50 protein-coding genes and 1 tRNA gene (1 of these 51 running past the window's edge) are annotated in these 56,087 nt (G+C 68.7%); 8 read left to right on the top strand and 43 right to left on the bottom strand.

Annotated elements, in window-relative coordinates; genetic code table 11:
* The first annotated feature begins 71 nt into the window (after positions 1-71).
* Both R0232_RS23055 and R0232_RS23060 read left to right on the top strand, forming a co-directional pair.
* Positions 72-2,342: an aminotransferase class V-fold PLP-dependent enzyme gene (locus tag R0232_RS23055; protein ID WP_431509534.1), complete on the top strand. Its 2,271-nt coding sequence runs from the start codon at positions 72-74 to the stop codon at positions 2,340-2,342.
* A 76-nt stretch (positions 2,343-2,418) separates the two neighbouring features.
* A complete protein-coding gene (locus tag R0232_RS23060; protein WP_431509535.1) occupies positions 2,419-2,985 on the top strand; it encodes a DsbC family protein in 567 nt (188 codons plus the stop codon).
* Here R0232_RS23060 and R0232_RS23065 read toward each other — a convergent pair.
* Positions 2,982-4,424: a serine hydrolase domain-containing protein gene (locus R0232_RS23065; protein ID WP_431509536.1), complete on the bottom strand. Its 1,443-nt coding sequence runs from the start codon at positions 4,422-4,424 to the stop codon at positions 2,982-2,984. The genes R0232_RS23060 and R0232_RS23065 overlap by 4 nt on opposite strands.
* An 80-nt stretch (positions 4,425-4,504) precedes the next feature.
* Here R0232_RS23065 and R0232_RS23070 point away from each other — a divergent pair, with 80 nt between their 5' ends.
* Positions 4,505-7,114, top strand: a complete 2,610-nt coding sequence (locus R0232_RS23070; protein ID WP_431509537.1) for an FtsX-like permease family protein — start codon at positions 4,505-4,507, stop codon at positions 7,112-7,114.
* A 155-nt stretch (positions 7,115-7,269) separates the two neighbouring features.
* Here R0232_RS23070 and R0232_RS23075 read toward each other — a convergent pair whose 3' ends face one another.
* The 3 genes from R0232_RS23075 to R0232_RS23085 form a co-directional block, all read right to left on the bottom strand.
* Positions 7,270-8,904 (bottom strand): carboxypeptidase regulatory-like domain-containing protein, encoded by a 1,635-nt coding sequence (locus tag R0232_RS23075; protein WP_431509538.1) that lies wholly within the window; start codon positions 8,902-8,904, stop codon positions 7,270-7,272.
* Positions 8,905-9,147: 243 nt separating this feature from the next.
* A complete protein-coding gene (locus R0232_RS23080; RefSeq protein ID WP_431509539.1) occupies positions 9,148-9,855 on the bottom strand; it encodes an O-methyltransferase in 708 nt (235 codons plus the stop codon).
* Positions 9,856-9,905: 50 nt separating this feature from the next.
* Positions 9,906-12,446, bottom strand: coding sequence for a penicillin acylase family protein (locus R0232_RS23085; RefSeq protein ID WP_431509540.1), 2,541 nt, complete (start codon positions 12,444-12,446; stop codon positions 9,906-9,908).
* Positions 12,447-12,547: 101 nt separating this feature from the next.
* On the opposite strand from R0232_RS23085, the gene R0232_RS23090 reads away from it, so the two are divergent.
* Positions 12,548-13,618 carry a lipocalin-like domain-containing protein gene (locus R0232_RS23090; protein ID WP_431509541.1) on the top strand — a complete coding sequence of 357 codons (1,071 nt, stop codon included), beginning with the start codon at positions 12,548-12,550 and terminating at the stop codon, positions 13,616-13,618.
* A gap of 22 nt (positions 13,619-13,640) precedes the next feature.
* Here the strand turns inward: R0232_RS23090 and R0232_RS23095 are convergent, their stop codons facing one another.
* From R0232_RS23095 to R0232_RS23120, 6 genes are all read right to left on the bottom strand, one after another.
* On the bottom strand, positions 13,641-14,627 hold the full coding sequence (locus R0232_RS23095; protein WP_431509542.1) for a branched-chain amino acid ABC transporter permease: 987 nt from the start codon (positions 14,625-14,627) through the stop codon (positions 13,641-13,643).
* 11 nt (positions 14,628-14,638) lie between these two features.
* Positions 14,639-15,514, bottom strand: coding sequence for a branched-chain amino acid ABC transporter permease (locus R0232_RS23100; RefSeq protein ID WP_203201892.1), 876 nt, complete (start codon positions 15,512-15,514; stop codon positions 14,639-14,641).
* A gap of 45 nt (positions 15,515-15,559) precedes the next feature.
* A complete protein-coding gene (locus tag R0232_RS23105) occupies positions 15,560-16,756 on the bottom strand; it encodes an ABC transporter substrate-binding protein (RefSeq protein WP_093356153.1) in 1,197 nt (398 codons plus the stop codon).
* Between the two features lie 56 nt (positions 16,757-16,812).
* Positions 16,813-18,009: an ABC transporter substrate-binding protein gene (locus tag R0232_RS23110; RefSeq protein ID WP_431509543.1), complete on the bottom strand. Its 1,197-nt coding sequence runs from the start codon at positions 18,007-18,009 to the stop codon at positions 16,813-16,815.
* Positions 18,010-18,085: 76 nt separating this feature from the next.
* Positions 18,086-18,793, bottom strand: coding sequence for an ABC transporter ATP-binding protein (locus R0232_RS23115; RefSeq protein WP_431509544.1), 708 nt, complete (start codon positions 18,791-18,793; stop codon positions 18,086-18,088).
* Positions 18,793-19,563, bottom strand: a complete 771-nt coding sequence (locus tag R0232_RS23120) for an ABC transporter ATP-binding protein (protein ID WP_208513586.1) — start codon at positions 19,561-19,563, stop codon at positions 18,793-18,795. Before R0232_RS23120 ends, R0232_RS23115 begins: the two co-directional genes overlap by 1 nt.
* Positions 19,564-19,991: 428 nt before the next feature.
* Here R0232_RS23120 and R0232_RS23125 point away from each other — a divergent pair, with 428 nt between their 5' ends.
* Positions 19,992-20,612 (top strand): cysteine hydrolase family protein, encoded by a 621-nt coding sequence (locus R0232_RS23125; protein WP_431509545.1) that lies wholly within the window; start codon positions 19,992-19,994, stop codon positions 20,610-20,612.
* On the opposite strand, the gene R0232_RS23130 is transcribed toward R0232_RS23125, so the two are convergent.
* The 5 genes from R0232_RS23130 to R0232_RS23150 all read right to left on the bottom strand — a co-directional run bounded on the left by R0232_RS23130 (position 20,597) and on the right by R0232_RS23150 (position 26,578).
* Positions 20,597-21,490: a LysR family transcriptional regulator gene (locus R0232_RS23130; protein ID WP_431509546.1), complete on the bottom strand. Its 894-nt coding sequence runs from the start codon at positions 21,488-21,490 to the stop codon at positions 20,597-20,599. The two genes, R0232_RS23125 and R0232_RS23130, sit on opposite strands and share 16 nt — an antisense overlap.
* 79 nt (positions 21,491-21,569) lie before the next feature.
* Positions 21,570-23,135, bottom strand: coding sequence for a DHA2 family efflux MFS transporter permease subunit (locus R0232_RS23135; RefSeq protein ID WP_093339330.1), 1,566 nt, complete (start codon positions 23,133-23,135; stop codon positions 21,570-21,572).
* Between the two features lie 41 nt (positions 23,136-23,176).
* The gene (locus R0232_RS23140; RefSeq protein ID WP_093339332.1) at positions 23,177-24,517 is read right to left on the bottom strand and encodes an efflux RND transporter periplasmic adaptor subunit; all 1,341 of its coding nucleotides are present in this window, start codon (positions 24,515-24,517) and stop codon (positions 23,177-23,179) included.
* Positions 24,518-24,546: 29 nt separating this feature from the next.
* Positions 24,547-26,049 (bottom strand): efflux transporter outer membrane subunit, encoded by a 1,503-nt coding sequence (locus R0232_RS23145; RefSeq protein WP_431509547.1) that lies wholly within the window; start codon positions 26,047-26,049, stop codon positions 24,547-24,549.
* Positions 26,042-26,578, bottom strand: a complete 537-nt coding sequence (locus R0232_RS23150) for a MarR family winged helix-turn-helix transcriptional regulator (RefSeq protein ID WP_093339337.1) — start codon at positions 26,576-26,578, stop codon at positions 26,042-26,044. Before R0232_RS23150 ends, R0232_RS23145 begins: the two co-directional genes overlap by 8 nt.
* 82 nt (positions 26,579-26,660) lie before the next feature.
* On the opposite strand from R0232_RS23150, the gene R0232_RS23155 reads away from it, so the two are divergent.
* Positions 26,661-28,448, top strand: coding sequence for an ABC transporter transmembrane domain-containing protein (locus R0232_RS23155; protein ID WP_093339340.1), 1,788 nt, complete (start codon positions 26,661-26,663; stop codon positions 28,446-28,448).
* A 50-nt stretch (positions 28,449-28,498) separates the two neighbouring features.
* Here R0232_RS23155 and R0232_RS23160 read toward each other — a convergent pair whose 3' ends face one another.
* The 27 genes from R0232_RS23160 to R0232_RS23290 form a co-directional block, all read right to left on the bottom strand.
* Positions 28,499-28,963: a DUF1178 family protein gene (locus R0232_RS23160; RefSeq protein ID WP_093339342.1), complete on the bottom strand. Its 465-nt coding sequence runs from the start codon at positions 28,961-28,963 to the stop codon at positions 28,499-28,501.
* Positions 28,964-28,971: 8 nt separating this feature from the next.
* The gene (locus tag R0232_RS23165; protein WP_296775859.1) at positions 28,972-29,571 is read right to left on the bottom strand and encodes an NUDIX domain-containing protein; all 600 of its coding nucleotides are present in this window, start codon (positions 29,569-29,571) and stop codon (positions 28,972-28,974) included.
* 31 nt (positions 29,572-29,602) lie between these two features.
* Positions 29,603-29,905 (bottom strand): DUF2818 family protein, encoded by a 303-nt coding sequence (locus R0232_RS23170; protein WP_093339347.1) that lies wholly within the window; start codon positions 29,903-29,905, stop codon positions 29,603-29,605.
* Between the two features lie 27 nt (positions 29,906-29,932).
* Positions 29,933-31,420 carry an NADH-quinone oxidoreductase subunit NuoN gene (nuoN, locus tag R0232_RS23175; protein ID WP_093339349.1) on the bottom strand — a complete coding sequence of 496 codons (1,488 nt, stop codon included), beginning with the start codon at positions 31,418-31,420 and terminating at the stop codon, positions 29,933-29,935.
* 24 nt (positions 31,421-31,444) lie between these two features.
* Positions 31,445-32,923 carry an NADH-quinone oxidoreductase subunit M gene (locus R0232_RS23180; protein ID WP_093339352.1) on the bottom strand — a complete coding sequence of 493 codons (1,479 nt, stop codon included), beginning with the start codon at positions 32,921-32,923 and terminating at the stop codon, positions 31,445-31,447.
* Between the two features lie 27 nt (positions 32,924-32,950).
* Positions 32,951-34,990, bottom strand: coding sequence for an NADH-quinone oxidoreductase subunit L (gene nuoL / locus R0232_RS23185; protein ID WP_093339355.1), 2,040 nt, complete (start codon positions 34,988-34,990; stop codon positions 32,951-32,953).
* Between the two features lie 18 nt (positions 34,991-35,008).
* Positions 35,009-35,317 carry an NADH-quinone oxidoreductase subunit NuoK gene (nuoK, locus tag R0232_RS23190; protein WP_093339357.1) on the bottom strand — a complete coding sequence of 103 codons (309 nt, stop codon included), beginning with the start codon at positions 35,315-35,317 and terminating at the stop codon, positions 35,009-35,011.
* A complete protein-coding gene (locus R0232_RS23195) occupies positions 35,314-35,973 on the bottom strand; it encodes an NADH-quinone oxidoreductase subunit J (protein WP_093339360.1) in 660 nt (219 codons plus the stop codon). The genes nuoK and R0232_RS23195 overlap by 4 nt, the downstream gene beginning before the upstream one ends.
* 34 nt (positions 35,974-36,007) lie before the next feature.
* Entirely contained in the window at positions 36,008-36,526 is a 519-nt protein-coding gene (nuoI, locus tag R0232_RS23200; RefSeq protein WP_208513593.1) for an NADH-quinone oxidoreductase subunit NuoI, read from the bottom strand.
* 17 nt (positions 36,527-36,543) lie between these two features.
* Positions 36,544-37,620, bottom strand: coding sequence for an NADH-quinone oxidoreductase subunit NuoH (nuoH, locus tag R0232_RS23205; protein ID WP_208513594.1), 1,077 nt, complete (start codon positions 37,618-37,620; stop codon positions 36,544-36,546).
* Entirely contained in the window at positions 37,617-39,794 is a 2,178-nt protein-coding gene (gene nuoG, locus R0232_RS23210) for an NADH-quinone oxidoreductase subunit NuoG (protein ID WP_431509548.1), read from the bottom strand. The genes nuoH and nuoG overlap by 4 nt, the downstream gene beginning before the upstream one ends.
* 15 nt (positions 39,795-39,809) lie before the next feature.
* Complete coding sequence (gene nuoF, locus R0232_RS23215) at positions 39,810-41,150, bottom strand: NADH-quinone oxidoreductase subunit NuoF (protein ID WP_093339368.1); 1,341 nt, start codon at positions 41,148-41,150, stop codon at positions 39,810-39,812.
* Complete coding sequence (gene nuoE, locus R0232_RS23220) at positions 41,150-41,689, bottom strand: NADH-quinone oxidoreductase subunit NuoE (RefSeq protein ID WP_398500736.1); 540 nt, start codon at positions 41,687-41,689, stop codon at positions 41,150-41,152. The genes nuoF and nuoE overlap by 1 nt, the downstream gene beginning before the upstream one ends.
* 10 nt (positions 41,690-41,699) lie before the next feature.
* Positions 41,700-42,953: an NADH-quinone oxidoreductase subunit D gene (locus R0232_RS23225; protein ID WP_093339373.1), complete on the bottom strand. Its 1,254-nt coding sequence runs from the start codon at positions 42,951-42,953 to the stop codon at positions 41,700-41,702.
* Position 42,954: 1 nt separating this feature from the next.
* Positions 42,955-43,566 carry an NADH-quinone oxidoreductase subunit C gene (locus tag R0232_RS23230; protein WP_431509549.1) on the bottom strand — a complete coding sequence of 204 codons (612 nt, stop codon included), beginning with the start codon at positions 43,564-43,566 and terminating at the stop codon, positions 42,955-42,957.
* A 12-nt stretch (positions 43,567-43,578) separates the two neighbouring features.
* Positions 43,579-44,058 carry a NuoB/complex I 20 kDa subunit family protein gene (locus tag R0232_RS23235; protein WP_057592164.1) on the bottom strand — a complete coding sequence of 160 codons (480 nt, stop codon included), beginning with the start codon at positions 44,056-44,058 and terminating at the stop codon, positions 43,579-43,581.
* A gap of 12 nt (positions 44,059-44,070) precedes the next feature.
* Positions 44,071-44,430 (bottom strand): NADH-quinone oxidoreductase subunit A, encoded by a 360-nt coding sequence (locus R0232_RS23240; protein WP_012748607.1) that lies wholly within the window; start codon positions 44,428-44,430, stop codon positions 44,071-44,073.
* Between the two features lie 63 nt (positions 44,431-44,493).
* Positions 44,494-44,578, bottom strand: a tRNA-Leu gene (locus R0232_RS23245).
* Between the two features lie 117 nt (positions 44,579-44,695).
* Positions 44,696-45,100 carry a preprotein translocase subunit SecG gene (secG, locus tag R0232_RS23250; protein ID WP_057592163.1) on the bottom strand — a complete coding sequence of 135 codons (405 nt, stop codon included), beginning with the start codon at positions 45,098-45,100 and terminating at the stop codon, positions 44,696-44,698.
* A 37-nt stretch (positions 45,101-45,137) separates the two neighbouring features.
* Complete coding sequence (gene tpiA / locus R0232_RS23255; protein WP_431509550.1) at positions 45,138-45,899, bottom strand: triose-phosphate isomerase; 762 nt, start codon at positions 45,897-45,899, stop codon at positions 45,138-45,140.
* Between the two features lie 13 nt (positions 45,900-45,912).
* Positions 45,913-46,911 carry an NAD(P)H-quinone oxidoreductase gene (locus R0232_RS23260; RefSeq protein WP_431509551.1) on the bottom strand — a complete coding sequence of 333 codons (999 nt, stop codon included), beginning with the start codon at positions 46,909-46,911 and terminating at the stop codon, positions 45,913-45,915.
* Between the two features lie 97 nt (positions 46,912-47,008).
* Positions 47,009-49,345 (bottom strand): polyribonucleotide nucleotidyltransferase, encoded by a 2,337-nt coding sequence (gene pnp / locus R0232_RS23265; protein WP_431509552.1) that lies wholly within the window; start codon positions 49,343-49,345, stop codon positions 47,009-47,011.
* Positions 49,346-49,551: 206 nt separating this feature from the next.
* Complete coding sequence (rpsO, locus tag R0232_RS23270) at positions 49,552-49,818, bottom strand: 30S ribosomal protein S15 (protein WP_007837783.1); 267 nt, start codon at positions 49,816-49,818, stop codon at positions 49,552-49,554.
* A gap of 90 nt (positions 49,819-49,908) precedes the next feature.
* Positions 49,909-50,826, bottom strand: coding sequence for a DMT family transporter (locus R0232_RS23275; RefSeq protein ID WP_431509553.1), 918 nt, complete (start codon positions 50,824-50,826; stop codon positions 49,909-49,911).
* Between the two features lie 85 nt (positions 50,827-50,911).
* Entirely contained in the window at positions 50,912-51,709 is a 798-nt protein-coding gene (locus R0232_RS23280; RefSeq protein ID WP_431509554.1) for an AraC family transcriptional regulator, read from the bottom strand.
* Complete coding sequence (locus tag R0232_RS23285; protein WP_431509555.1) at positions 51,710-52,873, bottom strand: pyridoxal phosphate-dependent aminotransferase; 1,164 nt, start codon at positions 52,871-52,873, stop codon at positions 51,710-51,712.
* 44 nt (positions 52,874-52,917) lie between these two features.
* A complete protein-coding gene (locus tag R0232_RS23290; protein ID WP_431509556.1) occupies positions 52,918-54,198 on the bottom strand; it encodes a branched-chain amino acid ABC transporter substrate-binding protein in 1,281 nt (426 codons plus the stop codon).
* A 122-nt stretch (positions 54,199-54,320) separates the two neighbouring features.
* Between R0232_RS23290 and R0232_RS23295 the strand changes: the two genes are divergently transcribed.
* Positions 54,321-54,695, top strand: a complete 375-nt coding sequence (locus R0232_RS23295; protein ID WP_296737480.1) for an Hsp20/alpha crystallin family protein — start codon at positions 54,321-54,323, stop codon at positions 54,693-54,695.
* Between the two features lie 69 nt (positions 54,696-54,764).
* On the opposite strand, the gene tsaD is transcribed toward R0232_RS23295, so the two are convergent.
* On the bottom strand, positions 54,765-55,817 hold the full coding sequence (tsaD, locus tag R0232_RS23300) for a tRNA (adenosine(37)-N6)-threonylcarbamoyltransferase complex transferase subunit TsaD (RefSeq protein WP_431509557.1): 1,053 nt from the start codon (positions 55,815-55,817) through the stop codon (positions 54,765-54,767).
* 80 nt (positions 55,818-55,897) lie between these two features.
* Here tsaD and R0232_RS23305 point away from each other — a divergent pair, with 80 nt between their 5' ends.
* On the top strand, positions 55,898-56,087 hold the 5' portion of the coding sequence (locus tag R0232_RS23305) for a nitrate- and nitrite sensing domain-containing protein (RefSeq protein WP_431509558.1). Its footprint extends 1,103 nt past the window's final position; 190 of the gene's 1,293 nt are visible here — the first part of the coding sequence; the start codon lies at positions 55,898-55,900; its stop codon lies beyond the right edge, outside the window.

Below are 56,087 nucleotides of genomic sequence, written 5' to 3' on the forward strand. Positions count from 1 at the left end.
ATTCTCAAAACCCAGGAAAATCGAGTCTACAACGCAAGCCTTTTCCTGTCGCGGCTTCGCAGAATCGAGGCATGGACATCTACCTCGACGCCAACGCCACCACCCCCGTTCTGCCCCAGGCCCGCGACGCCGCGCTGGCCGCCATGGCCGGCGATTTCGGCAACCCCAGCAGCATCCACAACACCGGCCTCAAGGCCCGGGCGCTGATGGACGCGGTGCGTGAGCGCGCCCGCCGCGCGATCGGCGCGCCCAAGGGGCGGCTGCTGTTCCTCAGCGGCGCGACCGAGGGCATCCAGACCGCCGTGCTGTCGGCCCTGAACGCGCTGCGCGCGCGGCGCCAGGCCGGCGAGAGCGTGCCCGAGCTGCTGCTCTACGGCGCCACCGAGCACAAGGCCGTGCCCGAGGCGCTGCGCCACTGGAACGCGCTGCTGGGCCTCGACCTCGAGGTGCTGGCGATTCCCGTGGGCCGCAACGGCCGCCACGACCTCGACTGGCTGCGCGCGCACGCGCCGCGCGCCGGCATGGTCTGCACCATGGCCGCCAACAACGAGACCGGCGTGGTCAGCGACCTCGACGGCATCGCGGCCGCGCTGGTCTGCAGCCCGGCGCTGTGGATGGTCGACAGCGTGCAGGCGCTCGGCAAGCTGCCGCTGCGCCTGGGCGAGCGGACTATCGACTACGCGCCCTTCTCGGGCCACAAGCTCTATGCGCCCAAGGGCATCGGCCTGCTCTACGTGCGCGAGGGCGCGCCCTTCACGCCGCTGATGGCCGGCGGCGGCCAGGAGGATTCGCTGCGCTCGGGCACCGAGAACATGTCGGGCATCGCCGCACTCGGCGCGGTGCTGGGCGCACTCGAGGAGGGCTTCACCTTCCGCCGCGCCGATGCGCTCGCGGCCTGCCGCGATCGCCTGGCCACCGCGCTGGCCGAGGCCTTCCCGGGCCTGGTCTTCAATGCGCCGAGCGCGCTGTGCCTGCCGACCACGCTGAACTTCTCGGTGCCGGGCCTGAGCTCCAAGCTGCTGCTGGACCTGTTCGACGCGGCCGACATGCGCGTGAGCGGCGGCTCGGCCTGCGGCGCGGCGAAGGCCCGGCCCAGCGACGTGCTCGAGGCGATGGGGCTGCCCGCCTGGCAGACCGCGTCGGCGGTGCGGCTGTCCTTCGGCCCGGCCAGCGACGATGCCTTCATCGACGAGGCCTGCGCGCGCATCCGCGCCTGCGGCGAGTCGCTGCGCCAGAGCTGCCTGGGCCCGGTGCCGCAGAACGAGGCGCAGCCACCCGAGCGCCTGACCCGCTTCGTGGTGGACGGCGCCTGCTGCTACCTGCTGGCCGATGCCGAGAGCCGGCGCTGCGTGGTCATCGATCCGCTGCCCGAACTGAATGCGCAGCTGACCCAATGGCTGGGCTGCCACGGCTACACGCTGGCGGCCGTGCTCGACACCCACAGCCATGGCGACCATGCCTCCTCGGGGCCCGAACTGCGCGCCGCCGTGCCGGCGCAGCAGCTGGCACCGGGCGCGGTGGACGCGCTCGGCTGGCCCGAAGGCGCGACGCAGATCGCGCTCGGCGCGCTGCGCCTCACGCGGCTGGCCGTGCCGGGCCACACCGCCGACTCCACCGTCTACCTGCTGCGCGACGCCAAGGGGCTGCGCCTGGCCTTCGTCGGCGACACCGTGATGCCCGGCGCGCTGGGCCGCAGCGATTTCGCGCAGAGCCGGCCGCTGGCCTTCGGCCCGTCGCTGCTGAAGCTGCAGCGCGCCCTCAAGCCCGATACGCTGCTGCTGCCGGGCCACGACTACGACGACCGCTTCGCGAGCACGCTGGTCACCGAGCGCATGGCCCAGCCGCTGCTCGACGACGTGCTCGACGGCCACCTCGACGCGGAGGGCTTCGCGAGCGCGAAGGCGGCGCTCGAGCGCGACCTCGGGCTCACCGAGTACCGGACCATGGCCTGCGGCGCGCGGGTCGACCGCTGCGCCGGCAGCGGCACGCCCGAGCTGTCGCCCGAGGCCTCGGCCGCGCTGCTGCGCAAGCATCCGGGCCTGCTGCTGGTCGACGTGCGCGAGCCCTACGAGCAGCGGCTCGGCCAGCCCGGCGTGCTCGACGCCGCACGGCGCCAGGCCGTGCCGCTCTCGCGGCTGCTCAACGCCCTGCCCGACTGGCTGGCGCTGCCGAACGAAACACCGATCCTGTTCTTCTGCCGCAGCGGCAACCGCAGCGCGCAGGCGGCACGCGCGCTGCGCCGTCTCGGCCATGCGCAGGCCTGGAGCCTCGCGGGCGGTCTCGCGCTGTGGCCGCGCCATGCCGCGGACGAAATGCGCACCTTGCACGACGCAGTGCATTGATGCGCACGCGGTCCGGGAACCTTCGCCGCGCGCCCGAACCGCATCCACGCTCACAACGATGTCAGGGACCGTCTCGATGAACCTCCGCCGCCGCCTTCTGCTCGCCACCTGCACCTGGGGCGCCACCGCCACCATCGGCCATGCCCAGACGCGGCGCGACGATGTCGTGGGCCGCTTCAAGAAGATCGAGGGTTTCGACTTCGACAAGCTGCCGCTCCAGGACGCGATCACGCTGGTGCATGGCAACGGCAAGCGCCGCATCGCGGTCTTCTCCGATCCGCGCTGCGGCCACTGCCAGCGCGTCGACAAGGACCTGAAGGCGATCGGCAACGTCACCGTCCATGTCTTCCTCTATCCGGTGCTCGGCGAGGAATCGGTGGCCAAGGCGCGCAACATCCTGTGCAGCGCCCGACCGGCCATGAACTGGGAGCAATGGATCGAGAAGGGCATCGACCCCGGCGCGCCCGCGGGTCGCTGCGATGCCCCGGCGCTGCAGCGCAACGCGGCGCTGGGCAAGCGCTACGACGTGAGCGGCACGCCCACGCTGATCTTCGGCGACGGCACGCGCGTGCCGGGCGCGATACGGGCGGCGTGGATCGAGCAGTTGCTCGACGCCGCCGACCGACGTCAGCCCACCAGCTAGTCCACCAGCGCGCCTTCGCGCACCCTGCGCCCGACGACCTGCGCGCCGCCCTGCGACAGCGTCACGCCCACCACCTGCCCGCCCTCGCGCTGGAACACGACCTGCGCGCCGATCTCGCCCACCGTGAAGCGGTCGGTGCCGATCGGCTTGAGCGGGTTGTAGCCGCGGCCGCTCTCGCGCACCAGCAAGCGGCCGCCGCGCACGGTGAAGTCGAGCGACTTGGATTTCGTGACGCGGTACTCGCCGCGGTACTCGGCCAGCCGGTCGGCATCGACCGGCACCTCGACCGTGGGCACCGGATAGCGGCTCTTGCCGATCGCCAGCATCACGCGCTGCAGCGGCGCGCGCGTGTTGCTGCTCAGGAGGATCATGGCCTCGCCGGTGTCGGGCGCGAGCAGCCACAGGGTGCGGTAGCCCTCGGTGACGCCCGCGTGGTAGTAGGTGCGACGAGCGCCCTCGGCGCCGCGCACCATCACCGCATAGCCGATCTCGGCGCCCTCGTAATTGGCCAGCGGCGTGAGCAGCCGCACCGCGGCCGGCCCGAAAGGACCGCTGGCGCCGGCGAGGATGGCGCGGCTGAAGACCATCATGTCGGCCGCGGTGGAACGCAGCGCGGCGATCGGCGCATAGGCTTTCATGTCGAGCAGCGACTGGCGCCGGTCGCCCGCGAAGGCCGGCGCCATGCGCGAGGCCTTGTCGCCGAGCAGGATCACGGTGTCGTTCATGCCCAGCGGCTCGGTGATGCGCGCGCGCACCAGCTCGCTCCAGGTGGTGTTGTAGCGGTCGGCCACCAGCAGGCCGACCAGCGCCATGCCGTAGTTGCTGTACGCGCCCGCGCAGGGCGGCGCGGCGCCCAGCAGCTTGATGCGCGGCAGCGCGTCGTAGAGCTCCTGGCGTTCGAAGGCGCGCATCTGCGAGGCCAGCGCCGGGCCGCCGGTCACGCCGTCGGCCATCACCGGCATGCAGCCGGTGTGGGTCACCAGCTGCCGCAGCGTGACCGAGGCCACCGCCGGCGACAGCGGCGCCTTGATCTTGCCGGCCATCAGCTGGCCCAGGTTGTCGTCGAGCTTCATGTCGCCGCGCTCCACCGCCTGCGCGAGCAGCAGGCCGGTGAAGACCTTGGTGACCGAGCCGATCTCGAACATCGGCTGCTCGGCGCTCTCGGAAGACAGCGCGCGCGGCGGCGTGGGCGGCTCGGGGTTGTAGGCCGCGCCGTAGCTGGCCTTGCCGCCGCGCAGCAGGCCCACCACCACGGTGCCGCGCTCGGCGTCGAGCGCGGTGCGCGCGATCAGGGCCGGGTCGCTCGCGAGCGAGAGCGCGGCGCCGGGCGGCGACTGCGCGGCGGCGGGGCCGACCAGCAGCAGCGCCAGCGCCGAGGCCATGGACAGCAGCGCCAGGCGCCGGAGCGAGGCTTGGGGGCCGCGGGAGAGAAGCCGCATCGTCGATTCCTCGGGCAGGGACACAGGCCCGGATGGTGCCACGCCGCGAAGGCCTTGCCCCGCCCCGCCACAATCGCCCCATGCGTGCATTGCTCACCACCTTCTCCTGGCAGGAACTGCGCCACCACCCCTGGCGCAACGCGGCGGCGGTGCTGGCCGTGATGCTGGGCGTGGCGCTCGCGTTCTCGGTGCAGCTCATCAACGCCTCGGCGCTCGACGAGTTCTCGAGCGCGGTGCGCTCGGTCAACGGCCAGCCCGACCTCGAGCTGCGCGCGCCGCAGGGCGGCTTCGACGAGGCGGTGTTCGAGACACTGGCGCGCCGTCCGCAGGTGACGCTGGCGAGCCCGGTGCTCGAGTTCCAGGCGCTCGCGCTGGTCGCCGCAACGCCCGATGGCGAGGAACGGCAGGTGCCGCTGCGCGCGATCGGCGTCGACGCGCTCGCGCTGCCCGCGATCGCGCCGGCGCTGATGCCGCAGCCCGATGCGAACGCCGAGCGCTTCGCGCTGTTCGCGCCCGGCCTGGTGTTCCTCAACGCCGCCGCGCGCAGCGCGCTCGGCCTGCCCGCGCAGGCGCCGGCCGGTGCCGAGGAGAGCGTGCAGCTGCGCAGCGGCGCCGACTGGCAGCGGCTGCGCGTGGCCGGCCACGTGGCGGCCGGCGGCGGCGCGATCGCGGTGATGGACATCGCCACCGCGCAGGAGCGTTTCGGCCGGCTCGGCCAGCTCAGCCGCATCGACCTGCGGCTGGCCGCCGGCACGGACCGCGCGGCCTTCATCGCGGCGCTGCAGGCCACGCCCGGCTGGCCCGCCGGCCTGCAGTTCGCCGAGCCCGGCGATTCGGCCGAGCGCGTGAGCAACCTCTCGCGCGCCTACCGCGTCAACCTCACGGTGCTGGCGCTGGTGGCGCTGTTCACCGGCGCCTTCCTGGTGTTCTCGGTGCTCGCGCTCAGCGTCGCCAAGCGCGCGCAGCAGTTCGCGCTGCTCGGCGTGCTGGGCCTCACGCCGCGCCAGCGGCTGCGGCTGGTGCTGGCCGAGTCGCTGGTGCTCGGGCTGATCGGCAGCGTGGCCGGGCTCGCGCTCGGCACCGCGCTGGCCGACGTCGCGCTGCGCGTGCTCGGCGGCGACCTCGGCGGCGGCTACTTCGAGGGCGTGGCGCCCACGCTGCACTGGAGCAGCGCCTCGGCCCTGCTCTACGGCGCGCTCGGCGTGGCGGCCGCGCTGGTGGGCGGCTGGTGGCCCGCGCGCGCGGCGCAGGCGCTGCCCGAGGCGCAGACGCTCAAGGGCCTGGGCGCGCCGCCCGCGCAGGGCCGCAGCCACTGGCTGGCGCTGGGCCTGATCGCGCTGGGCGTGGCGCTCGCCAACCTGCCCGCGATCCGCGGCGTGCCGGTGGCGGCCTACCTGTCGGTGGCCTGCCTGCTGGTCGGCGGCATCACCGCGCTGCCCTGGCTGATCGCGCTGCTCTACGACCGCATCGCACCACTGCTGTCGCGCCGCGTGCTGCCGATGCTGGCGATCGAGCGCGCGCGCCGCATGCGCGGCACCGCGGCGGTGGCGGTCAGCGGCGTGGTCGCGAGCCTCAGTCTCGCGGTCGCGCTCACGGTGATGGTCGCGAGCTTTCGCGACTCGGTCACGCACTGGCTCGACATCGTGCTGCCGGCCGACCTCTATGTGCGCGCCACCTTGAGCGGGCGCGGCGGCAACAGCGGCGCCGAGAGCAGCACCGACACCGCGACCTTCGCGCCCGAGCTCGTGCAGGCGCTGTCGCGGCTGCCCGGCGTGGAACGCAGCGGCACGCTGCGCACGCGCTCGCTGCAGCTCGATACGGCGCAGCCCGCGGTGACCCTGATCTCGCGCCACCTCGAAGGCGGCGTGGCGCAGGCGCTGCCGCTGGTGGGCGGCGCGCTGCCGGTGCCCGAGGGGCAGATCGGCATCTACGTGAGCGAGCCGATGGTCGAGCTCTACGGCGCCAGGCCCGGCAGCAGCTTCGCGCCGCTGTCGAACGCGCTGGCGCCCGCCGCGGGCGGCGCACCGGCCACCTTCTTCGTGGCCGGCGTGTGGCGCGACTATGCGCGGCAGTTCGGTGCCATCGCGATCGAGGCACGCGACTTCGAGCGCCTGACCGGCGATCGCGACGTCAGCGACATCGCGCTGTGGCTCGCGCCCGGCGCCTCGGAAGGCGCGGTGCAGGAAGCGGTGCGCGCACTGGCGGCGCAACGCGCGGGCTCGGACGTGGAGATCGCATCCGTCGGCCAGATCCGCGCGGTCTCGCTGCGCATCTTCGACCGCAGCTTCGCCGTGACCTACTGGCTGCAGGCGGTGGCGATCGCGATCGGGCTGTTCGGCATCGCCGCGAGTTTCAGCGCGCAGGTGCTCGCGCGGCGCAAGGAATTCGGCCTGCTCGCCCACCTGGGCTTCACGCGCGCGCAGGTGCTCGCGGTGGTGGCCGGCGAAGGCGCCGCCTGGACCGCCATCGGCGCGGTGGCCGGACTGGGCCTGGGCCTCGCGGTGTCGGTGGTGCTGGTGAAGGTGGTCAATCCGCAGAGCTTCCACTGGACCATGGACCTGCTGCTGCCCTGGGGCCGGCTGCTCGCGCTGTGCGCGGCCGTGGTGGCCGCGGGCACCGTCACCGCGTGGATGGCGGGGCGCGCCGCGGCCGGCAAGGATGCGGTGCTGGCGGTGAAGGAAGACTGGTAGGCGCCGCTTCGCGCGGGCAAAAAAAACAGGCACGCGACCTGCGGATGTCCGCGGTCCCGTGCCTGCCGGCGCTTTGTCTGCGCGCCTTTTCCCCCTGCTCCCTTTTCTTTTTCGGCTGAAGACGACCGGCTCGCGCCGGCCGTCGTTCATGCCGCTCAGTTGCAGTACTGGGCGTTCGCGTCGGTGTTGATTTCGGGCGGCTTGTTCGCCAGGAACTTCTGGACCGGCACGACCGTGGCGTTGCAGTTGTCGTCGGTGCGCAGGTCGAAGACGTGCCAGTAGCGCGTCGAGTCCGGGACTTCGCCCGCCGGCGGCGAGAAGACCGACTGGGCACCGCGATTGCTCAGTTCCACGCGTGCGGGCGATCCGGTCTGACCGGGTTCGTAGGTGCGCGAGTAGTTGTCGACGAAGAAGCGGTAGGTGCGGTTGCGCGCCAGCTTCGCGAAGGTCGTGTACTCGGGACCGAAGCTGTCCACGTCGTCCACGTCGAGGCCCACGAACGGTGCGGTCGCCAGCGAACCCTTGTCGGCGAAGTAGACCTCTTCACCCACGTTCGCGCCCATCGTGTGCGCGTCGAGGTCGTACGGCTTCTCGCCCCAGGTCAGCTTGATCGACATGGCCGAGCTCGTCAGCGTGAGGCAGCCGTCGAGCGTGAGGTCCTGCTCGCCCAGCGTGGCATTCGCCGCATTGGAGAGCTCGGCGTTCTTGCTCGCCACCACGAAGGCCTCGCTGCTGCGCTTGGCCGACACCGAGAACTTGCCTTCCGCATCGGTGATGGCCGAGCCTGCACCGCTGTACGACTTGCCTTCCGAGACCACGACCGCACCCGCGACGCGTTCGCCCGCCGCGTTCTGCACGCAGCCGTTGACGCGCACCGTGTTGTAGATCTGGTCGGCATTCCAGGTCGTGAAGTGCGTGACCGTGCCTTCATAGTACTGGTTGGGCGCGGTGCCCTGCAGGCTCGCGCTGCCCTCTTCCACCCACAGGCCCGTGGCCGTGTTGTAGAAGAACAGCGGCACCGTCGGCGGCAGCGCGGCGCTGCGCGACGACGGCGCGATGCGCACGGTGGCGCTCACGCCCTGCGCGAGCTGCAGCGGTGCGCCGTCCGCATCGACGAAGCTGGCGTCGAGCGCGCCGAAGCTCTCCATCGCCGCGGGGTCGCCGCTGGTGGCCGCGAGGTAGTTGCCGGGCATCAGGTTGACGTTGGTCGCGGGTGCGATCGGCGTGAGCCGGCCGGTGACCTGGCCGGTGGGCGCGCTGCCGTCGGCACGGCGCAGCGCATTGGCGGGCAGGCGCACCATGGCGGTCGAGCCCGGCACCGCGAGGTCGCGCGCGGCGCCCGGGTTGAAGGTGTCGCTGAACGCCACCGGCAGCATCGGAATGTTGATGACGGTGCTGGCCTCGGCCGGCGCGAGCGCGGCGGTCGAACGGCTCTGCGGTGCGAAGCCGTTCTTCTCGTAGCTCAGCAGCACCGAGGCGCCGTTGGTGATGCCCTCGAGCGTGTACGAGCCATCGTCCGCGGTCGTGGCGCTGACGCCGCCGGCCGTGACCTTGACCTGCGCGATGCCGGCGCCGTCGAGCGCATTGGTGACGCGGCCCGTGACCTTCGCATCCTTGCGTGCGGGCGTGCCGGGGCCGCCAGGGCCGCCCGGGTCACCGGGACCGCCGGGGTCACCGCCGTTCTGGCCGGGCGGCAGGAACGCGAAGCCGGAGCCTCCGCCGCCACCACCGCCGCACGCGGCGACGGCCAATGCGACCGCCGCGGCGGCCATTGCAAATTTGAATCTCATGGGTTCTCCCCCTCTGTAGCAACTGATCGATGAGTGCGGCTGCAATGCAGCGGCGTCGGATTCCGATGCGCGGCATCTCGGGCCATGCATCGAAGGGGACCGAGCGTATGCATCGCGCATCGCATCAAACAGTGCCAAAAGTCATGCGCATGCAACAGCGTTGCATGCGACAAGGGGAAGTGAATACGGAAGACTTCGCGGCACGCGTTCATCGCCGCGATCGGGCGATGCAACCCGATTGCGCTAAGCGTTCCAGTCGATCAGGCCGGTGCCGCTCCAATGGCCGAACGACGTGAGATCGAGCTTGGGCCGTGCGATGCGCCGCCAGGTCGCGACCATGTTCATCACGCGGATGTCGTCGAACACGACCAGCGCATGCGCGGGCAATCTCAGCGTGGCGAGGTTGTCGAGCATCCTTGCCTCGGTGTGGCCGTCCTTGGGTCCGTCGACGAAGACCAGGTCGGCCGCCTCGAACAGCGCGCGATGCGCCTCGATGCCGCCGGGCGCGGAGATGTCGTGCAGCACCTGGCGCACGCGCCCGTGCTCGAAATCGCCGGGCGCGAGCCAGGTCTGTTCGAAGCCGTGCCAGGGATGCAGGTCGAAGGTGGTCACGCTGCCGCCCGCGGGCAATTCCTGCGCGAGCGCGAGCGTGCCCATGCCGGTGAAGGTGCCGATCTCGACGACGCGCATCGGCTTCAGCGTGCGCACCAGCGCGGCGAGCAGGCGGTAGTGCTCGCCGGGCCAGGTGTCGAACCAGTGCGGCTCGCTCGAGGGGCGGCCGTCGTAGACGCTCAGCGCGATCTCGCGCGCGGCCGAGGCGGCGCGCAGCGCGATGTCGAGCAGGCGCGCGCTGGGCCGCGCGGGCTCGTCGTCGAGGCTCGCGATGACCGAGATCTCCTTGTGGCGCGCCGGTACCTCGGCGAGTCGGCGCTGGAGTTCGTCGAAGGTCATGGTGCGGGCCCGATGCAAAAAAAGCGCAGTCTAGGCTCCGCTGCGCGGCTTCACGGCGCGGGCGTCAAACGAATCCGCTCCACCGTTTCCTTTTCCACGGCCGCGCGGCTATAGACCAGCGGCACGTACTTGCCTTCGAGCCACAGCGGCGCGAGGTCGCGGTAGTTGGGGCTGTCGGGGTTGCCCGACTGGCCCGGCGTGTTGATGACGCGCGAGGCATCCCAGTTGCCCACGTCGAGCACCATGCGGAAGGACGCACCCGAGGTCAGTCGATAGTCGCTCGCGCGGTAGCTCGCGGCCATCGGCGTGAAGGCCGAGCCCGACATCGGCCAGTCGCCCACGTCGAGCTTCCTGCGCGTGGCCGCATCGACGATGCCGCCGAGCGGATGGCGGAACTCGGCACGGTGCAGCGCGCCCCACTTCCAGGCCGCGGGGTCGGGGCCGAGCTTGTTGCTCAGTTCCTGCATGGCGGGCGCGATGGTCTGCACCAGCATCGCATCGCGCTGCGCGTTGCTGACCCAGCCGAACGGGTTCTCGAGCAGCAGGACCATGCGCGTGTTGTCGCCCGGCAGCGCGTACTGCACGGCCGATTCGCCCGCGCCGGCCTTGAGCACGGCTTGGCGCAGCGGCTTGCTGCTCCAGACCTCGTAGAGCGCGGCGGCCGCGCTGTCGCGGTCCATGGTGCCGTCCCAGCCCTGCAGCAGCGCGAGGCCGGCCGCGGTCTGCGCATCGCTGCTGCCCAGGCCCGCGAGCAGCTTGAGCAGGCGCTGCGCCGGCGTGGCGACGATGTCGTTCTGCATGCGCTGCGAATCCTCGAGCGTGAAGCGCTGGCCCGCGGCCACCTTCGCAGCGAACAGCTCCTTCAGGCGCCGCGCGCGCGCCGCGTCGCTCCATTCGTAGCCGATGCCCTTCTTCGCGGCCGGATGCTCGCTCGGGATGTTGTTCTCGTTCGCGGTCACCACGTAGCCGCGCGCGGGATTGAACTCGGAGGGCAGCTCGTCGCCGTTGCGGAAGCCCGACCACTCGTAGCGGCCGTCGCCCGGCACCGGCATCAGGCCGTCCCAGTTCGGGCGGATCGGCGTGAGGCCGCCGGGGATCCAGCCGATGTTGCCGTTGCGGTCGGCATAGACCTGGTTCTCGCCGGGCGCGCCCCAGCGGTTCATGGCGGCGCGGAACTGGTCCCAGTTCTGCGCGCGCATGTAGTCCATCGAACCGAAGTACGGCGCCATGCCCGGCTCGAGCCAGGCGGCGCGCAACGCATAGGCGCGGCGCTTGCCGGGCTCCGACAGCAGCACCGGCCCGTGGCGCGTGAAGCTGTTGACCAGCTCGCGCGGCACGCGCTCGCCCTTGACCGCGATGCGCTCGGTCACGCGCAGCATCGGCTCCCAGCGGCCCTGGTAGCGGTACTCGTTGGGATTGCGCGGATTGAGCTGGTAGACGTAGAGGTCCTCCTGGTCCATGTAGAAGCGCGTGAGGCCGAAGGCGATGGTGCCGTTGTGGCCGATCGACAGGCCCGGCAGGAAGGGCTCGCCGGCACCGATGGCATCCATGCCCGGCGCGCTCAGGTGCGTCATGTAGCGCAGGCTCGGCGCACCGTGCGCGCGGTGCGGATCGTTCGCGAGGATCGGCCGGCCGGTGGCGCTGAGCTTGGGCGCGATCACCCAGTTGTTGCTGCCGTAGGCGGCGGTGGGGTCACCCTGCTCGGCCCGTGCCTCGTCGCCTGCCTGCGACACCGCGAAGCTGCCGGGGCCCGCGCCCTGCTGCGGCAATAGCGTGTTGGCCTTGGTGAACTGCGGTGCCTCGGTGGCGCGCAGATAGGCCGCGCGCAGCTCGGCGGCGGGCACGGTGCAGGGATCGAGCCCGGGCGGCACGCGCGGGTTGACGGGCGGGTCGAGCTCGCGCCGCAGCCAGTCGGCCTTGATGCCGGGCCCGCCCGCGCAGTAGGCGCGCGCGCGTTCGATCTCGGACGTGAGGTTGAGCGTGAGGCCATGGTGGCGGATGCGCACCACGTCCTCGGGCAACCAGGTCGCGGGCTGGTAGCCGAGCAGCCTGAACTCCGGCGGCAGCAGGTCGGGCTGCGCGCGCACCTGCGCCACGTAGGCATTGACGCCGGCCGTGAAGGCCTCGGCCACGCGCTTGGCATCGGAGCCGTAGGCCAGCCACTCGCGGTACATGTCGCCGCGGTAGAGCACGGCACGCGCGGCGCGGTCGCTCTCGACCCAGGCGGGGCCGAAGTCCTGCGCCATCTCGCCGAGGCCGCGCTTGCGCCACAGGTCCATCTGCCAGAGCCGGTCGCGCGCGGCGATGAAGCCCTGCGCGACGAAGGCGTCGTAGAGCGTGCCCGCGTAGAGGTGCGGCACGCCCCAGCGGTCGACGAGCACCTCGGCCGGCTTCTCGAGGCCGGGCACGGCGAAGGACGAGGGCGCGCGCGACGGTGTACTCGTCGATTGCGGTGTTTCGGCGGGCGGTCCCGAGGCGCAGCCCGCGAGCGCGAGCAGCGCGGCCAGCGGCGCAAGCCGCAGGGCGAGGGAACCGGAACGGGGGGATGCGATGCGCCGCGCGACAGTGCGCGGGCTGGGCGTGCGCTTCATGGATCTCGTCTCCTTCTTTTTATGGGCCGGCCCACGGTAATCGCTTTCGCCCGCGCGCGGGTTACAACGCGTGACGAGGGCGCTTGTAGACTCGTGCGGCCATGCCACCCGCCCTCCTGTCGCGCCGCGACCTCCTGCTCGCGGCGCTCGCCGCCTCTTCAGGCCTCGCGCCCGCCTGGGCCCTGCCGCCGCGCACGCTGCAGTTCCCGCGCGACTTCGGCAGCCATCCCGAGCTGCGCACCGAGTGGTGGTACATCACGGGCCATGCGCAGGCCGAGGGCGGCCGCGCCTTCGGCTTCCAGGTCACCTTCTTCCGCTCGCGCGTCGACGCCACGCAGGGCATGCGCTCGAAGTTCGCGGCGCAGCAACTCGTGTTCGCGCACGCGGCCGTCACCGACCTCGAGGGCCGCGCGCTGCGGCACGACCAGCGCATCGCGCGCGCGGGCCTCGGCGGCGCTTCGGCCAGCGAAACCGACACCGCGCTGCGTTTGCGCGACTGGTCGCTGCTGCGCGGCGCGGACGGCTACACGGCCCGCATTCCCGCCAGCGGCTTCACGCTCGAGCTGCGCTTCGCGCCCACCCAGCCGGTGCTGCTGCAGGGCCGCGCGGGCCTCTCGCGCAAGGGGCCCGACGAGGCCCAGGCCAGCTACTACTACAGCGAACCGCAGCTCGCGGCACAGGGCCGTATCGTGCTCGACGGCCAGCCCTTCGCGGTGCGCGGCAAGGCCTGGCTCGACCACGAATGGAGCGAGGCGCTGCTGCACCCCGAGGCCGTGGGCTGGGACTGGATCGGCATGAACCTCGACGACGGTGGCGCGCTCACGGCCTTCCATCTGCGCCGCGCCGACGGCAGCGCGCTGTGGTCGGGCGGTTCGTTCCGCGCGAGCGACGGCACGCTGCGCGTGTTCGGCCCCGACGAGGTGCGCTTCGAGACCGGCCGCTCCTGGAACAGCCCGCGCACGCAGGCGCGCTACCCCGTGCAATGGCGCGTGCGCACGCCCGCGGGCGAGTTCGAGGTGCGCGCACTGCTCGACGACCAGGAGCTCGACAGCCGCGGCTCGACCGGCGGCGTGTACTGGGAAGGCCTGAGTGACCTGCTCGATGGCCAGGGCAAGCGCCTGGGGCGCGGCTACCTGGAGATGACGGGGTACGTGGCGCCGCTGAAGCTCTAGGCCGGCGCCCGCACCCGTGCCTTCATCGGGCCTTGCGCCGATCGATGAAGGCGATGATCTCGCCCATGATCCCCTTGCGGAAGGCGAGCACGCAGATCACGAAGATCAGGCCCGTGACCATGGTCACCGACTCGCCCAGGGTGTTGAACCAGTCGATGGTGGTGATGCGCGCGAGCAGGTTGCCCAGCTCGCCGATCTTGTTCTCCAGCAGCACGACCACGGCCGATCCCACCAGCGGGCCCGACAGGGTGCCCAGCCCGCCCACCAGCGTCATCAGGATCACCTGGCCCGACGCGGTCCAGTGCACGTCCGACAGGGTCGCGAAGCCCAGCACCAGCGTCTTGAGCGACCCCGCCAGGCCCGACAGCGCCGCCGAGATCACGAAGGCCAGCAGCTTGAAGCGCGCCACGTCGTAGCCCAGCGACAGCGCCCGCGGCTCGTTCTCCTTGATGCCCTTGAGCACCTGCCCGAACGGCGAGTGGATGGTGCGCACGATCAGCAGGAAGGCGGCAGCCACGATCGCCAGCGCGACGTAGTACATCGTCAGGTCGTTGCTCAGGTCGAGCAGGCCGAACAGCTTGCCGCGCGGCACGCCCTGCAGGCCGTCTTCGCCGCCGGTGAACTTCGCCTGCAGCGCGACGAAGAACATCATCTGCGCCAAGGCCAGCGTGATCATCGCGAAGTAGATGCCCTGGCGACGGATGGCCAGCACGCCGAACAGCCAGCCCAGCAGCGCGCCCACCAGCGTGCCCGCGATCAGGCCCAGTTCGGGCGTGAGGCCCCAGACCTTGATCGCATGGCCGGCCACGTAGGCCGAGCCGCCGAGGAAGGCCGCATGGCCGAAGGACAGGAGCCCGGTGAAGCCCAGCAGCAGGTTGAAGGCCGAGGCGAACAGCGCGAAGCACAAGAGCTTCATCACGAACACCGGGTAGGCGCCGAAGAACGGCGCCAGCACCAGCGCGACGAGCAGCAGGCCGTAGAAGACGGTGGAGATCTTTTTCATGTTCATGCCGCCTGCTCTCACTTCTCTTTGCCGAACAGGCCGGCAGGACGCACCAGCAGCACGATGACCATGATCACGAACACGACGGTGGACGAGGCCTCGGGATAGAAGACCTTGGTGAAGCCCTCGATCACGCCCAGCCCCAGCCCGGTGAGGATGGCGCCCATGATCGAGCCCATGCCGCCGATCACGACGACGGCGAACACCACGATGATCAGGTTCTGGCCCATCAGCGGCGAGACCTGGATCACCGGCGCGGCCAGCACGCCCGCGAAGGCCGCCAGGCCCGCGCCGAAGGCATAGGTCAGCGTGATCATCAGCGGCACGTTGACGCCGAAGGCCTCGACCAGCCGCGGGTTCTCGGTGCCCGCGCGCAGGTAGGCGCCGATGCGGGTCTTCTCGATCACGAACCAGGTGGCGATGCACACGACCAGCGAGGCCACGACCACCCAGGCGCGGTAGTTGGGCAGCACCATGAAGCCCAGGTCGGTGGCGCTCGAGAGTGCCTCGGGCGCGTCGTAGGCCAGGCCCGAGACGCCGTAGATGGAGCGGAACACGCCCTCGATGAGCAGCGTGAGGCCCAGCGTGAGCAGCAGGCCGTAGAGGTGGTCGAGCTTGTAGATCCAGCGCAGCAGCAGCCGCTCGATCAGCACGCCGAACAGGCCGATGACGATGGGTGCCGCGATCAGCATCACCCAGTAGTTGATGCCGAAATATTCCATCGCCATCCAGGTGAGCACCGCGCCGAGCATGAACAGCGCGCCGTGCGCGAAGTTGATGACGTTGAGCAGGCCGAAGATGACGGCCAGCCCGAGGCTCAGGATGGCATAGAAGGAGCCGTTGACCAGCCCCAGGAGGAGCTGGCTCAACAAGGCGGGAAGGGAAATGGTCATAGGGGGTTCAGCAGGCGCGGGCCCGCTCGGGCCCGCGGGGGTCGGTCATTTCCAGAGCGCGCACTTGCTCTCGGCCTTGGTCGTGAAGACCTGGTCGCCCGGCAGCTTGGCCACGACCTTGTAGTAGTCCCAGGGCTGGCGCGACTCGGACGGCGCCTTGACCTGCATCAGGTACATGTCGTGCACGAAGCGGCCGTCGGCACGCACCGTGCCCTTGGCGTAGAAGTCGTCGATGGGCATCTTCTTGATCTGCTCCATCACCTTGTCGGCGTCGGTGGTCTTGGCCGCCTGCACCGCCTTCAGGTAGGTCATGGTGGCCGAGTAGTCGGCGGCCTGGATGTCGGTGGGCATGCGCTTGGTCTTGTCGAAGAACTTGCGGCCGAAGGCGCGCGTGCGTTCGTCGAGGTTCCAGTCCCAGCTGGTGGTGAGCAGCAGGCCCTCGGTGTTCTTCAGGCCCAGGCTGTGGATGTCGGTGATGAACACCAGCAGGCCGGCCATCTTCATCGACTTGGTGATGCCGAATTCCTTGGCCGCCTTGATCGCGTTGATGGTGTCGCCGCCCGCGTTGGCAAGACCCAGGATCTGCGCCTTGGAGTTCTGTGCCTGCAGCAGGAAGGACGAGAAGTCGGAGGCGTTGAGCGGGTGCTTGACGCCGCCCACCACGGTGCCGCCCTTCTCCTTCACCACCTTCGCGGTGTCGGCCTCGAGCGCGGCACCGAAGGCGTAGTCGGCGGTCAGGAAGAACCAGTTCTTGCCGCCCTGCTCCACCACGGCGCCGCCCGTGCCCTTGGCGAGCGCGACGGTGTCGTAGGCGTAGTGCACGGTGTAGGGGCTGCACTGCTCGTTGGTGAGCGCCGAGGTGCCGGCGCCGTTGACCACGAACACGCGCTTCTTCTCCTGCGCCACCTTGGCCATCGCGAGACCCGTGCCCGAGTTGGTGCCGCCGAACAGCATGGTCAGGCCCTGCGTGTCGATCCACTCGCGCGCCTTCGAAGCCGCGATGTCGGCCTTGTTCTGGTGGTCGGCGGTCAGCAGTTCGATCGGCAGGCCGTTGACCTTGCCGCCGAAGTCGTCGATGGCCATCTGGATCGCCACCGCGCCATTCTTGCCCTCCACGTCGGCGTAGAGACTGGACATGTCGGTGACGAAACCGATCTTGACCTTGTCCTGCGCCTGGGCGGCGCCCGCCGCCACGAAGGCAGTGGCGAGCAGACAGGCGGAAGCGATGGCGCTGCGTTTCATGGTGGTGATCCTCGTGGTGGTCTCGTATTCTTCGGCGGGGCGGTCTCAGGCGCTCTTCACTTCCAGAGCGCGCACTTGGTTTCGGCCTTGGTCGTGAAGACCTGGTCGCCCGGCAGCGTCTTGAGCACCTTCAGGTAGTCCCAGGGCTTCTTCGACTCGGCCGGCGACTTCGCCTCCACCAGGTACATGTCGTGGATGAAGCTGCCGTCGGCGCGGATCTGGCCCTTGCCGTAGAAGTCGTCGATCTTCATGCTCTTGAGCTGCGCCATCACCTTGTCGGAATCGGTGGTCTTGGCCGCCTGCACCGCCTTCAGGTAGGTCATGGTGGCCGAGTAATCGGCGGCCTGCACGTCGGTCGGCATGCGCTTGGTCTTCTCGAAGAAGCGGTTGGCGAACTTGCGCGTGTCGTCGTTCAGGTCCCAGTACCAGCTCGTGGTGTGCAGCAGGCCCTCGGTGTTCTTCAGGCCCAGGCTGTGGATGTCGCTGAGGAACACCAGCAGGCCGGCGGTCTTCATCGACTTGTTGATGCCGAATTCCTTGGCCGCCTTGATCGCGTTGATGGTGTCGCCGCCGGCGTTGGCCAGGCCGAGGATCTGCGCCTTCGAGTTCTGGGCCTGCAGCAGGAAGGACGAGAAGTCCGAGGCATTGAGCGGATGGCGCACCGAGCCCACCACCGAGCCGCCCTTCTCCTTCACCACCTTGGTGGTGTCGGCTTCGAGCGCATGGCCGAAGGCGTAGTCGGCAGTCAGGAAGAACCAGCTCTTGCCGCCGCGGTCGACCACCGCCGCGCCCGTGCCCTTGGCCAGCGCGACCGTGTCGTAGGCGTAGTGGATGGTGTAGGGGCTGCACTGCTCGTTGGTCAGCACCGAGCTGCCCGCGCCGTTGTTGAAGTACACGCGCTTCTTCTCTTCGGCCACCTTGGCCGTGGCCAGCGCCACGCCCGAGTTGGTGCCGCCGAAGACCATGGTCACGCCGGCGGTGTCGATCCATTCGCGCGCCTTCGAGGCGGCGATGTCGGCCTTGTTCTGGTGGTCGGCGGTCAACAGCTCGATCGGCTGGCCCAGCACCTTGCCGCCGAAGTCGTCGATGGCCATCTGGATGGCGGTGGCGCCACCCTTGCCTTCGAGGTCGGCGTACAGGCTCGACAGGTCGGTGACGAAGCCGATCTTGACCTTTTCCTGGGCCTGCGCGCCGGTGGCTGCGAGGGCGAGGACGGCGATGGCACCAGCGATGAGGCCGAGTTTCTTTTGCATGCGAAGTCTCCTGAAAGAATCTTTGTGAGATGAGGACGGGAACGTCGGGGTCTTGTGGACGGGAGGGGAAAGGGATTCAGACGCCCAGCAGCTCGTTGAGCACGGGCATCTTGGCTTCGAGTTCCGCGGCGCCGAACTTCTCGACGATGCGGCCGTGCTCCATCACGTAGAAGCGATCGGCCAGCGGCGCCGCGAAGCGGAAGTTCTGCTCCACCATCACGATGGTGTAGCCCTTGGAACGCAGCGTGGTGATCATGCGAGCGAGTGCCTGCACGATCACCGGCGCCAGGCCTTCGGAGATCTCGTCGAGCAGCAGCAGCTTGGCGCCCGTGCGCAGGATGCGGGCGACCGCGAGCATCTGCTGCTCGCCGCCCGACAGCCGCGTGCCCTGGCTGTGGCGACGCTCCGCCAGGTTCGGAAACATCGCGTAGATCTCGTCGACCGACATGCCCTGCCCCGCGCCTTTCAGCTCCGGCGGCAGCATCAGGTTCTCCTCGCACGACAGGCTCGCGAAGATGCCACGCTCCTCGGGGCAGTAGCCGATGCCCAGGTGCGCGATGCGGTGCGTGGGCATCGCGATCGTCTCCCGGCCATTGACCTCGATGCTGCCCTTGCGCGCGCCGGTCAGGCCCATGATCGCGCGCAGCGTGGTCGTGCGGCCCGCGCCATTGCGGCCCAGCAACGTCACGACCTCGCCGGGCTGCACGACCATGTCGACGCCATGCAGCACATGCGATTCGCCGTACCAGGCCTGCAGGCCCTTGATCTCGAGTGCGGCGGTCATCAGTGGGCTCCCTGCAGTTGGCCGTCGGTAGTGCCCATGTAGGCCTCCATGACCTGCGGGTTCTTCGAGACCTCGGCGTAGGGGCCCTCGGCCAGCACGGCGCCACGCTGCAGCACGGTGATGGTGTCGGCGATGGTCGAGACCACGCTCATGTTGTGCTCGACCATCAGGATGGTGCGGCCCGCCGACACGCGCTTGATCAGCTCGGCCACGCGATGCACGTCCTCATGACCCATGCCCTGCGTGGGTTCGTCCAGCAGCATCAGCTCGGGCTCCATCGCGAGCGTGGTCGCGATCTCGAGCGCGCGCTTGCGGCCATAGGGCAGGTTCACGGTCTGCTCTTCGGCGAGTTCTTCGAGGCCCACCTCGGCGAGCAGCTCGCGGGCCCGGGCGTTGAGCGGCTCGAGCGACTTCTCGCTCTTCCAGAAGTGGTATGAGGTGCCCAGCCTGCGCTGCAGCCCCAGGCGCACGTTCTCCAGCAGCGTGAGGTGCGGGAACACGGCCGAGATCTGGAACGAGCGGATGATGCCGCGCCGCGCGATCTGCGCGGGGCGCTCGCCCGTGATGTCCTGGCCGTTGAACAGGATCGTGCCGCTGGTGGGCTCGAGGAACTTCGTGAGCAGGTTGAAGCAGGTCGTCTTGCCTGCGCCGTTGGGGCCGATGAGCGCGTGGATCGAGCCGCGCACGACCGAGAGATTGACCTTGCTGACCGCGGTGAAACCCTTGAATTCCTTGGTGAGCTGGCGTGTTTCGAGAATGACGTCGCTCATCTCGCGAAGCCGCCCGGGTAGTGACCGAAAAAGTCTGTCATGCGTTTGTTCTCACAGCGCCACCATCGAGCGCGGACCGATTGTTGGGGGGCGCCTCTCGCTTGCATACTGGGGCAAATGCCTATGCTGCAGTGCAACCTTCTCGAACGGTGACGCATGTCCGGCATGCATGCCATCGGCACACTGTCGCCGCAACGACAAAGCATGTGCACCGCAGCATGCCGCGCGCACGCGACCGCTGCTTTTTCGCGCGCACTTCCGAACTACATCGCGGCTGCATCGCCCGCGGTCCATCGGCGGCAGGCAGGTGGCTTCGGCCCGCGCACGCCGACCTTCGCGATTCGCACAAGTCTTGTGCGGCGGCGCATCTACACCGGCACGCCCGCGCTTCGTACGCTTCGGTCTTCTTCAGTCACACAGAGAAGTCCATGCAGCATCCCAGCATCCGCACGCTCACCGGCGCGCAACCGACCACCCGCCTCGATCCCGCCACCACGGCGCTGATCGCGATCGATTTCCAGAACGAGTACTTCGACGGCCGCATGCCGATCCCCGATGGCCTGCCGGCATTGCGCCAGGCCCGGCGGCTGATCGAGGCGGCGGACCGGCATGCGATGCCGGTGTTCCATGTGCAGCACCTCGCGCCCGCGGACAGCCCGATCTTCGCGCAGGGCAGCGCGGCCTTCCACATCCATTCCGAACTGCGCCCCGACGCGCGACACGCGGTGCTGACGAAGGCGACGCCGAGCGCCTTCGCGGGCACCTCGCTCGATGCCGAGCTGCAGGCACGCGGCATCCGCACCTTGATCCTCACCGGCCTGATGACGCACATGTGCGTGTCGGCCACCGCCTTCGATGCCGCGCCGCGCGGCTACCAGAACCTGATCGCGGGCGATGCCTGCGCGACGCGCGACCTCGACCTGGAGGACGGCGGCGTGCTCGCCCATCGCGAACTGCATCGCGCGGCGCTGCGCGGCGTGTCGGACGTGGTGGCCGAGGTGCGCTCGACCGATGAGTTGCTGCGGCTGCTCGATCAGCCGGCGCTGTAACGCGCCGCCGCGAAATCGACGAAGGCGCGCACCTTGGGCGACAGGTGGCGGTTCTGCGGATAGAGCGCGTAGAGGTTCAACGCCGGCTGGCTGAAGTCCGGCAGCACGCGGACCAGCTCGCCGCGCGCGAGGTGGTCGCGCAGCAGGAAGGCCGGCGAGAGCGCGAGCCCGGTGCCGGCCAGCGCGGCCGTGCGCAGCACGATGCCGCTGTTGGCCTGCAGCCGGCCACCGACCTCGACCGTGTGCACGCTGCCGTCGCGCGCGGTGAAGCTCGGCTGCCCGGCCTTGCCCGCGAGCGAGTAGTTGAGGCACTCGTGCGCCGCGAGGTCGGCGGGCACGACCGGCGTGCCGCGCCGCCGCAGGTAGTCGGGCGAGGCCACCCACCACTCCTCGAAGCTGGCGAGCCGCTTGACGACCAGCGTCGAGTCCGACAGCGCATAGGCCAGCCGCAGGCCCACGTCGAAGCCCTCCTCGATCAGGTCGACGAAGCGGTCGTTGCACACCAGGTCGACCTTGAGCTGCGGATGCGCTTCGAGGAAAGCCGGCAGCCATTGCGCGAGCGCCTCCAGGCCGAAGGACATCGGCGCATTGATGCGCAGCAGGCCCGTGGGCTCGACCTGGTGCCGTGCGACGGCCAGCGCCGCGGCCTCGAGCTGGTTGAGGATCTGGCGGCTGTGCTGGTAGTAGGTCTGGCCGGCCTCGGTGAGTGCGAAGCGGCGCGTGGTGCGATTGAGCAGCTGCACGCCGAGCGCGGCCTCCAGCTGCTTGACCTGGCGCGAGACGACGGTGTGCGAGACGTCCATGGCCTCGGCCGCGGCCGTGAAGCCGCCGGCCTCGACCACGGCGCGAAATGCCTTCAAGGCGGCGAACTGATCCATGCGCGCGACTGTATGCGAACGAAACCCCCGGGCCTCTTGCGAAACCCGGGGGTCGATGCGAGATCTGGCGAGCGCGGACTCAGTGCGCGCCGGCCGCCGCGTCGCTGCCCGCGCCGCCCGATTGCGGCCGCGCGAACCACACCAGCGGAATCAGCAGCAGGAACAGCACGGCCGACGCATAGAAGATGTCGTTCGAGGCCAGCATGAAGGACTGCTGGTCGACCAGGCGATTGATCTGGCCCATCACCTGCTCGGTGCTGAAGCCGTTGCTCGCGAGGCCCGACATCGCGCTGGTGGCCGCGATGTTGCCCTGGTTGATCGACTCCGCGAGCTGCGCGTGGTGCAGCGTCGCGCGGTTCTCCCACAGCGTGGTGGCGATCGAGGTGCCCATGGCGCCGGCCGTGATGCGCAGGAAGTTCGACAGGCCCGAGGCGGCCGGGATGCGGTCGGGCGTGAGGCCCGAGAGCGTGACCGTCACCAGCGGGATGAAGAAGAACGCCATCGCGATGCCCTGGATGAAGGTCGGGATCATGATGGTCCCGAAATCGGCCTGGGTGTTGAAGTTCGACCGCATCCACAGCACCAGCGCGAACACCAGGAACGAGAAGGTGGCGTAGCGGCGCGGGTCGACCTTGGCGATGGTCAGCCCCACCACCGGCGACAGGAAGATCGCCAGCAGCCCCACCGGCGCCATCACCATGCCGGCCTGGGTCGCGGTGTAGCCCATCCATTGCTGCAGCCACAGCGGCAGCAGCACCACGTTGCCGAAGAACAGGCCGTAGGCCACGGCGGTGGCGACCGCGCCCGACCAGAAGTTGCGGCGCTTGAACAGCGACAGGTCGACCACCGGATGCTTCTCGGTCAGCTCCCAGATCAGGAAGAAGGCGAAGCCGACGACGGCCACCACCGCGAGCGTGACGATCTGCGCCGAGTGGAACCAGTCGAGCTCCTTGCCCTTGTCGAGCATGAGCTGCAGCGCGCCGACCCAGATCACCAGCAGCGCGAGGCCGATGGCGTCGATCGGCACCTTGTGGGTCAGGCTCTCGCGCTTGCGGTACAGCACCCAGGTGATGGCCGCGGCGACGATGCCCACCGGGATGTTGATGTAGAAGATCCAGGGCCAGGAGATGTTGTCGGTGATCCAGCCGCCGAGCAGCGGCCCCATCACGGGCGCGACCAGCGTGGTCATCGACCACATGGCCATCGCGAGGCCGGCCTTGGCGCGCGGATAGCTCGACAGCAGCAGCGTCTGCGACAGCGGGATCATCGGTCCCGCGACGAAGCCCTGCAGCGCGCGGAACGCGATCAGCGTGGTCATGTTCGGCGCCAGGCCGCACAGCAGCGAGCTGATCATGAACAGGATCACGCTCGCCACGAACAGGCGGACCTGGCCGAAGCGCTGCGTCATGAAGCCGGTGAGCGGCACCGCGATGGCATTGGCCACCGCGAAGCTGGTGATGACCCAGGTGCCTTGCGTGGTGCTCACGCCAAGGTCGCCCGAGATGGCCGGCAGCGACACGTTCGCGATCGACGAGTCGAGCACGTTCATGAAGGTGGCGGCCGAAAGCGCGATCGTCCCCCACACGCGGGCGGAGCCCTCGAGCGGAGGCGGTGCGACGTAGGCGGGTGCGGCGGCGGTGGCCATGGTTCAGCGCGACAGCGGTCGGAACGAAAGCGCCGTGGCGATCAACCGGGCTGGCCTTGTGCGGGGATCTGCGCGGCCGAGGCCGGCGAGATCGCGGGCGCGGCGCGGTTGGCGGGCACCGAGGGCACGTGCACCGCCTTGGCGGTCGCGCTGTTGCCGAGGTTGGCGGCCACGATGCGGTCGACCTCGGCGTCGGCGCCACGGTCGAGCTGGCTGTAGACCTGCGTCTGCGTGAGCGCGGCGGCGCGCGGCGCGTCGGCCAGCATCTTGCCGGCCTTCTGCGTGATGTCGACCTCGACGTCCATCGACAGGCCGATGCGCAGCGGGTTGGCCTTGAGCTGCTCGGCATCGAGCGCGATGCGCACCGGCACGCGCTGCACCACCTTGATCCAGTTGCCGGTGGCGTTCTGCGCGGGCAGCAGCGCGAACGCGCTGCCGGTGCCCACGCCGAGGCCGGCGACCTTGCCCGTGTACTCGACCTTCTTGCCGTAGACGTCGGCGGTGAGCTTCACCGGCTGGTCGATGCGGATGTTGCGCAGCTGCACTTCCTTGAAGTTGGCGTCGACCCACAGCTGGTTGAGCGGCACGATCGACATCATCGGCGTGCCGGCCGCGACGCGCTGGCCGAGCTGCACGGTGCGCTTGGCGACGTAGCCGTCGACCGGCGCGGGCATGGCGACGCGCTGCGTGGCGAGATAGGCCTCGCGCACCTTGGCGGCGGCGGCCAGCACGCTCGGGTGCTCGGCCACGCTGGTGCCCTCGGTCAGCGACTGGTTGCTGGCGAGCTGCTCGCGCGCGGCGATCACGCCGGCCTGCGCCGCGGCCAGCGCGCTCTTCGCGTTGGCGAGCGTGGTCTCGGCGTGGTTGAGTTCTTCCTTCGACACCGCGCCGTTGCCCGACAGCGCGCGGCGGCGCTGCAGGTCGTCCTGGGCCTTGGCGATGTCGCTCTGCGCCTTGACGATGTCGCTCTGGCGCAGCGTGACCTGCGCGGCCAGCGAGCCGTTGTTGGCGTACAGCGTGCGGGTCTGGCGCACGGTCTGCGCGAGCGCGGCCTCGGCCTGTTCGAGCGCGACCTTGGCATCGGCCGGGTCGAGCTGCACCAGCGGCTGGCCGGCCTTCACGTAGTCGGTGTCGTCGGCGTTGATCGCCATCACGGTGCCGCCGATCTGCGGCGTGATCTGGATCACGTTGCCCTGCACGTAGGCGTTGTCGGTGTCCTCGTAGTGGCTGGCCACCAGCCATTCGTAGAGGCCCCAGCCGCCGCCGACCACGACCACCGCGGCGGTGAGCGCGGTGAGTGCGCGGCGGCGCTTGCCGTTGCCTGCTTCGGGGACCGCGGCGGAGGAAGGAGCAGCGGTGGTCTGTGTGTTGTTGTCGCTCATGATGGTCTTTCCGGATTCGAAAGAGAGATTCAGTGGGTCGCGGCCGACGGGGTCGCGGATGCCGTGGTGGTGGCGCCGGAAGCGGCGCTCGCGGTGTTCGACGGGGGCTGCCAGCCGCCGCCGAGCGCCCGCGCCAGCGCGACCTGGGTGTCGAGCGCGCGCGCGGCGAGGTCGACGGCGAGCCGGCGCTGCGCCAGCACCGAGGTCTCGGCGGTCAGCACGTTGAGGTAGTTGCCGAGGCCCGCGCGGTAGCGCTGCACGGCGATGTCGTAGGCGCCCTCGGCGGCCGTCTGCGCGGCGCGCTGTTCGGCCTGCTGGCGCGCGATCGACTGGATGCTGGTGACCTGGTCGGCGGCGTCGCGCACGGCGTCGATCACGGTGGCGTTGTAGCTTTCGACCGCGGCATCGAGGTCGGCCGACTTGCCGCGCAGGTTGGCGCGCAGCTGGCCGCCCTCGAAGATCGGCAGGTGGATCGCCGGGCCCACGCCCCATTGCTCGCTGCCCGACTTCAGCAGCTTGCCGAAGCCCAGGCTCTGGAAGCCGACGAAGGCCGTGAGGTTGACGTTGGGATAGAACAGGGTCTTGGCATTGGCCACGTCGCTGGTGGCGGCCTCGACGCGCCAGCGCGCGGCCGCGATGTCGGCGCGGCGGCCCAGCAGGTCGGCCGGGATGGAGGCCTGCAGGCCGATCGGCTTGACGCCCGCGATCAGCGGCGGCTTGAGCGCATCGCTCGCGCCGGGCTGGCCCACGAGCGCGTCGAGCGCATGCTTGGCGATCGCGACCTGCTCGTTGAGCGCCTCGATCTGCTGGCGCGCCTCGGGCAGGCCGCCTTCGCTCTGGCGCAGTTCGAGCCGGGTGTCGAGGCCGGCCGACACGCGGTCGCGCACCAGCTTCAGGGTTTCGTCGCGCTGCGCAAGCGTGCGCTGCGCCACCGCGAGCTGGTCGTTGAGGCGCGCCCATTGGAAGTAGCTGCGCGCCACGTTGCTCGCGAGCAGCACGCGGGCCGCGTCGGCATCGGCGGCGGCTGCATTGGCGGCGCCGATCGCGGCGTCGAGCGCGGTGCGGTTCTTGCCGAAGAAGTCGAGCTCCCAGCTCGCGCCGAGCTGCAGCAGGCCGACGTTCTGGATCGAGCCGCCCAGCGGCTCGGGATAGATGTAGTTGGTGTTGAACTTCTGGCGCGTGGCGTCGAAGTCGAGCCCGACCTGGGGCTTGAGCGCCGCGCCCGCGACGCCGGCGTTGGCCTGCGCGCGCGCGAGGCGGGCCTGCGCGACCTGCAGGTTGGGGTTGCCGGCCACGGCCTGGTCGACCAGGCCGTTGAGCTGCGCGTCGCCGAAGGCCAACCACCATTGGCTGTCGAGGGCGGGAGCGGCGGCCTTGTCGGCCGAGGCGATGCCCAGCGAGCCGGCATCGCGCAGCTTGGCATGGCCGCCGATGCCGGCCATGTCGGCACAGCCGGCCAGCGCGACCACCAGCAGCGCGGCGGCGACGACGGGGGTGCGGCGCAGGGCACGCACGGCGAATGAATCAGTCATTTTTTCCTCCACGGGCCGCGAGGGCCTGTGCGTTGTCGAGGATGCGGCGCAAGTAGGACTTGAGCTGCCCCCATTCATCGGCGGTGAAGTCCGCCAGCAATTCGTTCTGCACGCGGCTCAGGACGTGGGGCACTTCCTTGGCGGCCGCGCGGCCTTCGTCGGTGAGCTCGATGTTGACCACGCGCCGGTCTTCGAGCGAACGCACGCGCCGGCACAGGCCCTTGGCCTCGAGCCGGTCGAGCAGGCGCGTCATGGCGCCGGTGTCGAGCTCGCAGGCGCGCGCCAGTTCGGCCACCGTGGTGGCCGCGCCGATGTGCAGCTTGTAGAGCGGCACCCACTGCGGATAGGTCGGGCTGCCGGGCTCGCACATGCGGGTTTCCACCGACTGCGCCACCGTCGTGACGATCCGGCGCATCAGGTAGCCGATGCTTTCCTCGGTCGAATACGACTCCGCCCGGTAGAAATCGGGCGCACGACGCACCTCGTCCGGTGCAACCGGAGCGTCATCGGGAGCAGTGGCATCGTTCATGGCCCGAATATTAGCTGCCATGGCAATTATTGTCAAGGCGACCTTTGTGAAGGCAAAGGTTCTCTCGCTAGAATCGCGGCCCATGGCATCCTCCCCCTCGCCGGCCTCCACGGCCAAGGGCTCGCCCCGATCGCTGTCGGGACTGGGCCCTTTTCTTCGTCCCTACCGTGTGCAGATCACGCTGGCCGCCGTCTTCCTGGTCATGGCGGCGGTCACGACGCTGGTGTTCCCCCTGGCCCTGCGCAGCCTGATCGACGGCGGCCTGGTCAACCCCGACAAGGGCGCCCAGACCATGGCGCTGCGCGAGCACTTCGGCGCCCTGTTCGCGGTCGCGGTCGCGCTCGGGCTGTTCTCGGCGGCGCGCTTCTACACGGTGAGCTGGCTCGGCGAGCGCGTCACGGCCGACCTGCGCAACGCGGTCTACAGCCGGGTGCTGCGCCAGAGCCCGGTGTTCTTCGAGACCACCCAGACCGGCGAGGTGCTGTCGCGCCTGACGGCCGACACGACGCTGGTGCAGACGGTGGTCGGCTCCTCGCTGAGCATGGGCCTGCGCAACGCGGTGATGGGCGTGGGCGCGCTCGCGATGCTGATCTGGACCAATCCCTACGTGATGGTGCAGGTGCTCGGCCTGCTGGTCGTGGTGGTGCTGCCGAGCATGTGGTTCGGCCGCCGCGTGCGCCGGCTGTCGCGCGCCAGCCAGGACCGCGTGGCCGACTCGAGCGCGATCGCGGCCGAGGTGCTGAACGCGATCCCCGTGGTGCAGAGCTACACCGCCGAGGACCGCGAGGCCGGCCGCTTCGAGGGCTCGACCGAGAGCGCGTTCCGCACCGCCGTGCGCCGCACCAAGGCGCGCTCGGTGCTGGTCGCCTTCATCATCATCGCGACCTCGGCGGCGCTGCTGTGGGGCCTGTACCAGGGCACGCAGGCGGTGCTGCGCGGCGACATCACGGCCGGCCACCTGGGCCAGACCGTGGTCTACGTGGCGATCCTCGCGAGCGCCACCGCGGTGCTCGGCGAGGTCTACGGCGACCTGCTGCGCGCCGCCGGCGCCACCGAGCGCCTGATGGAGCTGCTGCATGCGCCCGCGGCCATCGTCTCGCCCGCCGCGCCGGTGCGCTCGCCCGTGCCCGCCGCGGGCAGCGCGATCGTGTTCGACAGGATCACCTTCCACTACCCCTCGCGACCCGGCACGCCGGCGCTGCGCGACTTCTCGCTGGCCGTGACACCGGGCGAGACGGTGGCGCTGGTCGGCTCGAGCGGCGCGGGCAAGAGCACGGTGTTCCAGCTGCTGCTGCGCTATTACGACCCGCAGTCGGGCCAGCTGCTGCTCGACGACGCGCCGCTGGCTTCGCTGGCGCTGCACGACCTGCGCACGCGCATCGGCCTGGTGCCGCAGGACGCGGTGATCTTCTCGGCCAGCGCGCTCGAGAACATCCGCTACGGCCGGCCCGAGGCCAGCGTCGAGGAGGTGCATGCCGCCGCGCGCGCCGCCTTCGCGCACGACTTCCTGCAGGCACTGCCGCAGGGTTACGACACCTTCCTCGGCGAACGCGGCGTGCGGCTGTCGGGTGGCCAGCGCCAGCGCATCGCGATCGCGCGCGCGATGCTCAAGAACCCGCCGCTGCTGCTGCTCGACGAAGCCACGAGCGCGCTCGACGCCGAGAGCGAACGCATGGTGCAGGCCGCGCTCGAGTCGGCGATGGAAGGCCGCACGACGGTGGTGATCGCGCACCGGCTGGCCACCGTGCAGAAGGCCGACCGCATCGTGGTGCTAGACCACGGCGGCATCGTCGAGCAGGGCACGCATGCGGCGCTGGTGGCGCAGGGCGGCGTCTATGCGCGGCTGGCGGCGCTGCAATTCACGAGCTGAAGCGGACCCGGGTCCCGGAAAGCAAAAAGGAGAGCCAGGGCTCTCCTTTTTTATTGCAGGGTTTCCTTGAGCCCCGCCGGGATCGGCAGCGGCATCACCGCGATCCCCTCGTCGAGCAGCGCCTCGGTCTGCTCGGGCGTGGCCTGGCCGCGGATGCCGCGCTCCTTGGTCTCGCCATAGTGCATGCGGCGGGCCTCGTCGGCGAAGCGGTCGCCGACGTCCTCGGTCTTGGCCAGCACCTCGCGCACGGCACGCATCCAGCGCGCCTCGGGCGACATCTCGGCCGGCAGGTGGGCGGGCGCCGATGCGGCCGCCGGGTTCGAGCGCTCGGCCTCGGGCGCCTTTGCGTTGCCGAGGTTCAGGCGCGGCGCGCTCAGCAGCTTGACGATCGCGGTGTCGGCGCAGACCGGGCACTCGACCAGTCCGCGCGCGAGCTGGCTCTCGAAGTCCTCATTGGACCCGAACCAGCCTTCGAAGCCGTGGCCGTGCGCGCATTGGAGATCGAGGACCTTCATGCGCGCGATTATCCCCGGGCCGAGTCGCCCTGCCAGTCGAGGGCCCATGCGCCCGAGCCCGTGTTCTGCAGCCACAGCGCGCAGGCCAGGGTCTTGGCGTCGGTGACCGAGCCGTCGCGGCACCAGCCCAGAAGCTCTTCGGGCGTGGCGGTGAACACGTCGAGGAACTCGCCGTGGTCGAGCTGGCGCTCGCCGAGCGAGAGGCCGCGCGCGAAGTAGATGTGGATGATCTCGGTCGAATAGCCCACCGCCAGGTGCATCGCGCCGGCACGCGCCCATTCGCGCGCGCGGTAGCCGGTTTCCTCGAGCAGTTCGCGCTGGCCGCAGACCAGCGGATCCTCGCCCGCGTCGAGCTTGCCCGCGGGAAACTCGATCATCACCCGGCCCACCGGATAGCGGAACTGGCGCTCGAGCACCACGCGGCCATCGTCGAGCAGCGGAATCACCACCACGGCGCCCGGATGCACGACGTACTCGCGCGTGGCGCTGTGGCCGTCGGGCAGCTTCACGGTGTCGCGGCGGACTTCGAGGAAGTTGCCCTTGGCGAGCGATTCGCGCGAGGTGAGTTCTTCACGCAGGTGCGCGTCTGCGGGGATGCTGGATGTCATGGTCCGCTCCGTGGTCGGGTGGGTGGCGCGCTCAGTGCCGGTGCTTCATCAGGTAGCGCCAGGTGAAGCCCGGGAAGGCCAGCACGATGAACAGCGCGCCGGTCACCGCATAGAACTCCCAGCCCTGCGTGGCGATCTGCCCTGCCCTGCGTTCGAACAGCAGGCCGATGCCGCCGGCCAGGAAGTACAGCACCACCAGCTCGCCGAAGCGCATGGCCAGCGTCTTGCGCACGCCGATCGCCACGGCGCCGAACAGCCGGTCGTTGAGGAACGGCAGGTTGGCCGCCAGCAGGGCCAGCAGCAACACCACCCAGACCGAAGCCGTCTGCGACACCTTGTGCGGGCCCTGGCGCGCGGCGCGTCAGTTCGCCAGCGTGGCGACGATGGCCTTGGCGCACAGCGTCATCAGGCCGCCCGGCACGATGCCGAGGATCAGGATCAGCGCGCCGTTGATCGTCAGCACGGTGCGCACGTCGCGCGGCGCCGACACGGTGCTGGCCGTGACCGGTGCGTCGAAGTACATGACCTTGACCACGCGCAGGTAGTAGAAGGCGCCCACCAGCGACATCAGCACCGCGAACACGGCCAGGCCGATGTAGAGGGCCTGGCCCGAGGCGATCAGCGCCTGCAGCACCGCCAGCTTGGCGTAGAAACCGACCAGCGGCGGAATGCCCGCGAGCGAGAACATGGTGATCGCCATCACGCCGGCATACAGCGGGCTGCGCTGGTTGAGGCCGGCCAGGTCGGTGATCTCCTCGCTCTCGAAGCCTTCGCGCGCCAACAGCAGGATGGTGCCGAAGCTCGCCAGCGTCGTGAGCACGTAGGTCACGATGTAGAACATCGAGGCGCTGTAGGCGAACTGGGCGTTGTAGGTGTTGCCGTTGACCACGCCCGCCACCAGGCCGAGCAGCACGAAGCCCATCTGCGAGATGGTCGAGTAGGCCAGCATGCGCTTGAGGTTGGTCTGCGCGATGGCGGCCAGGTTGCCGACCAGCAGCGAGGCGATGGCCAGCAGCGCGAGCATCTGCTGCCAGTCGATCGCCAGCGGCAGCAGGCCTTCGACCAGCAGGCGGATGATGATCGCGAAGGCCGCGAGCTCGGGCGCGGCGCCGATCATCAGCGTGATCGCCGTGGGCGCGCCCTGGTAGACGTCGGGCACCCACATGTGGAACGGGGCGGCACCGACCTTGAACGCCAGGCCGGCCACGATGAACACCAGGCCGAACACCAGCACCTGGTGGTTGACCTTGCCGCTCGCGATGGCCTTGAACACCTCGTTCACGTCGAGCGAACCGGTGGCGCCGTACATCATCGACAGGCCGTAGAGCAGGAAGCCGCTGGCCATGGCGCCGAGCACGAAGTACTTCATGGCGGCTTCGCTGGCGACCGCGTTGTCGCGGCGCAGCGCCACCAGCGCGTAGCTCGAGAGCGTCAGCAGTTCGAGGCCCAGGTAGATCAGCAGGAAGTTGCTGCCCGACATCATCACGAACATGCCCAGCAGCGCGAACATGCCCAGCGTGAACATCTCGCCGCCGCGCAGCATGTCGCGGTCGGCCGCGTAGGGACGGCCGTAGACCAGCGTGACCATCAGCGCCAGCGAGGCGAAGCACTTGAGCCAGTTGCCCATCGGGTCGCTCACGACCATGTTGCCGAAGCCGTAGATGGTCTTGCCGCCGCTCGCGGCCATGCCGGTCATCGCGGCCACCACGGCCAGCGTGATCAAGGTCAGGACGTAGGTGCGGGTGCGGCGCGCGCTGGTGTCCGACAGGTCGACCAGCGCGATGATGCAGGCCATGACCAGCAACACGATTTCAGGGTAGATCGTGACCCAGCTGAGTTTGTCAATCATCTCGTTCTCTTCTTCAGCCAGCCATCAGGAGGGGATCTTCGACACCGCGACATGACGCAGCAGCTGGGTCACGGAGGCGTCCATCACGTCGGTGAAGGGCTTGGGGAACAGGCCCATCCACAGCACCGCGATCGCCAGCAGCGCCAGCATCACGAACTCGCGCGCATTGATGTCGCTGAGTTCCTTCACGTGGTCGTTGCCGACCGGGCCGAGGTAGACGCGCTTGTACATCCACAGCGTGTAGGCGGCGCCGAAGATCAGCGCGGTGGCCGAAGCCAGGCCGATCCAGAAGTTGGCCTTGACCGCGCCCAGGATCACCATCCACTCGCCGACGAAACCGGCGGTGCCCGGCAGGCCGCAGTTGGCCATCGCGAACAGCAGCATGAAGGCGGCGAACTTGGGCATGGTGTTGACCACGCCGCCGTAGTCGGCGATCTGGCGCGAATGCACGCGGTCGTAGAGCACGCCGATGCCGAGGAACATGGCGCCCGACACGAAGCCGTGGGCGATCATCTGCACGATGCCGCCGGACACGCCCAGTTCGTTGAAGATGAAGAAGCCGAGCGTCACGAAGCCCATGTGGGCGACCGACGAATAGGCCACGAGCTTCTTCATGTCCTGCTGCACCATCGCGACCAGGCCGACGTAGATCACGGCGATCAGCGACAGCGCGATCATGAGCCAGGCCCATTCGTGCGCGGCGTCGGGCGCGATCGGCATCGAGAAGCGCAGGAAGCCGTAGGCGCCGAGCTTCAGCATGATCGCGGCCAGCACGGCGGAACCGCCGGTCGGGGCCTCGACGTGCACGTCGGGCAGCCAGGTGTGGACCGGCCACATCGGCACCTTGACCGCGAAGGCCGCGAAGAAGGCGAAGAACAACAGCGTCTGGGCGTGGCCGCTCAGCGGCAGCTTGTGCCAGGTCAGGATGTCGAAGCTGCCGCCCGAGGTGTTGTACAGGTAGATCAGCGCCACCAGCATCAAGAGCGAGCCGAGCAGTGTGTAGAGGAAGAACTTGAAGGCCGCGTAGATCTTGTTCGGGCCGCCCCAGATGCCGATGATCAGGTACATCGGGATCAGCGTGGCTTCGAAGAAGACGTAGAACAGCAGGCCGTCGATGGCCGAGAACACGCCGATCATCAGGCCCGACAGGATCAGGAACGCGCCCATGTACTGGTTGACGCGCTCGGTGATCACTTCCCAGGCCGAGATCACCACGATGATGGTGATGAAGGCGGTCAGCAGCACGAACCACACCGACAGGCCGTCGACGCCCAGGTTGTAGTTGATGTTGAAGCGCTCGATCCAGGGCGCCTTCTCCACGAACTGCATCGCGGCGCTGCCGTTCTGGAACCGCGAAATCAGCGGCAGCGTGACCAGGAAGCTCACGATCGACCCGACGAGCGCCACCCAGCGCACGCCCTTGGCGTGCTCGTCACGACCGAACGCCAGCAGCACGGCACCGAATGCGATCGGCACCCAGATGGCAAGGCTCAACAAACCCATTTTTCTTTTACTCCAGCGCTTTGCGGCTTAGCGTTTGAACCAGACGAAGTACGTCATCAGGACGAAGATCCCGAGCAGCATCGCGAAGGCGTAGTGGTAGATGTAGCCCGACTGCAGCCAGCGGACCACGCCAGAGATGCGGCCCACCAGCTTCCACGAGCCATTGACGACCGCGCCGTCGATCAGTGCCTGATCGCCGCCCTTCCACAGGCCCATGCCCAGGGCGCGAGCGCCGCGCGCGATGATGTTCTCGTTGATCCAGTCGAGGTAGTACTTGTTCTCGAGCAGGCGGTACACGGGGCCGAAGGCGCGCTTGATCGCGGCCGGCAGCGCCGGGTTGACCATGTACATGTAGTAGGACAGCGCCACGCCCGCGAGCGCGAGCCAGAACGGCATGGTCTGCAGGCCGTGGATGGCCATCGCGCCGGCACCGTGGAAGGCCTCTTCGAGCTCCTTCATGGCGTGGTGCTTCGTGGCGTCGACGAAGATCGCGTCCTTGAAGAACTCGCCGTAGAGCATCGGGTGGATCGTCAGGTAGCCGATGACCACCGAGGGGATCGCGAGCAGCACCAGCGGCAGCCACACCACCCAGGGCGATTCGTGCGGCTTGTGGTCGTCGTGACCGTGGCCATGGCCGTGGTCGTCGTGCGCGTGATGGTCGTCGTGGTGCGCATCGGGGTTCTGGTCGTAGCGTTCCTTGCCGTGGAAGACCAGGAAGTACATGCGGAACGAATAGAAGGCCGTGACGAACACGCCGATCAGCACCGCGTAGTAGGCGAAGTTCGCGCCCCACAGGTGGCTTTCCTTCACCGCCTCGATGATGCTGTCCTTCGAGTAGAAGCCCGAGAACAGCGGCGTGCCGATCAGCGCCAGCGAGCCCAGCAGCGAGGTGATCCAGGTGATCGGCATGTACTTGCGCACGCCGCCCATCCAGCGGATGTCCTGGTTGTGGTGCATGCCGATGATCACCGAGCCGGCACCGAGGAACAGCAGCGCCTTGAAGAAGGCGTGGGTCATCAGGTGGAACACCGCGACCGAGTAGGCCGAGGCACCGAGCGCCACCGTCATGTAGCCCAGCTGCGAGAGCGTGGAGTACGCCACCACGCGCTTGATGTCGTTCTGGATGATGCCGAGGAAGCCCATGAACAGCGCGGTGATGGCGCCGATCACGAGGATGAAGCTCAGGGCCGTGTCGCTCAGCTCGAACAGCGGCGACATGCGCGCCACCATGAAGATGCCGGCCGTCACCATGGTCGCCGCGTGGATCAGCGCCGAGATCGGGGTCGGGCCTTCCATCGAGTCGGGCAGCCACACGTGCAGCGGGAACTGCGCGCTCTTGCCCATCGCGCCGATGAACAGGCAGATGCAGATCACGGTGATCAGCATCCAGTCGGTGCCCGGGAAGGTGATGCCGCCGAGCGTGCCGGCCTTGGCGAAGGCTTCGGTGTAGTTGAGCGTGCCTGCGTAGGCCGCGATCAGGCCGATGCCGAGGATGAAGCCGAAGTCGCCCACGCGGTTGACCAGGAAGGCCTTCATGTTGGCGAAGATCGCGGTCGGCTTGTTGAACCAGAAGCCGATCAGCAGGTACGACACCAGGCCCACCGCTTCCCAGCCGAAGAACAGCTGCAGCATGTTGTTGCTCATGACGAGCATCAGCATGGAGAAGGTGAACAGCGAGATGTACGAGAAGAAGCGGTTGTAGCCCTCGTCCTCTTCCATGTAGCCGATGGTGTAGATGTGGACCATCAGCGACACGAAGGTCACGACGCACATCATCATCGCGGTGAGGCCGTCGACCATGAAGCCGACTTCCATCTTGAGGCCGCCGACGACCATCCATTCGTAGAGGGTCTGGTTGAAGCGGGCGCCGTCGACGATGACCGACTTGAGCGTCAGTGCCGAGATGACGAAGGCCACGAACACGCCGAGGATGGTCAGCGAGTGCGTGATCTTGCGGCCGATGTGGTTGCCGCCGAACTTGGTGCCGAAGATGCCGGCCAGGACCGCCCCGACCAGGGGGGCCATCGGAACGGCCAGCAGCGTGGATGCAGAAAGGGTTGCGCTCATTCTGGTGTCAGCCTTGGATCAGCCCTTGAGCGAGTTGAGTTCGTCGACGTTGATGCTCGACTTGTTGCGGAACAGCAGCACCAGCAGCGCGAGGCCGATGGCCGACTCGGCCGCGGCCACCGTCAGGATGAAGAACACGAAGATCTGTCCGTGCATGTCGCCCAGGAAGTGCGAGAAGGCGACGAAGTTCATGTTGACCGCGAGCAGCATCAGCTCGATGGCCATCAGCAGCACGATCAGGTTCTTGCGGTTCAGGAAGATGCCGATCACCGACAGCGCGAACAGCATCGCGCCCAGCGAGAGGAAGTGTCCGAGGGTGAGCGTCATGCCTTGTTCTCCTTTGCTGCCGTCGCGGCCGCTTCGGCCGGGGCTTCCACCACGGGCTCCGCCGCGCGGGTGACCGGCATCTGCACCACGCGCACGCGGTCGCGCGCCTTCACGCGCACCTGGTCGGCCGGGTCGACGTACTTGCTGTCCTTGCGGGTGCGCAGGGTCAGCGCGATGGCGGCGATGATGGCCACCAGCAGGATGACGGCCGCGATTTCCAGCGGATAGAGGTATTCGGAGTACAGCAGCTTGCCCAGCTCGAGCGTGTTGGAGCTGTTGGCCGCCGCCACCGCGCGCGGTGCCTCGCCGAGGCGGAAGCCGCCCATCAGCACGGCCGCCATTTCGAGCGCGATCAGCGCGCCGACGGCCGCGGCCAGCGGGAAGTGCTTCCAGAAGCCCTGCCGCAGGCTGTCGACGTTGATGTCGAGCATCATCACGACGAACAGGAACAGCACCATCACCGCGCCCACGTAGACCAGCACGAGCGAGATCGCGAGGAACTCGGCGCGCAGCAGCAGCCAGATGGCCGAAGCCTGGAAGAAGGCCAGCACGAGGTACAGCGCCGCGTACACGGGGTTGCGGGCGGTGATGACGCGGAACGATGCGAACAGCAGCACCGCGGCAAACAGATAGAACAGACCGGTCTTGACGTCCATGAGTTCGAATTCGTAGGGTTCAGGCCAGGCCGGGTCAGCGGTACTTGGCGTCAGCCGCCTTGTTCGCCGCGATTTCTTTTTCGTAACGGTCGCCCACGGCCAGCAGCATGTCCTTGGTGAAGTACAGGTCGCCGCGCTTTTCGCCGTGGTATTCGAAGATGTGGGTCTCCACGATCGAGTCGACCGGGCAGCTCTCTTCGCAGAAGCCGCAGAAGATGCACTTGGTCAGGTCGATGTCGTAGCGCGTGGTGCGGCGCGAGCCGTCGTCGCGCACATCGGATTCGATGGTGATCGCGAGCGCCGGGCACACGGCCTCGCAGAGCTTGCAGGCAATGCAGCGTTCCTCGCCGTTCTCGTAGCGGCGCAGCGCATGCAGGCCGCGGAAGCGCGGCGACAGCGGCGTCTTCTCTTCGGGGAACTGCACCGTGATCTTGCGGCTGAAGGCGTACTTGCCCGTGATGGCCAGGCCCTTGAACAGCTCGAACAGCATGAAGCTGCCGAGGAAGTCCTTGAGCGAGAACGGCGCGGACGGGGTTGCGGTGTGCGCAGACATGGTGTTGGCGCTTCCAGTTATTTCCAGATGTTGAACGGCGTCTGCATCCAGCCACCGACCACGACCAGCCACACGAGGGTGACGGGAATGAAGATCTTCCAGCCCAGACGCATGATCTGGTCATAGCGGAAGCGCGGGAACGTCGAGCGCACCCACAGGAACATGGTGACCACGCAGAAGGTCTTCGCGCCGAGCCAGATCCAGCCCGGGATGAAGCTCAGGAACTCGAACGGGGGCAGCCAGCCGCCGAGGAACAGCACGACGGTCAGGATCGAGACCAGCCACATGTTCGCGTACTCGGCCAGGAAGAACATCGCGAAGCTCATGCCCGAGTACTCGATCATGTGACCCGCGACGATTTCCGATTCGCCTTCCACCACGTCGAAGGGGTGGCGGTTGGTCTCGGCCAGGCCCGAGATGAAGTAGACGACGAAGATCGGCAGCAGCGGCAGCCAGTTCCACGACAGGAAGCCGACGCCGAGGTTGGCGAACATGCCCTTGCCCTGCACGTTCACGATCTCGCTCATGTTCAGGCTGCCGGTGACCATCAGCACCACGACGAAGCAGAAGCCCATCGCGATTTCGTAGCTCACCATCTGGGCCGAGGCGCGCAGCGCGCCCAGGAAGGCGTACTTCGAGTTCGAGGCCCAGCCCGCGATGATCACGCCATAGACCTCGAGCGAGGTGATGGCCATCACGAACAGCAGGCCGGCGTTGATGTTGGCGAGCGCGACGTCGGGACCGAAGGGAATCACGGCCCAGGCGGCGAGCGCCGGCATGATGGTCATGATCGGGCCGAGCAGGAACAGGCCCTTGTTGGCGACCGTCGGAACGATGATTTCCTTGGTCATCAGCTTGAGCGCGTCGGCGATCGGCTGCAGCAGGCCCAGCGGCCCGATGCGGTTCGGGCCCACGCGGATCTGCGTGAAGCCGATGGCCTTGCGTTCCCACAGCGTGAGGTAGGCCACCGCCAGCATCAGCGGGATGACCACGACGATGATCTTGATCAGCGTCCAGATGACGGGCCAGACCACGCCGGTCCACCAGCCGGCGGCGACGAGACCCTGGCCGAAGCCGTGAATGGCGTCGATCATGCCGACACCTCCTCGGCCTGCACGCTGGCGGGCGCGGCACCGATGCCGTGGCCCGCGTTGCGTGCGTCGGCGGTCAGTTGCAGCGACGGCGCGCGGCGCACGATCGAATCGAGCTGGTAGATGCTCGCGACCACGGGCGCGGGCGCACCGTTGGCGGCCACGGCGGCAGCGCCAGTGGCGTTGCGCAGCGCGTCGGCCGGCAGCGCGCCGTTGTCGCCCACCGTGCGCAGCACGTCGGCGGTGGACTCGAACGCAAAGCCTTGCAGGCCCAGCAGGTTGGCGAGCACGCGCAGCACCTTCCAGGCCGGACGGGCTTCGCCCTGCGGCTTCACCACGGCATGGAAGCTCTGCAGGCGGCCTTCGGCATTGACGAAGCTGCCGGGCGTTTCGGTGAACGGTGCGATCGGCAGCAGCACGTCGCTGAATTCGAGGTTGGCCTTGAACGGGCTCAGCGTGACCACCATCTGCGCATTGCCGATGGTGTCGGCCGCGGCGGCGCCGGCGGCCGAGTCGAACACCGGCTCGGTGTTCAGCAGCAGCACGGCCTTGAGGCCGGAGCCGGCGGCGAGCATCTGGCCGGCGTGGAGGCCGCCGTTCTTCGGGAACGCGCCCACGAGTTGCGCGCCCACGGTGTTGGCGGCTTCGGTCAGGTAGCCGACGCTGGCGCCGGTCTGCGCGCCGATCCAGTTGGCCAGCGCGAGCAGGCTGCCGGCCTGCGCATGGTGCGCGGCGGCATTGCCCAGCAGGATGGCCTTGCGCTCGCCGCTCAGCAGCGACGCGGCGATGGCCTGCGCGGTGGCGTCGGGCTCGTTGGCGGGTGCCAGCGGCGCGGCGGCGCCGGTGGACTGGCCCACCACGGTCGCGATGGCGGCCAGCACTTCGATCCATTGGCCGGCATCGACGATGGCGGCCTGCGCGGGCTGGATGGCCCAGGCTTCGGCGTCGGCCATCAGCTTCTTCGAGGTCAGCACGCTGAGCGCGGCGCCCTTGCGCACGGCCTGGCGGATGCGCTGCGCGAACAGCGGATGGTCCTTGCGCAGGTTCGAACCAACGACGAAGGCGCGCTGCAGCTGCGTCAGCGAGGCGATCGAGGTGCCGAGCCAGCGGATGCCTTCGAAGGCCGTGAATTCGGCATTGCGCAGGCGGTAGTCGATGTTGTCGCTGCCGAGCTCACGCGTGAGCAGTGCGGCGAGCTGCAGCTCCTCGAGCGTGCTGTGCGGGCTGACCAGCGTGCCGATGCTCTGCGCGCCATGGTCGGCCTTGATCTGCTTGAGGCCGTTGGCCACGTACTCGAGCGCGGTCTGCCAGTCGACCTGCTGCCATTGGCCGCCCTGCTTGAGCATGGGCTGCGTCAGGCGCTCGGTCCCGTTGAGCGCTTCGTACGAGAAGCGGTCGCGGTCGGCGATCCAGCATTCGTTGACGTCTTCGTTCTCGAGCGGCACCACGCGCATCACGCGGTTGTTCTTGACCTGGACGATCAGGTTGGCGCCGGTGGAGTCGTGCGGGCTCACCGACTTGCGGCGCGACAGTTCCCAGGTGCGGGCGCTGTAGCGGAACGGCTTGCTCGTGAGCGCGCCGACCGGGCAGATGTCGATCATGTTGCCCGAGAGCTCGGAGTCGACCGAGTCGCCGAGGAAGGTCTCGATCTCGGAGTGCTCGCCGCGGTGCGACATGCCGAGCTCCATCACGCCGGCCACTTCCTGGCCGAAGCGGACGCAGCGCGTGCAGTGGATGCAGCGGCTCATCTCTTCCATGCTGATCAGCGGGCCCACGTCCTTGTGGAACACGACGCGCTTTTCTTCCTCGTAGCGCGAGGAGGAGCCGCCGTATCCCACGGCCAGGTCCTGCAGCTGGCACTCGCCGCCCTGGTCGCAGATCGGGCAGTCCAGCGGGTGGTTGATCAGCAGGAACTCCATGACCGACTGCTGGGCCTTGATCGCCTTCTCGCTCTTGGTGCGGACGATCATGCCCTGCGTGACGGGCGTGGCGCAGGCCGGCATCGGCTTGGGCGCCTTTTCGACGTCGACCAGGCACATGCGGCAGTTGGCCGCGATGCTGAGCTTCTTGTGATAGCAGAAGTGCGGGATGTAGGTGCCGGCCTTGTCGGCAGCATGCATGACCATGCTGCCTTCGGCCACTTCGACCTTCTTGCCGTCGAGTTCGATTTCAACCATATGTCTTTCTCGCGCTCAGGCCTGGACCGTTGCCTTCGGGACGTAGCCCGGGATCAAGGCTTCGAACTCGTGGCGGAAGTGCTTGATCATGGCGCGCACCGGCATGGCCGCCGCGTCGCCGAGGGCGCAGATGGTGCGGCCCATGATGTCGCCGGCGACGGAGTCCAGCAACTGCAGGTCGCTGGGCTTGCCCTGGCCGTTGTGGATGCGGTCGACCACGCGGTAGAGCCAGCCCGTGCCTTCGCGGCACGGCGTGCACTGGCCGCAGGATTCGTGCATGTAGAAGTACGAGAGGCGCTTGAGCGACTCGACCATCGAGCGGCTGTCGTCCATCACGATCACCGCGCCCGAACCCAGCATGGAGCCGGCCTTCGAGATGGAGTCGTAGTCCATCGTGCACTGCATCATGATGTCGGCCGGCAGCACCGGTGCCGACGAGCCGCCGGGGATCACGGCCTTGAGCGTGCGGCCCTTGCGCACGCCGCCGGCCAGCTCGAGCAGCTTGGAGAACGGCGTGCCCATCGGCACTTCGTAGTTGCCCGGCAGTTCGACGTCGCCGCTGACCGAATAGATCTTGGTGCCGCCGTTGTTCGGCTTGCCGCACTCGAGGTAGGCCTGGCCGCCGTTGCGGATGATCCAGGGCACCGCCGCGAAGGTCTCGGTGTTGTTGATGGTGGTCGGCTTGCCGTACAGGCCGAAGCTGGCCGGGAACGGCGGCTTGAAGCGCGGCTGGCCCTTCTTGCCTTCGAGCGATTCGAGCAGCGCGGTTTCCTCGCCGCAGATGTAGGCACCGAAGCCGTGGGCGGCGTGCAACTGGAAGTTGTACGTGCTGCCCATGATCTTGTCGCCGAGATAACCGGCGGCGCGCGCCTCCTCGAGGGCTTCCTCGAAGCGGTCGTAGCTCTGGAAGATCTCGCCGTGGATGTAGTTGTAGCCCACGCTGATGCCCATCGCGTAAGCGGCGATGGCCATGCCTTCGATCACGATGTGCGGGTTGAACTGCAGGATGTCGCGGTCCTTGCAGGTGCCCGGCTCGCCTTCGTCCGAGTTGCAGACCAGGTACTTCTGGCCCGGGAACTGGCGCGGCATGAAGCTCCACTTCAGGCCGGTCGGGAAACCGGCGCCGCCGCGGCCGCGCAGGCCCGAGGCCTTGACTTCGGCGATCACCTGGTCGGGCGTCAGGCCCTCGGTGAGGATCTTGCGCAGCGCCTGGTAGCCGCCGCGCGCCTCGTAGTCGGCGAGGTGCCAGTTGGTGCCGTCGAGGCCGGCATAGATCTGCGCGCCGATGTGGCGGTCATGGAAGCAGGTCTGCACGCCAGTGGCGCGGAACTGCGAAAGAACCTGATCGGGCGTCATCACGAAGCCTCCCCGGGGGTTGCACTGCGCAGGCCATCGACGAGCTGATCGAGCTTGTCGTTGCTCATGAAGCTGCACATCGTGCGGTCGTTGACCAGCATCACCGGCGAATCGGCGCAGGCGCCCAGGCATTCGCTCTGCTGCAGCGTGAACAGGCCGTCGGCCGTGGTCTCGCCCATCTTGATGCCGAGCTTCTTCTCGAGATGCACGAGGGCGGTGACGCCATCGCGCAGCTGGCACGGCAGGTTGGTGCAGACGTTGAGCTTGTACTTGCCCACCGGATGCTGGTTGTACATGTTGTAGAAGGTCGTGACCTCGTGCACCGCGATCGGCGCCATGCCGAGGTACTCGGCAATCTCGCGCTCGCGCTGGGTGCTCACGAAGCCCTCGTCCTGCTGCACGATCGCCAGGCAGGCCATCACGGCCGACTGCTTGCCGGCCTCGGGGTACTTGGCCACCTCGCGCGCGAAGCGTTCGAGGGTCGCAGGCTTCAGCGGCGCCGAAGGCGCCGCGTGAGTGTCATGGGTAGAGGAAGTCATTCGCTCTTTCTCACCTGTCGATTTCGCCGAACACGATGTCCATCGTGCCGATCACCGCGACAGCGTCGGCGATCATGTGACCGCGCGACATTTCGTCGAGGGCGGCGAGGTGCGGGAAGCCAGGGGCGCGGATCTTCAGGCGGTACGGCTTGTTGGCGCCGTCGCTCACGAGATAGATGCCGAACTCGCCCTTCGGATGCTCGACGGCGGCATAGGCCTCGCCTTCGGGCACGTGGAAGCCTTCGGTGAAGAGCTTGAAATGGTGGATCAGCTCCTCCATGTTCGCCTTCATCGATTCGCGCGCGGGCGCGGCGACCTTGTGGTTGTCGGTGATCACCGGGCCGGGGTTGGCGCGCAGCCAGGCCGAGCACTGCTGGATGATCTTGTTGGCCTGGCGCATCTCCTCGACGCGCACCAGGTAGCGGTCGTAGCAGTCGCCCGTCTTGCCGAGCGGAATGTCGAACTGCATCCGGTCGTAGACGTCATAGGGCTGCTTCTTGCGCAGGTCCCATTCGACGCCCGAGCCACGCAGCATCGGGCCGGTGAAGCCGAGGTTCAGCGCGCGCTCCGGCGTGACCACGCCGATGCCCACGGTGCGCTGCTTCCAGATGCGGTTGTCGGTGAGCAGCGTCTCGTACTCGTCGACCATCTTCGGGAAGCGCTTGCAGAAGTCGTCGACGAAGTCGAGCAGCGAGCCCTGGCGGTTCTCGTTGAGCTTCTCGATCGCCTTCGCGTTCTTGATCTTGCTGACCTTGTACTGCGGCATCACGTCCGGCAGGTCGCGGTACACGCCGCCCGGACGGAAGTAGGCCGCGTGCATGCGCGCGCCCGACACCGCCTCGTACATGTCGAACAGGTCTTCGCGTTCGCGGAAGCAGTAGATGAGCATGTTCATCGCACCGCAATCGAGGCCGTGCGCGCCGAGCCACAGCAGGTGGTTCAGCAGCCGGGTGATCTCGGCGAACATGACGCGGATGTACTGCGCGCGGATCGGCACCTCGAGGCCCATCATCTTCTCGATGGCGAGGCAGTAGGCGTGCTCGTTGGACATCATCGACACGTAGTCGAGGCGATCCATGTAGGGCAGCGACTGGATGAAGGTGCGCGATTCGGCGAGCTTCTCGGTCGCGCGGTGCAGCAGGCCGATGTGCGGATCGGCGCGCTGGATCACTTCGCCGTCGAGCTCGAGCACCAGGCGCAGCACGCCGTGCGCGGCCGGATGCTGGGGACCGAAGTTGAGGGTGTAGTTCTTGATTTCGGCCATGTCAGTGGAGTCCGCCGCCGTAGTTGTCTTCGCGGATCACGCGCGGCGTGATCTCGCGCGGCTCGATCGATACCGGCTGGTAGACCACGCGCTTCTGTTCTTCGTCGTAGCGCATCTCGACGTGACCCGACACCGGGAAGTCCTTGCGGAACGGATGGCCGATGAAGCCGTAGTCGGTCAGGATGCGGCGCAGGTCGTCGTGACCCTCGAACACGATGCCGTAGAGGTCGAAGGCTTCGCGCTCGAACCAGGTCGCCGCGTTCCACACGGGCTGCAGCGAATCGACCACGGGCAGGTCCTCGCTGAGCGCGAACACCCGCAGGCGCACGCGCTGGTTGAGGCTCACCGACAGCAGGTGCGAGACGACGCCGTAGCGCTCGCCTTCCCACTCGCCTTCGCGGTAGTCGGAATAGTCCATGCCGCAGAGGTCGATCAGCTGTTCGAAGCGGCAACCCGGCGCATCGCGCAGCAGCAGCGCCGCATCGATGTAGTTCGCGGCACTCACCACCACGGTCACCTCGCCGAGCGCGACGGTCACGCTCCTGGCCTTGTCGCCCAGGGTCTGCACCAGAGTCGCCTGCAGCGCCTCCGGAGAAATTGCAAAGTCGGTCATCTCGGCAATTCCTCAGGCACGCGCGATGGTGTTGGTGCGGCGGATCTTCTGCTGCAGCTGGATGATCCCGTAGAGCAGCGCTTCGGCGGTGGGCGGGCAGCCGGGCACGTAGACGTCGACCGGAACGATCCGGTCGCAGCCGCGCACCACCGAGTAGCTGTAGTGGTAGTAGCCGCCGCCGTTGGCGCACGAGCCCATCGAGAGCACCCAGCGCGGCTCGGGCATCTGGTCGTAGACCTTGCGCAGCGCCGGCGCCATCTTGTTGCACAGCGTGCCGGCCACGATCATCAGATCGGACTGACGCGGGCTCGGGCGGAACAGCATGCCGAAACGGTCGATGTCGTAGCGGGCTGCGCCGGCGTGCATCATTTCGACCGCACAACAGGCCAGACCGAACGTCATCGGCCACAGAGATCCGGTCTTCGCCCAGTTCACCACCGAGTCGTAGGTGGTCGTGACGAAGCCTTCCTTGAGAACGCCTTCAATGGCCATCGTGTAGCTTCCTTATTCCCAGTCGAGCGCGCCTTTTTTCCACTCGTAGGCGAAGCCCACGACGAGGATGGCGAGAAAGATCATCATGGCCCAGAAGCCGACAGCACCGATCTCCTTGAGCGCAATGGCCCACGGGAAGAGAAAGGCAATCTCCAGATCGAACAGGATGAAGAGAATGGCAACCAGGTAATAGCGCACGTCGAACTTCATGCGCGCATCCTCGAAGGCCTCGAAGCCGCACTCGTAAGGTGCGTTCTTGGCTGCGTCAGGCCGATTGGGGCCGAGGATGTATCCGATGACCTGTGGAGCGACGCCTACGCCGACCCCGACCAGAATGAACAAAAGGACGGGAAGGTAGGAATCGAGGTTCATCGGGAGCTTTCACCGCTTGCCACCGACAGAAGCACCTTCATGAGGCGTCCTGTCGGTGAGATTTGGTGCGGTCGGCGAGACTCGAACTCGCACAGCTTTCGCCACTACCCCCTCAAGATAGCGTGTCTACCAATTTCACCACGACCGCGGTTTTTTCTGTTCGGATGGCATGAGGTTCCTACGAAGAGGTTTGGCTTTCCGAACAGCTTTAGAGTTTACCCTGAAATGAAGCCATTTCTTACGGGTCACTCTGAAAACATCAGAGTTACTTGCTGGGAATCTGTCCCGCGCCAGCCGCGGGCGCGCTCGCGGGTGCCGCAGCAGGTGCCGCGCCCGACTGGCCCGAGGGAATCTGACCTGCCGCGCCCGAAGCCGGCGTGGCCGGCACGCCGATGGCTGCGCGCTCCAGCAGGCTGCCGCCGCCCGTGGGGCGTGCGTGGCTGAAGTAGGCCAGCAGCAGCGTGCAGGCGAAGAACACTGCGGCCAGCACGGCCGTGGTGCGCGAGAGGAAGTTCGCGCTGCCGCTGGCGCCGAACAGGCTGCCGGCGCTGCCGCTGCCGAAGGCCGCGCCCATGTCGGCGCCCTTGCCGTGCTGGATCAGGATCAGCCCGATCATCACCAGCGCCGACAGCATCTGCACGCCGACCAGAAGGTTGAGGACCACGTTCATTCGTTCTTACTCCTAATTGATGCCTGCCCTGCCCGCTTCAGCGGGCGGCGGCGGAAATGATCTGCAAAAAGTCGGGGGCCTTCAGGGAAGCGCCGCCGATCAGGCCGCCGTCGATGTCGGCTTGCGCCAACAGTTCGGCCGCGTTGGCGGCATTCATGCTGCCGCCGTAGAGGATCTTGATGCCGGCCGCATGCTCGCTCGCGGCGTGATGCAGTTGCGCGCGCAACACGGCGTGCACCGCCTGCGCCTGTTCGGGCGTGGCCGTCTTGCCGGTGCCGATGGCCCACACGGGTTCGTAGGCGACCACGATCTCGCTGATGCAGTGGCCGTTCACGTGGATGACGGCCGCCAGCTGGCGCTTCACCACTTCCTCGGTCTGGCCCGCCTCGCGCTGCGCCAGCGTCTCGCCGACGCAGACGATCGGCGTGATGCCGTTGGCCAGCGCGGCCGCGGTCTTCGCGGCCACGGTGTCGTCGGTCTCGCCGTGGTACTGGCGGCGCTCCGAATGGCCGACGATGGCATAGCGCACACCGAAGTCCTTCAGCATCGCCGCCGACTGCTCGCCCGTGAAGGCGCCCTGCGCCTGCGCGGAAATGTCCTGCGCGCCCAGCGCCATCGGCGAACCCGCCAGCAGCGACTGCAGTTGCGCGAAATACGGTGCGGGCGCGCACAGCGCGATGTCGCACGCGGGCGCATTCGCCGCGAGCCCCTGCCGCAGCGCCGTCACCAGCGCCTCGTTGGCAGCCAGGCTGCCATTCATCTTCCAGTTCCCTGCGATCAGTTTCTTGTGGGTCGTCATCGTGCTCGTCTCGTCACCAGGTCAGCACGATCTTGCCGATGTGCTGGTTCGATTCCATCAACGCATGCGCCTGCGCCGCACCGCTGGGCTCGCCGGCCGCCGCGAAGGTGCTGTGGATCACCGGCTTGACCGCGCCGCTCTCGAGCAGCGGCCACACCTTCTCGCGCAGCGCCTTGGCGATCGCACCCTTGAATGCCACCGGCCGCGGACGCAGCGTCGACCCCGTGATCGTGAGCCGCTTGCGCAGCACCAGACCCGCGTTGATCTGGCTCTTGACGCCGCCCTGCACCGCGATGATCACCAACCGGCCGTCCTCGGCCAGGCATTCGACCTCGCGCGCCACGTAGTCGCCCGCGACCATGTCGAGGATGACGTCCACGCCCTTGCCGCCGGTCAGCGACTTCGCCACTTCGACGAAATCGGCCGTGCGGTAGTTGATCGCGTGGTCGGCGCCGAGTTTCAGGCAGGCCTCGCACTTGTCGTCGCTGCCGGCCGTGACGATCACGGTCGCTCCCAGCGCCTTGGCGATCTGGATCGCCGTGACGCCGATGCCGCTCGAGCCGCCCTGGATCAGCAGGGTTTCGCCCTGCTGCAGGCGGCCGCGCTCGAACACGTTGCTCCAGACGGTGAAGAAGGTCTCGGGCAGCGAAGCCGCCTCGACGTCGCTCCAGCCCTTGGGCACCGGCAGGCACTGCGCCACGGGCGCCACGCACAGCTGCGCATAGCCGCCGCCGGCGATCAGCGCGCAAACGCAGTCGCCGATCGCGAAGCCCGCCTCGGCCAATGCCGCGGCATCGCCCGACACGATCTCGCCGGCCACTTCGAGGCCCGGCAGGTCGGAAGCGCCGGGCGGCACCGGATAGTGGCCCATGCGCTGCAGCACGTCGGGGCGGTTGACACCGCTGGCCGACACGCGGATCAGCAGCTCGCCCGCGCCGGCGACCGGATCGGGACGATCCGTGACGCGCAGCACCTCGGGGGCGCCGTACGAAGCGATTTCAATGGCTTTCATGGTCTCCTGGCCTCCAGCCGCCCGTGCGACGGGCGCATTCAGCAATCGGAAAGGCAAAGGCGGCGCGCGGCGCATGCCGCGCGCCGCCACGGCCTTCTTACTCCTGCGACTCGCGCGGAGCCTGCGGCTGCTGCGACTCGCCGGCCGGAGCCTGCTCGTTGCGCGGCTGCTGCTGGTCGTTGTTGAAGCGCGGAGCGCGTTCGCCACGGTCGCCGCCGCGGTCACCGCGATCGCCACCACGGTCGCCGCGGTCGCCACGGTCACGGCGCTCGCCGCCACGGTCACCACGGTCTTCGCGCGGCGGGCGCTCGCTGTATTCCATGCCGGCCGGACGCTCGGTCAGCGCCTTCATCGACAGCTTGACGCGACCCTTGTCGTCGGTCTCGAGGACCTTGACCTTCACGATCTGGCCTTCGCTCAGGTAGTCGGTCACCTTCTCGACGCGCTCGTGCGCGATCTGGCTGATGTGCAGCAGGCCGTCCTTGCCGGGCAGCAGGTTGATCAGCGCACCGAAGTCCAGGATCTTGGTGACCGGGCCTTCGTAGATCTTGCCGATCTCGACCTCGGCCGTGATCTGCTCGATGCGCTTCTTGGCCTCTTCGGCCTTGGCCGGATCGGTCGACGCGATGGTGATGGTGCCGTCTTCGTCGATGTTGATCTGCGTGCCGGTTTCTTCCTGCAGGCCGCGGATGACCGCGCCGCCCTTGCCGATCACGTCGCGGATCTTCTCGGGGTTGATCTTCAGCGTGGTCAGGCGCGGTGCGAACTGCGACACGTCGGCCTTGGCTTCGCCCATCGCTTCCTGCATCTTGCCCAGGATGTGCATGCGCGCTTCCTTGGCCTGCGCCAGCGCGACCTGCATGATTTCCTTGGTGATGCCCTGGATCTTGATGTCCATCTGCAGCGCGGTGATGCCGTTGGTCGTGCCGGCCACCTTGAAGTCCATGTCGCCGAGGTGGTCCTCGTCGCCCAGGATGTCGGTCAGCACCGCGAAGCGGTTGTCTTCCTTGATCAGGCCCATGGCGATGCCGGCCACGTGGGCCTTCATCGGCACGCCGGCGTCCATCATCGAGAGGCAGCCGCCGCAGACCGAAGCCATCGACGAGGAGCCGTTCGACTCGGTGATTTCCGACACCACGCGCACGGTGTAGGGGAATTCCTCCTTGTTCGGCAGCACGGCGACGAGCGCGCGCTTGGCCAGGCGGCCATGGCCGACTTCGCGGCGCTTGGTCGAGCCCATGCGGCCGACTTCACCGGTGGCGAAGGGAGGCATGTTGTAGTGGAACAGGAAGCGGTCCTCGAACTCGCCGGCCAGCGCGTCGATGCGCTGCGCGTCGCGTTCGGTGCCCAGCGTGGTCACGACCAGCGCCTGGGTTTCGCCGCGCGTGAACAGCGCCGAGCCGTGGGTGCGCGGCAGCACCGAGTTGCGGATCTCGATCGGGCGCACGGTGCGCGTGTCGCGGCCGTCGATGCGCGGCTCGCCTTGCAGGATCTGGCTGCGCACGATGCGCGCTTCGATCGCGAACAGCAGGTCGCTGACCTTGCCGGCGTCGAAGGCGGCGCCTTCGGCCTTCAGGGCCTCGAAGACGCTGGCATTGGCTTCGCGCAGGGCCTGGGTGCGGGCCTGCTTGCTGCGGATCTGGTAGACGGCGCGCAGCTTCTCTTCGGCCAGGCCGTTGACCTTGGCGATGAAGTCCTCGTCCTTGGCTTCGGGCGCCCAGGTGCCTTCCTTGAGCCACAGCGGCTTGCCGGCGTCGCGCACCAGTTCGTGGATGGCGCTGATCGCCACCTTGCCCTGCTCGTGGCCGAAGACCACGGCGCCGAGCATGATTTCCTCGGCCAGTTGCTGGGCTTCGGACTCGACCATCAGCACGGCGGCTTCGGTGCCGGCCACGACGAGGTCCATCTGCGAATCCTTGCGCGCGGTCTGGCCCGGGTTCAGCACGTACTGGCCGTTGATGTAGCCCACGCGCGCGGCGCCGATCGGGCCGTCGAACGGAATGCCCGAGACCGACAGGGCGGCGCTCACGGCGATCATCGCGGCGATGTCGGCGTCGACTTCGGGGTTCAGCGACACGGTGTGGATCACCACGTGCACTTCGTTGAGGAAGCCCTCGGGGAACAGCGGACGGATCGGGCGGTCGATCAGGCGGCTGGTCAGGGTTTCATGTTCGCTGGGCTTGGCTTCGCGCTTGAAGAAGCTGCCGGGGATCTTGCCGGCGGCATAGGTCTTCTCGATGTAGTCGACGGTCAGCGGGAAGAAGTCCTGGCCCGGCTTGGCGGTCTTGGAAGCGACCACGGTGGCCAGCACGACGGTGCCGTCGATGTCGACCAGCACGGCGCCCGTGGCCTGGCGGGCGATTTCGCCCGTTTCCATGACGACGGTCTTGTCGCCCCATTGGAAGGACTTGGTGACTTTGTTGAAGAGGCTCATGTTTGCTCCTGTTTTAGTAGCAGATCATCGAAGATCCGCACGGCTCGGAGGGCTTTTTCAGAACACGATGCCATTCCAGCGAAGCTCGATTCGAACTTCCCTGGAATGACACAGCTTCGCTCTGTAGGGCACCCCGAAAGTGGTTCGCGAAGTAAAAAACGCCTGAGCTAGCGGACTAACCCAGGCGTTTTTTCATGCGATTCGGCTTACTTGCGCAGGCCCAGCTTGGCGATCAGCGCGGTGTAACGGTCGGCGTCCTTGGACTTCAGGTAGTCGAGCAGCTTGCGACGGCGGCTCACCATGCGCAGCAGGCCGCGACGGCCGTGGTGGTCCTTGGCGTGCGTCTTGAAGTGGGGGGTGAGCTCGTTGATGCGGGCGGTCAGCAGTGCGACTTGCACTTCGGGGCTGCCGGTGTCGTTGGCGGCGCGGGCGTTGTCCTTGACGACTTCGGCCTTGATGGAGGCTGCGATCATTGGTTTTTCCTTTGTTCCGGTGGTGTTTGACTTGCGGTGGGTGCTGGAACTGCGCTCACCGTGCGCCTTGCGGCATGCAAAGCCTTGGGATTATACATCGGCCGTCCTGGGCACCCCTTCCCGGTGCCGCCCGTCGAGCGAGACCAGCGCCACCGCCCCCAGCACGCAGGCCGCGCCGGCGATCTGGGGCCAGCCCACCGGTTCGCCGAGCCACCAGGCCGCGAGGGCCAGTGCCGACACCGGCATCAGCGCCGTGAACAGCGCCGCCTCGGCGCCGCTCAGCCGGGCCGCGCCCGCATACCAGAGCAGGAAGCCCGCCACCGTCGGCACCAGCGCGTAGTAGGCCACACCGGCCAGCGCCGCGGCCGGCACGGGCTGCAGCCAGGCACGCTCCAGCAGCGCAGGCAGCAGCGACAGCAGCAGCCCCAGCGCGGTCATCGCGCTCGACTGCGCGAGCGGCGGCAGCGGCACGCGCAGCCGCTTGTTGAGCAGGATGAACAGCGATTCGAAGGCCACGGCGCCCAGCACCAGCAGGTTGCCGAGCAGCGCGGCCGGCGTGCGCGCGCCGCCCTCCCCGCCCGGTCGCAGCGTGATCGCCAGCACGCCCAGGCTCGCGAGCACGATCCCGCCCAGCAGGTAGCGCCCGGGCCGCTCGCGCAGCGCGAGCACCGCCACCAGCGCGGCAATGGCCGGCAGGGTGCCGGCCACCACGCCCGCGTCGGCCGCCGGCGCCCAGCGCAGGCCCAGGATCAGCAGCACCGTGTAGCCCACGCTGCCCGCGGCCGCCTGGCAGAGCAGCAACCAGGCATCGTGCCGGTCCGGGCGCGGCCAGCGCACGCGCATCCACCGCATCAGCACCAGGAACACCGGCAGCGCCAGCGCGAAGCGCAGCGCGGTCGCCGTGAACGGCGGCAGGCCGCTCGCGATCAGCTTGCTCGCGACCACCGTGCTGCCGACCGTGACCATCGCGAGCGCGCACAGCCACATTCCCTTGCTGCGTTCCGACATGCTTTTCGCCCTTCTTTCATTTGCAGAAAGCGCGAGCGTCTCCCGCCGGAGGCGCGGCGGTCTTGAACGAAATTGCAGGACCGGGTCAGGCGCCGTGCGCAGCCGCGTATGCGCCAGGCGTGAAGCCCAGGAAACGGACGAAGGCCCGCGTCATGTGGCTCTGGTCGGCAAAGCCGGCGCCGGCCGCGGCATCGGCCAGCGCCCGGCCCTGCGCGATCAGCCGCCGCGCGCGCGACAGCCGGCACTGCTGCAGCCAGGCATGCGGCGGCAGCCCGAAGGCCGCCGCGAAGCCGCGCAGCAGCTGCCAGCGGCTCAGGCCGGCCTCGTGCGCGAGCTCGGCGAGCGTGGGCGCGGCCACGCAGTCGTCGGCGATGCGTGCCCGCGCACGCTCCAGCGCCACGGAAGCGATGCGAGGCACGGGCTCCGGCGCCAGCGCGCCCGGCGCATCGCGCAGCAGCTCGAGCACGCCCTGCTCGAGCGCCAGCGCATCGGCGCCCTCGGCCACGCCCGCGAACAGCCGTTCGACCCCGTGCCGCAGCGCCGGATCGTTGAGCACCGGCCGCGTCAGCTCGAGGCCCGGCGCGGCATCGGCCAGCAACGCGGGCGCCAGGTGCAGCATGCGCCAGGCGCGCGCCTCGCCGCGCAGCGCGACGCCGTCGTGCACCTCGCCGGGGTTGACCGTGATGACGTCCCCGCGCACCGCCTCGACCGCGCCGCGGCCGCTGGCCGAGCGCTGGCCGCCGCGGTCGATCACGCCGATGCCGTAGACGTCGTGCATGTGGCGCGGAAAGCTGCGCGCCGATTCGGCCGCGATCGTCTGCAGGCCCGGCAGCGCCGAGCCGCGGATGCGCACGGCGTCGACGGGCGCGGGCCTCGGCGTCATTCAGCCCCGCTGCTTCGCGAGCCAGCCGCGCAGCCGCTCCACGCCCTGCACCAGCCGCTGCGGATCCTTCGAGGCGAAGCACCAGCGCAGCCAGCCCTGCCCCTCGGGCGCGAAGGCATTGCCGGGCGCGAGCCCGAGCCCGGCCTCGACCACCAGCCGCTTCGCCACCTCGAAGGAATCGTCGAAACCCTCGAGCCGGAAGAAGGCATACATGCCGCCCTTGGCCGGTGCCACCTGCACGCCCGGCACGGCCGCGAGCAGCGGCACCAGCGTGTCGCGGCAGTGCTTGAGGTGCGCCACCACGCGCGGCGTGATCTCGGCCGTGTGCTCGATCGCCACCACCCCAGCGCGCTGCGTGAACACGCTCGCGCACGAGGTGTTGAACTCGATCAGCTTGCCGATGCCCTCGACCAGCGCGGGCGGCAGCACCAGCCAGCCCAGGCGCCAGCCGGTCATCAGGAAGCTCTTCGAGAAGCTGTGCGTGACCACCAGCCGGTCGTCGGGCCGGGCGATGTCGAGGAAGCTCGGCGCGCAGCCGTTGGCCGTGGGTTCGAAGTACAGGCGCTCGTAGACCTCGTCCGCGAGGATCCAGGTGCCGGTATCGCGGCAATGGTCGAGCACGGCCTGCTGCTCCTCGCGCGTCATCGTCCAGCCGGTCGGGTTGTTCGGCGCGTTGACGATCAGCAGCTTGGTGGTCGACGTGACCGCCGAGCGCAGCGCCTGCAGGTCGAGCGTCCATTCGCCCTGTACCGGCACCAGCGGTACCGTGCGCACCGTCGCGCCGAGGATCGCGGGCTGCGCCGTGAGGTTGGGCCACACGGGCGTCACCGCGACCACCTCGTCGCCGGCATCGACCAGCGCCTGCACCGCGAGCATCAGCGCGCTCACGCCGCCCGAGGTGACGGCGATGCGCGAGGCATCGACCGCGGGATGCAGGCTGCTGGTGTAGCGCGCGATCGCCGCGCGCAGCTCGGGCAGGCCGAGGTTGTGGGCATAGAAGGTCTCGCCGCGCTGCAGCGAATCGATCGCTGCCTGGCGGATGACTTCGGGCGTGACCTCGTCGCTCTCGCCGAACCAGAAGGCGAGCACGTCGCTGCGGCCGAGGCCGGCATTGGCGACTTCGCGGATCTTGGAGGCTTCGAGGTTGTGGATGGCTTGGCGCATGCTGTGTTTTTCTTTCGTTGTCGTCGTGTCTTCGCTTCGTGCCTTCAGGGGCGCTTCATCTTGCACGAAGTCGGCAGCTCCGCGCGCTCGGGGGCAATGGTCTTGACCACGCGAAAGCCGTAGCCCGAGCCCTCGACGTCGAACTGCACGCCCGGTCGGCCCTGCTTGTCCATCACGCCGACCACGAGCTGCTGCTGGAACTGGTGGTCGGCCGCGCGCATGCGCCCGCGCTGGCCGTACAGCGTGACGTCGGCCTGCTCGAGCGCGCGCGCCACCGCCACGGTGTCGGTGCTGCCCGCGCGCTCCAGCGCCTGCGCCAGCGACTCGATCAAGAGCTGCATGCGCATGTGGACGTAGTCGTCCGCGGGCTTCGGAAAGCGCGTGCGGAAGGCGCGGTAGAAGGCCTCCGACTGCGGCGTCTGCACGTTCGGCAGCCAGTCGGCCACCGCGATCACGCGGCCGATGCCGGCATCGCCGATGGCCGCGGGCGCGCCCAGCGCATTGCCGTAGAAGGTGTAGAAGGTGCCGTTGAAGCCGGCCTCGCGCGCGGCCTTCACGAGCAGCGTGAGGTCGTTGCCCCAGTTGCCCGTGACCACCGCCTGCGCGCCGCTCGCGATGATCTTGCTGGCGTAGGGCGCGAAGTCCTTCACCTTGCCCAGCGGATGCAGCTCGTCGCCGACGATCTCCACGTCGGGCCGCAGCGCGCCGAGCTGGCGCCGCGATTCGCGCAGCACCGCCTGGCCGAAGCTGTAGTCCTGCCCCAGCAGGTAGATGCGCTTGAGCGCGGCATCGTCCTTCACCACGTCCATCAGCGCGGCCACGCGCATGTCGGCATGGGCGTCGAAGCGGAAGTGCCAGAAGCTGCAGCGCTCGTTGGTCAGCGAGGGCTCGACCGCCGCGTAGTTGAGGAACAGCATGCGCCGCTGCGGGTCGCGCTCGTTGTTCTTGTCGATCGCATCGATCAGCGCCGCCGCGGTGGCCGAGGAGTTGCCCTGCAGCACGATGCGCGCGCCATCGTCGATCGCGGCGCGCAGCGCCGACAGCGCCTCCTCGTTCTGCCCCTTGCTGTCGTAGCGGTCGAGCTGCAACGGCCGCGCGCCGCTCGGCAGCCTGATGCCGCCACGCGCATTCACGCGCTCCACGGCCCACAGCAGGTTGCGGAACACCGCCTCGCCGGTGTTGGCGAACGGGCCGCTCATGCTCTCGATCAGCGCGAGGCGGATGGGTGCGGGCGGGGTCTGCGCGAGCGCCGCGAAGGGCCTCGCGCATAGCGACAGTGCCGCGAATTTCAAGGCCTGGCGGCGCTCGAAAAAGCTGGAATTCATTGACTTGAAACGCGCGCCGCTGGGCCTAGATGAGGTTTCAAGCGGCACTCAGGATTGAACGGCCGCGCAGTGTAAGGGACACACATTCCATGTCCCCATTGTGTTCATTCAGGAGTACTTCCATGTTTTTCGCACCCGCCCTCCGCGCCACCCGCTTCACCCCCCGCGCCTACGATCGCGCCTTCGAACGCTTCGTGAACGATGCCTTCGCCGGCACCGCGCGCCGCTCGCCGCTGGTCGAGCAGGACGACAAGAGCTGGACCCTGTCGCTCGACGTGCCCGGCTTCGCCCGCGAAGACCTGAGCATCGGCATCGAAGGCGCCGTGGTCCGCATCGAGAGCAAGGCCGACGCCAAGCGCCAGTTCAAGGCCGCCTACGAGCTGCCGCTGGACATCGACGCGGCCGCGAGCGAAGCCAAGCTCGAGAACGGCGTGCTGACCCTGAAGCTCGCCAAGGTGGTGCCGGTCAGCCAGGTCTCGCAGCTGCAGATCAACTGATCCAGGCGCAACCGACCTGCGAAAAAGCCCGCGCGGCGACGAGCCGCGCGGGCTTTTTCATGGGCGCTCTCAGGCGGTGGCGGGCAGGTCCGCCGACAGCGAGGCCATCGGCCAGCGCGGCTTCACGTCGAAGGCATAGCGCTCGGTGGGCTGCGACAGCCCCGACTGCAGCCGCATCGCCGCGGCCATCGCGATCATCGCGCCGTTGTCGGTGCACAGGTGCAGCTCGGGGTAGTGCACGCGCACGCCGCGCTTGGCGCAGGCCGCATTCAACTGCTCGCGCAGCATGCGGTTCGCGCCCACGCCGCCGGCCACCACCAGCCGCTTGAGGCCGGCCTGGTCGAGCGCGGCCAGCGATTTCTTCAGCAGCACCTCGACGATCGCCGCCTGCGTGGAGGCCGCGAGGTCGGGCTTGCGCGCCTCGAGCGAATCGCCGAGCTTCTTGGCCTGCGTGAGCACGGCCGTCTTGAGGCCGGCGAAGGAGAAGTCGAGGTCGCCGCTGTGCAGCAGCGGGCGCGGCAGCTTGAAGGCCGCCGGATCGCCGCCCTCGGCCAGCTTGGCGAGCCAGGGGCCGCCGGGGTACGGCAGGCCCATGAGCTTGGCGCTCTTGTCGAAGGCCTCGCCGGCCGCGTCGTCGATGGTTTCGCCGAGCAGCTCGTAGCGGCCCACGCCGTCCACGCGCATGAGCTGGGTGTGGCCGCCCGAGACCAGCAGCGCCACGAAGGGGAACTCGGGCGGGTCGGCGCTCAGGAACGGCGACAGCAGGTGGCCCTCGAGGTGGTGCACGCCGAGCACCGGCTTGCCGAGCGCCGCACCCAGCGCGCAGGCCACGCCCGCGCCCACGAGCAGCGCGCCCGCGAGGCCGGGGCCACGCGTGTAGGCGACCACGTCGACCTCGGCCAGCGTGCGTCCGGCCTCGGCCATCACGGCATCGGTCAGCGGCAGCACGCGGCGGATGTGGTCGCGGCTCGCGAGCTCGGGCACCACGCCGCCATAGGCCTGGTGCATCGCGATCTGGCTGTGCAGCGCATGCGAGCGCAGCACCGGCAGCGCGTCGCCATGCGACTCGACCAGCGCCACGCCGGTCTCGTCGCAGGAGGATTCGATTCCTAGAAGCAGCATGGCCGGGAGTGTAGGCGGCGGGCGGTAGGGGGTGCTGGCGCGGGGGTACGGCACGGATGTTGCACATGGCTGGGCACCCCATGAAATCCGGCCTGCACTTCCTGATCGCCGCGCGGCGCAGCGAGATCGACGCGCTCGAGCAGCTCGCGCGCACCAGCGAGCTGGTCGGCGCCGTGGGCCGGCTCGTGCATGCGCTGCAGCGCGAGCGCGGCATGTCGAACGTGTTCCTGGCCTCGCGCGGGGCGCGCTTCGCCGCCCAGCGCGATCCGC

This window comes from Variovorax sp. DAIF25 (genome assembly GCF_050711835.1).
GTDB lineage: Bacteria > Pseudomonadota > Gammaproteobacteria > Burkholderiales > Burkholderiaceae_C > Variovorax.

Excerpts from the sequence above, each read along its gene's own strand:
- R0232_RS23155 (WP_093339340.1), top strand. The coding sequence starts at position 26,661 with ATGGCATCCTCCCCCTCGCCGGCCTCCACGGCCAAGGGCTCGCCCCGA.
- R0232_RS23195 (WP_093339360.1), bottom strand. The coding sequence starts at position 35,973 with ATGGACGTCAAGACCGGTCTGTTCTATCTGTTTGCCGCGGTGCTGCTG.
- R0232_RS23285 (WP_431509555.1), bottom strand. The coding sequence starts at position 52,873 with ATGCGCCAAGCCATCCACAACCTCGAAGCCTCCAAGATCCGCGAAGTC.
- R0232_RS23135 (WP_093339330.1), bottom strand. The coding sequence starts at position 23,135 with ATGGCCACCGCCGCCGCACCCGCCTACGTCGCACCGCCTCCGCTCGAG.
- R0232_RS23235 (WP_057592164.1), bottom strand. The coding sequence starts at position 44,058 with ATGGCCATTGAAGGCGTTCTCAAGGAAGGCTTCGTCACGACCACCTAC.
- R0232_RS23120 (WP_208513586.1), bottom strand. The coding sequence starts at position 19,563 with ATGAGCGACGTCATTCTCGAAACACGCCAGCTCACCAAGGAATTCAAG.
- nuoE (WP_398500736.1), bottom strand. The coding sequence starts at position 41,689 with ATGACTTCCTCTACCCATGACACTCACGCGGCGCCTTCGGCGCCGCTG.
- R0232_RS23280 (WP_431509554.1), bottom strand. The coding sequence starts at position 51,709 with ATGACGCCGAGGCCCGCGCCCGTCGACGCCGTGCGCATCCGCGGCTCG.
- R0232_RS23290 (WP_431509556.1), bottom strand. The coding sequence starts at position 54,198 with ATGAATTCCAGCTTTTTCGAGCGCCGCCAGGCCTTGAAATTCGCGGCA.
- tpiA (WP_431509550.1), bottom strand. The coding sequence starts at position 45,899 with ATGACGACCCACAAGAAACTGATCGCAGGGAACTGGAAGATGAATGGC.
- R0232_RS23180 (WP_093339352.1), bottom strand. The coding sequence starts at position 32,923 with ATGGGTTTGTTGAGCCTTGCCATCTGGGTGCCGATCGCATTCGGTGCC.
- R0232_RS23060 (WP_431509535.1), top strand. The coding sequence starts at position 2,419 with ATGAACCTCCGCCGCCGCCTTCTGCTCGCCACCTGCACCTGGGGCGCC.
- R0232_RS23165 (WP_296775859.1), bottom strand. The coding sequence starts at position 29,571 with ATGACATCCAGCATCCCCGCAGACGCGCACCTGCGTGAAGAACTCACC.
- R0232_RS23075 (WP_431509538.1), bottom strand. The coding sequence starts at position 8,904 with ATGAGATTCAAATTTGCAATGGCCGCCGCGGCGGTCGCATTGGCCGTC.
- R0232_RS23080 (WP_431509539.1), bottom strand. The coding sequence starts at position 9,855 with ATGACCTTCGACGAACTCCAGCGCCGACTCGCCGAGGTACCGGCGCGC.
- R0232_RS23140 (WP_093339332.1), bottom strand. The coding sequence starts at position 24,517 with ATGAGCGACAACAACACACAGACCACCGCTGCTCCTTCCTCCGCCGCG.
- R0232_RS23100 (WP_203201892.1), bottom strand. The coding sequence starts at position 15,514 with ATGACCATTTCCCTTCCCGCCTTGTTGAGCCAGCTCCTCCTGGGGCTG.
- R0232_RS23090 (WP_431509541.1), top strand. The coding sequence starts at position 12,548 with ATGCCACCCGCCCTCCTGTCGCGCCGCGACCTCCTGCTCGCGGCGCTC.
- tsaD (WP_431509557.1), bottom strand. The coding sequence starts at position 55,817 with ATGCTGCTTCTAGGAATCGAATCCTCCTGCGACGAGACCGGCGTGGCG.
- R0232_RS23230 (WP_431509549.1), bottom strand. The coding sequence starts at position 43,566 with ATGACCGACTTTGCAATTTCTCCGGAGGCGCTGCAGGCGACTCTGGTG.
- R0232_RS23160 (WP_093339342.1), bottom strand. The coding sequence starts at position 28,963 with ATGAAGGTCCTCGATCTCCAATGCGCGCACGGCCACGGCTTCGAAGGC.
- R0232_RS23240 (WP_012748607.1), bottom strand. The coding sequence starts at position 44,430 with ATGAACCTCGATTCCTACCTTCCCGTCCTTTTGTTCATTCTGGTCGGG.
- R0232_RS23065 (WP_431509536.1), bottom strand. The coding sequence starts at position 4,424 with ATGCGGCTTCTCTCCCGCGGCCCCCAAGCCTCGCTCCGGCGCCTGGCG.
- nuoL (WP_093339355.1), bottom strand. The coding sequence starts at position 34,990 with ATGAGCGCAACCCTTTCTGCATCCACGCTGCTGGCCGTTCCGATGGCC.
- R0232_RS23145 (WP_431509547.1), bottom strand. The coding sequence starts at position 26,049 with ATGACTGATTCATTCGCCGTGCGTGCCCTGCGCCGCACCCCCGTCGTC.
- nuoF (WP_093339368.1), bottom strand. The coding sequence starts at position 41,150 with ATGACGCCCGATCAGGTTCTTTCGCAGTTCCGCGCCACTGGCGTGCAG.
- secG (WP_057592163.1), bottom strand. The coding sequence starts at position 45,100 with ATGAACGTGGTCCTCAACCTTCTGGTCGGCGTGCAGATGCTGTCGGCG.
- R0232_RS23295 (WP_296737480.1), top strand. The coding sequence starts at position 54,321 with ATGTTTTTCGCACCCGCCCTCCGCGCCACCCGCTTCACCCCCCGCGCC.
- pnp (WP_431509552.1), bottom strand. The coding sequence starts at position 49,345 with ATGAGCCTCTTCAACAAAGTCACCAAGTCCTTCCAATGGGGCGACAAG.
- R0232_RS23055 (WP_431509534.1), top strand. The coding sequence starts at position 72 with ATGGACATCTACCTCGACGCCAACGCCACCACCCCCGTTCTGCCCCAG.
- R0232_RS23130 (WP_431509546.1), bottom strand. The coding sequence starts at position 21,490 with ATGGATCAGTTCGCCGCCTTGAAGGCATTTCGCGCCGTGGTCGAGGCC.
- R0232_RS23095 (WP_431509542.1), bottom strand. The coding sequence starts at position 14,627 with ATGAACATGAAAAAGATCTCCACCGTCTTCTACGGCCTGCTGCTCGTC.
- R0232_RS23150 (WP_093339337.1), bottom strand. The coding sequence starts at position 26,578 with ATGAACGATGCCACTGCTCCCGATGACGCTCCGGTTGCACCGGACGAG.
- R0232_RS23225 (WP_093339373.1), bottom strand. The coding sequence starts at position 42,953 with ATGGCCGAAATCAAGAACTACACCCTCAACTTCGGTCCCCAGCATCCG.
- R0232_RS23110 (WP_431509543.1), bottom strand. The coding sequence starts at position 18,009 with ATGCAAAAGAAACTCGGCCTCATCGCTGGTGCCATCGCCGTCCTCGCC.
- R0232_RS23105 (WP_093356153.1), bottom strand. The coding sequence starts at position 16,756 with ATGAAACGCAGCGCCATCGCTTCCGCCTGTCTGCTCGCCACTGCCTTC.
- R0232_RS23070 (WP_431509537.1), top strand. The coding sequence starts at position 4,505 with ATGCGTGCATTGCTCACCACCTTCTCCTGGCAGGAACTGCGCCACCAC.
- nuoG (WP_431509548.1), bottom strand. The coding sequence starts at position 39,794 with ATGGTTGAAATCGAACTCGACGGCAAGAAGGTCGAAGTGGCCGAAGGC.
- nuoK (WP_093339357.1), bottom strand. The coding sequence starts at position 35,317 with ATGACGCTCACCCTCGGACACTTCCTCTCGCTGGGCGCGATGCTGTTC.
- R0232_RS23275 (WP_431509553.1), bottom strand. The coding sequence starts at position 50,826 with ATGTCGGAACGCAGCAAGGGAATGTGGCTGTGCGCGCTCGCGATGGTC.
- R0232_RS23115 (WP_431509544.1), bottom strand. The coding sequence starts at position 18,793 with ATGACCGCCGCACTCGAGATCAAGGGCCTGCAGGCCTGGTACGGCGAA.
- nuoN (WP_093339349.1), bottom strand. The coding sequence starts at position 31,420 with ATGATTGACAAACTCAGCTGGGTCACGATCTACCCTGAAATCGTGTTG.
- nuoI (WP_208513593.1), bottom strand. The coding sequence starts at position 36,526 with ATGTCTGCGCACACCGCAACCCCGTCCGCGCCGTTCTCGCTCAAGGAC.
- nuoH (WP_208513594.1), bottom strand. The coding sequence starts at position 37,620 with ATGATCGACGCCATTCACGGCTTCGGCCAGGGTCTCGTCGCCGCCGGC.
- R0232_RS23125 (WP_431509545.1), top strand. The coding sequence starts at position 19,992 with ATGCAGCATCCCAGCATCCGCACGCTCACCGGCGCGCAACCGACCACC.
- R0232_RS23260 (WP_431509551.1), bottom strand. The coding sequence starts at position 46,911 with ATGAAAGCCATTGAAATCGCTTCGTACGGCGCCCCCGAGGTGCTGCGC.
- R0232_RS23085 (WP_431509540.1), bottom strand. The coding sequence starts at position 12,446 with ATGAAGCGCACGCCCAGCCCGCGCACTGTCGCGCGGCGCATCGCATCC.
- rpsO (WP_007837783.1), bottom strand. The coding sequence starts at position 49,818 with ATGATCGCAGCCTCCATCAAGGCCGAAGTCGTCAAGGACAACGCCCGC.